This is a genomic window from Burkholderia sp. IT-111MI5, from assembly GCF_949752865.1.
Taxonomy (GTDB): Bacteria; Pseudomonadota; Gammaproteobacteria; order Burkholderiales; family Burkholderiaceae; genus Burkholderia; species Burkholderia pyrrocinia_C.
On sequence record NZ_CATKIF010000055.1, the window covers coordinates 279712 to 334795 of the forward strand.

Genomic DNA, 55084 nt, shown 5'->3' on the forward strand with positions numbered 1-55084 from the left:
GAGATCGTGATCAAGGATTCGATCGCCGACGCGTTCCTGCAGCAGATCCTGCTGCGTCCGGCCGAATACGACGTGATCGCGACGCTGAACCTGAACGGCGACTATATCTCCGACGCGCTGGCCGCGCAGGTCGGCGGCATCGGGATCGCGCCGGGCGCGAACCTGTCGGATTCGGTCGCGATGTTCGAGGCGACGCACGGTACCGCGCCGAAGTACGCGGGCAAGGATTACGTGAACCCGGGTTCCGAGATCCTGTCGGCGGAAATGATGCTGCGCCATCTCGGTTGGACGGAAGCGGCCGACACGATCATCGCGTCGATGGAGAAGTCGATCCTGCAGAAGCGCGTCACGTACGACTTCGCGCGCCTGATGGAAGGCGCGACGCAGGTGTCGTGCTCGGGCTTCGGCGAAGTGCTGATCGAGAACATGTAAGTCCCCTTCCGGGGTGGGCCGGAGCGTTTCCGGCCGCCCCGGCGCCTACTGTCGGCGCCGGGGCGTTTCGTGGATGGCAGGTTTGTTGGCAGGGTGGTCCGGCATGCGGGCCGCGGCGCCGCGATGCGGCCCGGATGCCCTGCAAGGTAGAACATGACGGCCCTCGCAATACCACCGCCCGGCTGAGCCGGCGCGGCCCCATTCGTGACCGATCCGGTCGCCCCTCCGCCGGTTACCGCCGGCGTTCTTCAGTTCCAATATTCACGTAGCAACGCATCGACCATGTCCACTTCGCCCAAGATCATCTACACCCTCACCGACGAAGCGCCCGCGCTCGCGACCTATTCGCTGCTGCCGATCGTCAAGGCCTTCACGCGTTCGTCCGGCGTCGCCGTCGAAACGCGCGACATCTCGCTCGCCGGCCGCATCATCGCGGCATTCGCAGACATCCTGCCGCCGGAGCAGAAGGGTTCCGACGATCTTGCCGAGCTGGGCCAGCTCACGCTGAAGCCGGAAGCGAACATCATCAAGCTGCCGAACATCAGCGCGTCGGTGCCGCAGCTCAAGGCCGCGATCACCGAACTGCAGGCGCAGGGCTACAAGCTGCCGGCCTATCCGGAAGACCCGTCGACCGACGAGGAAAAGGCCGTCAAGGCCCGCTACGACAAGATCAAGGGCAGCGCGGTGAACCCGGTGCTGCGCGAAGGCAACTCCGACCGCCGCGCGCCGCTGTCGGTCAAGAACTACGCACGCAAGCATCCGCACAAGATGGGTGCGTGGCAGGCCACGTCGAAGGCGCACGTCGCGCACATGAGCGAAGGCGACTTCTACGGCAGCGAGAAGTCGGCGCTGATCGCCGATGCCGGCAGCGTGAAGATCGAACTCACGACGACCGACGGCGCGAAGAAGGTGCTGAAGGAAAAGACCGCCGTGAAGGCCGGTGAAGTCATCGACGCATCGGTGATGAGCCGCAACGCGCTGCGCAGCTTCATCGAAGCGCAGATCGCCGATGCGAAGGCGCAGGGCGTGCTGTTCTCGGTGCACCTGAAGGCGACCATGATGAAGGTCTCCGATCCGATCCTGTTCGGCCATTTCGTGTCGGTGTTCTACCGCGACGCGCTCGCGAAGCACGCGGACGTGCTGGCGCAGATCGGTTTCAACCAGAACAACGGGATCGGCGATCTGTACGCGCGCCTGAAGGACCTGCCGGCCGACACGCGCGAAGCGATCGAAGCCGACATCAAGGCCGAATACGCGGTGCGCCCGCGCCTCGCGATGGTCAACTCGGACAAGGGCATCACGAACCTGCACGTGCCGAGCGACGTGATCGTCGACGCATCGATGCCGGCAATGATCCGCGAGTCGGGCTGCATGTGGGGCCCGGACGGCGAGCTGTACGATGCGAAGGCCGTGATTCCGGACCGCTGCTACGCGGGCGTCTACCAGGCCGTGATCGAGGACTGCAAGCAGCACGGCGCATTCGATCCGGTCACGATGGGCAGCGTGCCGAACGTCGGCCTGATGGCGCAGGCGGCCGAAGAATACGGTTCGCACGACAAGACGTTCCAGATCCCGTCGGACGGCGTCGTGCGCGTCACCGATGAAGCCGGCAACGTGCTGCTCGAGCACGCGGTCGAGGCGGGCGACATCTGGCGCATGTGCCAGACGAAGGACGCGCCGGTGCAGGACTGGGTCAAGCTCGCGGTGAACCGCGCGCGGGCAACCGGCGTACCGGCCGTGTTCTGGCTCGATCCGGCGCGCGCGCACGATGCGCAGATCATCGCGAAGGTCGAACGCTACCTGAAGGATCACGACACGAACGGCCTCGACATCCGCATCATGACGCCGGAGGACGCGACCCGCTTCTCGCTCGAGCGCATCCGCGCGGGCAAGGACACGATCTCGGTCACCGGCAACGTGCTGCGCGACTACCTGACCGACCTGTTCCCGATCATGGAGCTCGGCACCAGCGCGAAGATGCTGTCGATCGTGCCGCTGATGGCCGGTGGCGGGATGTTCGAGACGGGTGCGGGCGGTTCCGCGCCGAAGCACGTGCAGCAGTTCGTCGAGGAAGGCTTCCTGCGCTGGGATTCGCTCGGCGAATTCCTCGCGCTGGCTGCATCGCTCGAACACCTCGGCCACGCGTACCAGAACCCGAAGGCGGTCGTGCTCGCGAAGACGCTCGACCAGGCGACCGGCAAGTTCCTGGACGAGAACAAGTCGCCGGCGCGCAAGGTCGGCGGCCTCGACAACCGCGGCAGCCACTTCTACCTGTGCCTGTACTGGGCGCAGGCGCTCGCCGAGCAGACCGAGGACGCCGCGCTGAAGGCGCAGTTCGAAGGCGTGGCGAAGGCGCTGTCCGGCAGCGAAGCGCGCATCCTGGAAGAACTGGCGGCCGCGCAGGGCAAGCCGCAGGCCATCGGCGGCTACTACCGTCCGAACGTCGATCTGACGAGCCAGGCGATGCGCCCGAGCGCGACGCTGAACGGCATCGTCGACGCGGTCGCCTGACGCCGGCCGCGCAATCGCGCGGGCCGATGCAGGAGTCGGCGCGGCGGGTTTCACCGTCCGCCGCTCTACGCAAAAGAAAAACGCCCCGGACGCCCGGGGCGTTTTTCGTTGCAGGCTAGCCATTCAGACGTGAACGATTTCCCACTCGGCGATTTCGTGCGGCACTTCGAGCGTCGCCGTGTCCATGTCGGACAGTTGCGGGCAGTCGCCGCGGGAGATGTGGTCGGCTGCCACTTCGGGGCACGAGAACGCGCCGAGCAGGGCGTTGCCGAACGTCGCTTCCCAGCCGCCGTTACCCGGCAGGATGTAGAACGACCCGAGCGCTGAACCAAAGCGAAATCCCTTCATTTCCGTTCTCCCTTTCTGATCACAAGCGATTCTGTTGTGCCGCCTGCCGGCTCGGCCGGCTATGGCCCGACTGGCTGCTTGCGCCGGGTTCCGTATCGAACGTCGTGGCGAAGCGTCAGTGCATGGAACAAAGTCTACGTCCGCGACCCGCTCGGATGGTGCGTGTAGAACAGCTTCTCGAAACAAAAATTCCATTTTAAAAACATTGCGTTATTTCTGTCGTTTTGTATTGCGGAACGTTTTTTGGCATCGCGAAACAGGGAATTTGTGCCCTGCACCAAGAATTTTTACAACGCAGAGACTTGTTCCACATCGTGAAATATTTACGGGTTCGCGGGGGATGACGCGACGAGCGCCAAAGCAGGGAGGAACGGCAGGCGCCAAGCGGTGGCCGGGAGTCCGTAATCGGAGCGGATGAGTGGCGGCGGCGGTTGCCGGTGAACCGGTGTACAGCGCTGCTCGATGATGCCGGTCGATGCGTATCGAATTCGGTGCGGCACCATCGCGCGCTGCGGCGTATTGCCGCCCGACCGGCGGCGGCGCGTTTCGATGGGGCTCGCGGTTATGATGACGCGGGCATCAGGTTTCGCGTCGCGCATCGGCATTCGAGCCGGCCGGCGCGGGCGTCGCGGCTGCCGCGCGACGCAGCATGGATAACGAGGAACGATTGATGATACGGAGAACTTTCCTGTCGCGCGCCATCGGTGTCGCGGCCGCGTCGCTGTTCGCGCGCACCGCGTGGGCGCAGCATGCCGGTCATGAGGGCATGGCCGGCATGGATTCGATGGACGACATGCCCGGCATGTCGGGGATGTCGGGTCACGCGCAGCACGGCAAGCCCGCGCCGGCCGCGCTCGCGGCCGGCGACGCGCTGCCGGCCGGCGCGCCGCTCGCGGCGTTGCGCACGCTCGCGAACGAAAGCCGCGAGCCCGGCACGTTCCGGGCCACGCTGGTGGCGCAGCCCGTTGCGCGGCCGATGCTGCACGGTGCGCGGCCGACCGCCTTCTGGCAGTTCGGCGCGGGCACGCAGGGCCCCGTCGTCGGCCCGCTGATCGACGTGCGCGAGGGCGATACGGTCGAGATCAAGTTCGTGAACAAACTGCCGCAGCCGTCGACGATCCACTGGCACGGGCTGCCCGTGCCGCCCGACCAGGACGGCAATCCGTCCGATCCGGTCGCGCCCGGCGCGTCGCGCGTGTACCGCTTCACGTTGCCGAAGGGTAGCGCCGGCACCTACTGGTACCACCCGCATCCGCACATGATGACGGCCGAGCAGGTGTTTCGCGGGCTGGCCGGCCCGTTCGTCGTGCGCGCCGCGGACGATCCGCTCGCCGGCTGGCCCGAGCGCAACCTGTTCGTGTCGGACCTGAAGCTTGCGCGTGACGGCACGATTGCACCGAACGACATGATGGACTGGATGAACGGCCGTGAAGGTCAGTTCGTGCTGGTCAACGGCGCACGCCGGCCGCGGATCGACGTCGCCGGCGACGAGCGCTGGCGGGTATGGAATGCGTGCAGCGCGCGCTACCTGCGCGTCGCGTTCGACGACGGCCGTGCGTTCGAGCATGCGGGCACCGACGGCGGGCTGTTCGACGCGCCGCGCCGCGTGACGTCGCTGCTGATTGCGCCGGGCGAGCGCGCGGAGTTGCTGGTGCGCGCCGGCGATCGTGCGTCGCGCGCGGTGCTGCAGGCGGCCGAATACGACCGGCGCAAGATGGCGATGTCGCACGACGACGGCCACGGCAGCCTGCCGCCCGATCCGGCGCTGGCGCTGGCCGATGTCGCGTTTGCGCCCGCCGCGGCGCGCGCGCTGCCCGCCGTGCTGCGCGCGGTGCCGCCGCTGGGCGAACCGGTTGCGCACAAGACGGTCGAGTTCGGCGAGGAAATGGACATGGACGCGATGATGAAGGGCGCGGCGCACGGCCGCCCGGCGGGCATGCGCTTCACGATCAACGGCGACACCTACGCGCCGCACCGCGCGACGCTGACGAGCCGCCGCGGCGACGTCGAGCGGTGGGAGATTCGCAATACCACCGACATGGATCACCCGTTCCACCTGCACGGCACGCAGTTCCAGGTGATCGAGCGTGCGTCGGGCGGCTCGCGCACGAGCGAACCGTTCCGCGCATGGCGCGATACCGTGAATGTGCGCAGCGGCGAAACCGTGACGATTCTCGTCACGCAAGACATGCCCGGCGAGCGCATGTTTCATTGCCACATTCTCGAACACGAGGATCTCGGCATGATGGGCACGCTGAAGGTCGTGTAACGAAACGGTGAATGTGTTTCACATGCCGGATCGGTATTCGATCTGCATGCGTGACAAGACAATGAATGTTCAATTACCGGGATTGAACGAAAAGGCCGGCCAATCGATTATCGATTGGCCGGCCTGAAAAAAAAAGAAACCCGGCGCAATGCGCCGGGTTTCTTCGTCCGATATCCGATGCCTTTATGCGGCCTGGATGTTCGACGCTTGCTTGCCCTTCGGTCCTTGAACGACGTCAAAGCTCACCTTCTGGCCTTCCTTCAGCGTCTTGAAGCCATTCATGGTGATAGCCGAGAAGTGCGCAAACAGATCCTCACCGCCCTCGTCGGGAGTGATGAAACCGAAGCCCTTCGCGTCGTTGAACCACTTAACGATACCAGTTGCCATACCTACTTCCCCTGTCACACAGTCGCTGCTACTTACCACGAGCACGCTCGAAAAGCTAAACGACCGGAAAATGCAGCCGTTCCCCCCTCACAAGCTCACCTCGGCCTCTTTCATTTCACCAACCGGCGATATGAAAAAAGTGCCAGCTTGATTGTTGGCGCTCTTTATTGGAGTGTCAAGTGGAATTTTTAGACGGTTGGAGGGCCGTTGTAAAGAACCCATTTTCAGGGTTTTTCCGGCTTTGCTTCGCAGCATGCGGCCAAGCGCGAGGACTTGAAAAGCCGCATAATCGGCTCATATACCAGGCTCGAGTGACACGCGTTCGAGTCGTCCCGGCTTGTGGGATACTGGATGCGGATACGACGTTCCGGTGCGGTTCCCCTGACGGTTCGTGTTCCGCGCCACGCGTGAAAGCCGGCACCGCAGCCGGCTTTCGTATGGCACGAAGAAGATCGCGTGTTCCGGGATACCGGGGAGGGCGCCGGCCGGTCGGTCGGGTAATGGCAGGATTGCGGGCCTGTCCGAGTTGTTTAGAATGGGTGTATGGCGATTATCCCGGACAAGCAGGACAGTACCGTCCTGGAACGCAAGCAGCAGAAGCTCAAGCCGCCTTCGATGTACAAGGTGGTGCTGCTGAACGACGACTTCACGCCGATGGAATTCGTCGTGATGGTCGTCCAGGAGTATTTCAAGAAGGATCGCGAGACGGCCACGCAGATCATGCTGAAGGTCCATCGCGAAGGGCGAGGAGTTTGTGGGGTCTATACGCGGGACATCGCGTCGACCAAGGTTGAGCAAGTCGTTACCCATGCGCGGCAGGCCGGGCATCCGCTGCAGTGCGTGATGGAGGAAGCATGATTGCCCAGGAATTGGAAGTCAGCCTGCACATGGCGTTCATGGAAGCACGCCAGGCGCGCCATGAGTTCATTACGGTCGAGCATCTGCTGCTGGCCCTGCTGGATAATCCGACGGCAGCCGAGGTGTTGCGCGCGTGCGCGGCAAACATCGAGGACCTGCGTCAGAACCTGCGCAATTTCATCCACGACAACACGCCTACCGTCCCGGGCACCGACGACGTCGATACTCAGCCGACGCTCGGTTTCCAGCGCGTGATCCAGCGCGCGATCATGCACGTGCAGTCGACGTCGAACGGCAAGAAGGAAGTGACCGGCGCGAACGTGCTGGTCGCGATCTTCGGCGAGAAGGATTCGCACGCCGTGTACTACCTGCAGCAGCAGGGCGTCACGCGCCTCGACGTCGTGAACTTCATTTCGCACGGCATCGCGAAGACGAACAGCGGCGAGGCCGCGAAGTCGACCGATGCGAACGCGGAAAGCGAAGACGCGAATGCGCAGAAGGAAACGCCGCTCGCGCAGTTCACGCAGAACCTGAACCAGATGGCGAAGGACGGCCGCATCGATCCGCTGATCGGGCGCGAGCCCGAGGTCGAGCGCGTCGTGCAGGTGCTGTGCCGCCGCCGCAAGAACAATCCGCTGCTCGTCGGCGAGGCCGGCGTCGGCAAGACCGCGATCGCGGAAGGGCTCGCCTATCGCATCACGCGCGGCGAAGTGCCCGACATCCTCGCGAATGCGCAGGTCTATTCGCTCGACATGGGCGCGTTGCTCGCGGGCACCAAGTATCGCGGCGATTTCGAGCAGCGCCTGAAGACGGTGCTGAAGGAACTGAAGGAGCGCCCGCACGCGATCCTGTTCATCGACGAAATCCATACGCTGATCGGCGCGGGCGCCGCGTCGGGCGGCACGCTCGATGCGTCGAACCTGCTGAAGCCGGCGCTGTCGTCGGGCACGCTCAAGTGCATCGGCGCGACCACGTTCACCGAGTATCGCGGCATCTTCGAGAAGGATGCGGCGCTGTCGCGGCGCTTCCAGAAGGTCGACGTGAGCGAGCCGACCGTCGAGCAGACGGTCGCGATCCTGCGCGGGCTGAAGTCGCGCTTCGAGGAGCATCACGGCGTCAAGTATTCGTCGGGTGCGCTGTCGGCCGCGGCCGAACTGTCGGCGCGCTTCATCACCGACCGTCACCTGCCGGACAAGGCGATCGACGTGATCGACGAAGCGGGCGCCGCGCAGCGCATCCTGCCGAAGTCGAAGCAGAAGAAGACGATCGGCAAGAGCGAGATCGAGGAAATCATCTCGAAGATCGCGCGCGTGCCGCCGCAGAGCGTGTCGCAGGACGATCGCAGCAAGCTGCAGACGCTCGATCGCGACCTGAAGAGCGTCGTGTTCGGCCAGGATCCGGCGATCGACGCGCTGGCGGCATCGATCAAGATGGCGCGCGCGGGCCTCGGCAAGATGGACAAGCCGATCGGCGCGTTCCTGTTCTCCGGCCCGACGGGCGTCGGCAAGACCGAAGTGGCGCGCCAGCTCGCGTTCACGCTCGGCATTGAGCTGATCCGCTTCGACATGTCGGAGTATATGGAGCGTCATGCGGTGAGCCGCCTGATCGGCGCGCCGCCGGGCTATGTCGGGTTCGACCAGGGCGGGCTGCTGACCGAAGCCGTCACGAAGAAGCCGCATTGCGTGCTGCTGCTCGACGAAATCGAGAAGGCGCATCCGGACATCTACAACGTGCTGCTGCAGGTGATGGACCACGGCACGCTGACGGACAACAACGGCCGCAAGGCGGATTTCCGCAACGTCATCATCATCATGACGACGAACGCGGGCGCCGAATCGATGCAGAAGGCGACGATCGGCTTCACGACGCGCCGCGAAACGGGCGACGAGATGACCGACATCAAGCGCCTGTTCACGCCGGAGTTCCGCAACCGCCTGGATTCGATCATCAGCTTCCGCTCGCTCGATGAGGAAATCATCATGCGCGTGGTCGACAAGTTCCTGATCCAGCTCGAGGAGCAGCTGCACGAGAAGAAGGTCGACGCGCTCTTCACCGACGCGTTGCGCAAGCATCTCGCGAAGCACGGCTTCGACCCGCTGATGGGCGCGCGGCCGATGCAGCGGCTGATCCAGGACACGATCCGTCGCGCGCTGGCCGACGAGCTGCTGTTCGGCAAGCTCGTCAACGGCGGCCACGTGACGGTCGACGTCGACGAAAACGACAAGGTGCAGTTGTCGTTCGACAAGCTGGCGAATCCGCCGCACAAGCCGAACGAAGAGACGGTCGAAGTCGAGTAAGCGATAATTCGTTGTTCATGCGAACGGCGCGGGAAGTTCTCCGCGCCGTTTCGTTTTATCCGGCGCCGGCGGCGCAATGGTGGTGCAGGGGAGTGGTAACGCAGTGACACAACAACAACGATCGTTCGACAACATCGTCGCGCGCGAACAAGGGTTGCGCCACGCGCTGACGTCGGGGCAAATGGCGATGATCGCGATCGGCGGCGCGATCGGCACGGGGCTGTTCCTCGGCAGCGGGTTCGCGATCGGGCTCGCCGGCCCGAGCGTGCTGGTCTCGTATGCGATCGGCGCGCTGATCGCGCTGCTGCTGATGGGCGCGCTCGCGGAAATGACCGTCGCGCATCCGACGGCCGGCTCGTTCGGTGCGTATGCCGAACACTACGTCGGCCCGCTCGCGGGCTTTCTGGTGCGCTATGCGTACTGGTTCGCGGTCGTGTTCGCGATCGGCACCGAAATCAGCGCGATCGCCGTGTTCATGAAGTACTGGTTTCCGGCCGTGCCCGGCTGGTACTGGGTGATCGGCTTCTCCGCGCTGCTGATCGCCGTGAACCTCGCGAGCGTCACGCTGTACGGCTCGGTCGAGTATGCGTTCTCGCTGCTGAAGATCGCGGCGATCGTCGTGTTCATCGTGCTCGGCGCGTATTTCGTGTGGTCGGCGCCGGCCGCATCGGGCATCGGGTTCGCGAACTACACCGCGCACGACGGCTTCATGCCGAAGGGGCCGTGGGGCACCTGGGTCGCCGTGATCGTCGCGATCTTCAGCTACATGAGCATCGAGGCCGTCGCGATCGCGGCCGGCGAAGCGCGCGATCCGCAGCACGCGGTCACGCGCGCGTTCCGCTCGACGGTGTTCCGGCTCGTGCTGTTCTACCTGCTGACGCTGTCTCTGATGCTCGCGATCGTGCCGTGGACGCAGGCCGGCACCGACGAAAGCCCGTTCGTGAAGGTGATGGCCGCGACGCACGTGCCGTACGCGGCGGGCGTGATCAACTTCGTGCTGCTGATCGCGGCGCTGTCGGCGATGAACAGCCAGCTCTACGTGACGACGCGGATGATGTTCAGCCTGTCGCGTGCGCGGCTCGCGCCCGCGGTATTCGGCCGGCTAGGCACGAACGGCGTGCCGCGTGCGGCGCTGTGGATCTCGACGAGCGGCGTCGCGGTGGCGGCCGTGCTGGTCGCGCTGGCGCCCGACACGGCGTTCACCGTGATGATGGCGATCGCGATGTTCGGCGCGCTGTTCACGTGGCTGATGATCTTCGTCACGCATCTGCGCTTCCGTTTGCGGTATCGCGGCCCCGTGCTCGCGTTCCGGATGTGGGGTCACCCGTTCGGCAGCCTGCTCGGCGCGGGGCTCGTCGCGGCGATCCTGTTCACGACCGCGTTCACGCGCGAATTCCGGATGACGATGGTGGTCGGCGTCGTGTTCGTCGTGCTGCTGACGCTCGCGTATGCGCTGCACTACCGGCACCAGCACGCACGCTGACGGCGCCGTCACGACGACCGCGCCCGCCGACCATCCCGCTCTTCACATTCGCTAAGGTTCCGTTAAGCCGACGGCGACTACATTCGATCCTGTTTGCAACGCGGGCCGGCACGCGCCGGCTCGCCGCTTTCGTGCAAAAGGGGTTCGAATGAACAAACTTCCCGAAATCACGCTTGCGTTCTGGATCATGAAGATCTGCGCGACGACGCTCGGCGAAACCGGCGGCGATTTGCTGTCGATGACGCTGAACGTCGGTTATGCGGTGAGCTCGATCCTGCTGTTCGGCTTCTTTCTCGTGACGCTGGGCACGCAGCTCAAGACGACGGCCTATCGCCCGGCGGTCTACTGGGCCGTGATCGTCGCGACGAGCACGGCCGGCACGACGATGTCCGACTTCATGGACCGCACGCTCGGCCTCGGTTATGCGGCCGGCTCGTCGATCCTCGTCGCGATCCTGCTGGCGATCTTCGCGGTCTGGCGGCTCAGCGGCGAATCGCTGTCGGTCGACCTGATCCGCACGCGCAAGGTCGAGTTGCTGTACTGGATCGCGATCCTGTTCTCGAACACGCTCGGCACCGCGCTCGGCGATTTCCTCGCGGATAGCTCGGGCCTCGGTTTCGGCGGCGGCGCGCTGCTGATCGGTGGGTTGCTTGCGGTGATCGTGCTCGCGCACTATTTCACGCGGATTTCCGGCGTGCTGCTGTTCTGGGCCGCGTTCGTGCTCACGCGCCCGTTCGGCGCGACGGTCGGCGACCTGCTGACGAAGCCGGTCGCGAAGGGCGGGCTCGCGCTCGGTACGGTCGGCTCGTCGGCCGTGCTGCTCGGCGTGCTGGTCGCGTTGGTGATCCATGCGAGCATCGCGCAGGCGCGGCGACGCGAACCGGTACCCGCGCGGATCGCGCAGCCGGCCGGCGAATGACGGCGATCGACGGCGAACGAAAAAAGGGCCTCGCGGCCCTTTTTTTGTGCGTTGCGTCGTTCAGTGACGGCCGGTGCTGCCGAAGCCGCCTGCGCCGCGATCGCTTTCCGCGAAGTCGTCGACGATGTTGAACTGCGCCTGCACGACCGGCACGATCACGAGCTGCGCGAGCCGTTCGAACGGGTTCAGCACGAACTCGGTCTGGCCGCGATTCCACGTCGAGACCATCAACTGGCCCTGATAGTCGGAGTCGATCAGGCCGACGAGGTTGCCGAGCACGATCCCGTGCTTGTGGCCGAGGCCCGAGCGCGGCAGGATCAGCGCCGCATAGCCGGGGTCGGCGAGGTGGATCGCAAGGCCGGTCGGCACGAGCGTCGTTTCGCCCGGCTGCAGCGTGACCGGCGCGTCGAGGCACGCGCGCAGGTCGAGGCCCGCGCTGCCGGTGGTCGCATAGGCGGGCAGGTAGTCGCGCATGCGCGCGTCGAGAATCTTCAGGTCGAGTTTCATGCGGTCGTCGAATCGGTCGGGAAGGGCGCGGCGGCGAGGGCCGCCGCGCGGGAGATCAGATCAGGCGATTGTCGGGCAGGCGTTTCGCGATTTCCGCGACGAGCACATGCGCGAGTTCGTCCTTCGGTGCGCGCGGCAGGCGCGTGAGGCCGGTGGCTTCGAACAGCACGACTTCGTTGTCGTCGCGGCCGAATGTCAGCGGGCCGAGGTTGCCGACGAGCAGCGGCACGTTCTTGCGCTTGCGCTTCTCGTCGCCGTGCACGTCGAGGTCGCCGCTTTCGGCCGCGAACCCGACGCAGAACGGCGGATCGGGCAGCGCGGCGACCGACGCGAGGATGTCGGGGTTCTCGACGAACGCGAGCGCCGGCATCTTGCGGTCGGCCGTCTTCTTCATCTTGTGTTCGGCTGGCTGGTCGACGCGCCAGTCGGCGACCGCGGCCACCGCGATGAAGATGTCGGCATCGGCGACCGCTTGCATCACCGCGTCGTACATCTGCTGCGCGGTCTGCACGTCCTGGCGGGTCACGCCCCACGGCGTGTCGAGCGCGACCGGCCCCGCGACGAGATGCACGTCGGCGCCGGCTTGCTGCGCGGCGCGCGCGAGCGCGAAGCCCATCTTGCCGCTCGAGCGGTTCGTGAGGCCGCGCACGGGGTCGAGCGGTTCGAACGTCGGCCCGGCCGTGATCAGCACGCGCCGGTGCGCGAGCACCTTCGGCGCGAAGTGCGCGACGATCGCTTCATAGATCGCGTCGGGTTCGAGCATGCGGCCGTCGCCGACTTCGCCGCACGCCTGCGCACCCGAATCCGGGCCGAGCACCGACACGCCGTCCGCGCGCAGTTGCGCGACGTTGCGCTGCGTGGCCGGGTTTTGCCACATCTGGCGGTTCATCGCGGGAACGACGAGCAGCGGACAATCGCGCGCGACGCACAGCGTCGACAGCAGGTCGTCCGCGAACCCGTGCGCGAGCTTCGCGAGGAAATCCGTCGACGCGGGCGCGATCACGATCGCGTCGGCTTCGCGCGACAGGTCGATGTGCGCCATGTTGTTGTCGATGCGCGCGTCCCACTGGCTCGTATAGACGGGCCGGCCCGACAGCGCCTGCATCGTGACGGGCGTGATGAACTGCGTGGCGGCTTCGGTCATCGCGACCTGCACGGTCGCGCCGGCCTTGGTGAGCAGCCGCGTGAGCTCGGCGATCTTGTAGCAGGCGATACCGCCCGTCAGGCCGAGAACGAGGTGTTTTCCTGCGAGTTCTGCGTGTGCCAACTCAGGCCTCCAAGGGTCAAACGGGACGGCCGGCGCGAGGCCGGCCGTCGACGCCGAGTATGCGCGCTTAGCGCGAGCCGCGCACGCGACGCAGTTCGTCGTAGATCAGCAGCACCGCGCCGACCGTGATCGCGGAATCGGCGAGGTTGAACGCCGGGAAGTGCCAGGCGCCGAGGTGGAAATCGAGGAAGTCGATCACGTGACCGTAGACGAGCCGGTCGATCACGTTGCCGAGTGCGCCGCCGAGGATCAGCGCGAGCGACAGGCTGAACAGCCGCTGGTGGCCGTGGCGTTTCAGCAGGAAGCAGATCACGAGCGTCGCACCGATCCCGAGCGCTGTGAACGCCCAGCGCTGCCAGCCGCCCGCGGTCGACAGGAAGCCGAACGCGGCGCCGCGGTTGTACACCAGCACGAGGTTGAAGAACGACGTCAGCGCATGCTGCGCGCCGTACGCGAACGTTTTCAGGATCGCGATCTTCGACAGTTGATCGAACAGGATCACGATCAGCGAAATGCCGAGCCAGGGCGCAAGCGCGCCGCTGGCCGGTTTCGACAGGGTTTTCGCCATAGTTAAGCAGCGCTCCGGATTTCGCCGTTTTCAAAGAGGTTCGAGAAGCAGCGGCCGCACAGCGTCGGATGATCGGCGTGCGCGCCGACATCTTCGCGGTAGTGCCAGCAGCGTTCGCACTTCTGGTACTTCGACGCGGCCACGTCGACGCTTTCCTGCGCTTCGTCGTCGACCTTGACGACCGTCGCGGCCGACGTGATCAGCACGAACTTCAGGTCTTCGCCGAGGCTCGTGAGCGCGTCGTAGCGCGCGCCGCTCGCGTGCACGGTCACTTCGGCCTGCAGCGACGAACCGATGCGGTTCGCGGTGCGCGCTTCCTCGAGCGCCTTCGTCACGTTGCTGCGCACGTCGCGCAGCAGCGCCCACTTGTCGATCAGCGCGGCCGAGCCGGCGACTTCCGGATACGCGTAGTAGGTTTCCGTGAAGATCGTGTCGCTGGCCGGCTGGAACACCTTCCATGCCTCTTCCGCCGTGAACGACAGGAACGGCGCGAGCACACGCAGCAGGCCGTGCGTCAGGTGGTACAGCGCCGTCTGCGCGGAGCGGCGTGCGCGCGAATCGGCCGCGCTCGTGTACAGGCGATCCTTCAGCACGTCGAGGTAGAAGCCGCCGAGATCTTCCGAGCAGTACGTCTGAAGCTTCGCGACAACCGGGTGGAATTCGTACTTCTCGTAGTGGCCGAGCAGTTCCGTCTGCAGTTGCGCCGAGAACGCGACCGCATAACGGTCGATCTCGAGCCATTCGCCGACCGGCACCGCGTGTTGCGCGTAGTCGAAGTCCGACAGGTTCGCGAGCAGGAAGCGCAGCGTGTTGCGGATGCGGCGATAGCCTTCGGTCACGCGCTTCAGGATTTCCTCGGAGATCGCGAGCTCGCCCGAATAGTCGGTCGACGCGATCCACAGGCGGATGATTTCCGCGCCGAGGCGGTTCGCGACTTCATGCGGGTCGACGCCGTTGCCGAGCGACTTGCTCATCTTGCGGCCTTCGCCGTCGACCGTGAAGCCGTGCGTGAGCAGGCCCTTGTACGGTGCGCGGCCGTCGATCATCGACGCGGTCAGCAGCGACGAGTGGAACCAGCCGCGATGCTGGTCCGAGCCCTCGAGGTACAGGTCGGCCGGGAACTGAAGTTGATCCTTGTGCGAGCCGCGCAGCACGTGCCAGTGCGTCGTGCCCGAGTCGAACCACACGTCGAGCGTGTCGCGGTTCTTTTCGTACAGGTTCGCGTCGTCGCCGATCAGCTCGCGCGGATCGAGCGTCTGCCACGCCTCGATGCCCGACTGCTCGACGCGTTTCGCGACTTCCTCAAGCAGTTCGAGCGTGCGCGGGTGCAGCTCGCCGGTTTCCTTGTGCACGAAGAACGCCATCGGCACGCCCCACTGGCGCTGGCGCGACAGCGTCCAGTCGGGACGGTTCGCGATCATGCTGAACAGGCGCTGCTTGCCCCACGACGGGTAGAACGCGGTCGCATCGACGCCTTCGAGCGCCGTTTCGCGCAGCGTCTTGCCGCCGGCACGCGGCGTGACGTCCATGCCGGCGAACCATTGCGACGTCGCGCGATAGATGATCGGCGTCTTGTGGCGCCAGCAGTGCATGTAGCTGTGCGTGTACTTCTCGCTGCGCAGCAGCGAGCCGGCCGCGTTCAGCGCTTCGACGATCTTCGGGTTCGCATCCCAGATCGACAGGCCGCCGAACAGCGGCAGCGATTCGATATAACGACCGTCGCCCATCACCGGGTTGATGAAGTCCGAATCGGTCATCCCGTGCGCCTTGCAGGACATGAAGTCCTCGATGCCGTACGCGGGCGACGAGTGCACGACACCGGTACCCGTGTCGGTCGTCACGTAGTCGCCGAGGTAGACGGGCGCGGTGCGCTTGTAGCCGGGGTGGGCCGGTGCGAGCGGGTGGTGGAAGCGCAGGTTCGCGAGCTTCACGCCCGGCGTGGTCGCGACGACGCGGCCCGTCAGCTTGAACTCTTCCATGCACGCGGCGACGCGCTCTTCCGCGATGATCAGCAGCCCGCGCTCGGTGTCGACCAGCGCGTAGACGATTTCCGGATGGAGGTTCAGCGCCTGGTTCGCGGGGATCGTCCACGGCGTGGTGGTCCAGATCACGATGCCGCCTTCGGCGCGCGGGAGTGCCGGCAGGCCGAACGCCTGCGCGGTCTTTTCCGGTTCCGCGAACGCGAACATCACGTCGATCGTCGGATCGGTGCGGTCCTTGTACTCGACTTCCGCTTCGGCGAGCGCCGAGCCGCAGTCGAAGCACCAGTTCACCGGCTTCAGCCCGCGATACACATAACCCTTCTCGATGATCTTGCCGAGCGCGCGGAGCTCTTCCGCCTCGTTGACGAAGTTCATCGTCTTGTACGGGTTGGCCCAGTCGCCGAGCACGCCGAGGCGCTTGAAGCCGACCTTCTGCTTCTCGATCTGCTCGGTCGCGTACGCGCGCGCCTTGCTCATCACTTCGGCCGCCGGCAGCGACTTGCCGAACTGCTTCTCGATCTGGATCTCGATCGGCATCCCGTGGCAATCCCAGCCCGGCACGTACGGTGCGTCAAAGCCGGCCATGTTGCGCGACTTGACGACGATGTCCTTCAGGATCTTGTTGACGGCGTGGCCGAGGTGGATGTCGCCGTTCGCATACGGCGGGCCGTCGTGCAGGATGAACTTCGGCCGGCCCTTGCTGGCCGCGCGGATCTTGTCGTAGATGCCGCGCTCTTCCCATTCCTTGACCCATTGCGGCTCGCGCTTGGGCAGGTCGCCGCGCATCGGGAACGGCGTGTCGAGCAGGTTGACCGGATACTTGGCCTGCGGTTTCGAATCGGCTTTCTTGTTGCTCATGATGGGATCGCTATCAAATCGGGGGACGCTCGTGCGTCGTGAATCGGGTATGCGCGCGACTGGGCGGCGCGTGGGTGCGGCGCGGGGCGCCGCCGTCCGGATCAGCTAATTCGGTCGGTTGCCGACGTCGAGAAGCCCGTTGCGCGGCTGCCCGGCGCACGATCGCGCTCGATGAAATACGCGCGCGCATTCGCGACGTCCAGTGCGATCGCGCGCGACAGCGCCTCGAGATCGTCGAATTTCGCTTCGTCGCGCAGCTTCTTCAGGAATTCGACGCGGATGAGCTTGCCGTACGCATCGCCGTGCCAGTCGAGCAGGTGGACTTCGAGCAGCACGCGGCCCGAATCGTCGACGGTCGGGCGCAGGCCGAGGCTCGCGACGCCCGGCAGCGGGTCGGGGCCGAGGCCGTGCACCTGCACGACGAAGATGCCCGCGAGCGCCGGCCGCTTGTGCGCGATCGGCAGGTTCAGCGTCGGGAAGCCGAGGTCGCGGCCGAGCTTCAGCCCGTGCGCGACGTGGCCGCTGATCGCATAACCGTGGCCGAGCGCCTGCGCGGCTGCGTCGAGATCGCCGGCCGCGAGCGCGGCGCGCACGCCCGAACTCGAGATGCGCGTGCCGTCGCTGCCGGCCACCGTGCCCATCTGCTCGACTTCGAAACCGTATTGCTCGCCGGCCGCCTTCAGCGTGTCGAAGGTGCCCGCGCGTTTCGCGCCGTAGCAGAAATCGTCGCCGACCATCATCCAGCGCGTGTGCAGCCCGTTCACCAGCGTGCGCTCGACGAACGCCTGCGGCGACTGGCTCGCGAACGTGTGGTTGAAGTGCTCGACGACCACGCGGTCGACGCCGTGCTCGCGCAGCGCCTCGAGCTTGTCGCGCAGCATCGCGATGCGCGGCGGCGCGCCGGCCGGGTTGAAGAATTCGCGCGGGTGCGGCTCGAAAGTCATCACGCACACGGGCAGGCCACGCGCGTCCGCTGCCGCGCGCACGCGCGCGAGCAGGGCCTGGTGGCCGCGATGGACACCGTCGAAGTTGCCGATCGTCAGCGCGCACGGGGCGCGGCTCTCGGCGTTGGGCAGGCCGCGGAAGACTTTCACGATAGCGGATGCAGCGTCGGGGGATGGGCGGTGGGATGCCGCAAAGCAGAAGATTATAAACGTTCGGGCGGGCCGGCGGCCGAGAAGGCGGGAAACGCGGGGGCGAATGGTAAAATTCGCGGATGAAAAAACTCGTGATCCTGATTTCCGGTCGCGGCAGCAACATGGAGGCCATCGTTCGCGCGTGCGCGCAGGAACGCTGGCCGGCCGAGGTTGCTGCCGTGATCGCCAACCGGCCCGATGCGGCCGGCCTGGCTTTTGCCGCGTCGCACGGAGTGGCGACCGCGGTGGTCGACCATCGGTCGTTCGACGGCCGCGACAGCTTCGACGCGGCGCTCGCCGCCGAGATCGACCGCTTTGCCCCCGATCTCGTGATCCTCGCGGGCTTCATGCGCATCCTCACGCCGGCATTCGTCAGACGATACGAAGGCCGGCTGCTGAACATCCACCCGTCGCTGCTGCCGAGCTTCAAGGGCATCCACACGCACCAGCAGGCGCTCGACGCGGGTGTCGCGCTGCACGGCGCGAGCGTGCACTTCGTGATTCCCGAGCTCGACAGCGGCGCGATCGTCGCGCAGGGCGCGGTGCCGGTGCGCGCGGGCGACGACGCGGCCGCGCTCGCGCGGCGCGTGCTGACGGTCGAGCATGTGCTGTATCCGCGCGCGGTGCGCTGGTTCGTCGACGGGCGTTTGCGCCTCGAGAACGGCCGGGCAGTGGTGGCGCCGGAAGAGGCGCGCTGGATTTTCGCGGATCAACCGCATACCGAAACGAGTGAGGGCGTATGAAGCTGCACGGATTCCTGATCGGCCAGACCGAGACTTTGCTGGCCGAGGTGCTGAAGTTCGCCGGCCCCGCCGACGCGACGACGAGCCGGTTCTTCCGCGCGCACCCGAAGCTCGGGCATGCCGAGCGCGGCGTGATCGCCGAGGCCGTGTTCGCGGTGCTGCGCCGGAAGATGGAGTTTTCGCATCTCGCCGAGAGCGGCACGGGCACGCCCGCGCGGCGCCTCACGCTGCTCGGCCTGATGCAGACGGCCGGCCGCAATGCGCTGAAGCCGTTCTTGTCCGACACCGAGTCCGCATGGCTCGAGCACGTGTCGAAGATCGATCCCGCGAGCCTGCCGGTGCGCGTGCGCACGAACCTGCCGGACTGGATCCACCAGGCACTGTCGGCCCGATTCGACGCCGATGAGCTCGCGCAGCTCGCCGCCGCGCTGAACTACCCGGCGCCGCTCGACCTGCGCGCCAACGCGCAGAAGGCGACCCGCGACCAGGTGATCGACGCGCTGCGCGCGAATGGCATCGATGCGGGTGCGACGCCGTTCGCACCGTTCGGCGTGCGCGTGGTCGGCAAGCCGGCGCTGACGCGCCTGAAGCTGTTCGAGGAAGGCGAGATCGAGGTGCAGGACGAAGGCAGCCAGTTGCTGTGCTCGCTGGTCGCGCCGCGCCGCGGCGAGATGGTCGTCGATTTCTGCGCGGGTGCGGGCGGCAAGACGCTCGCGCTGGGCGCGATGATGCGCTCGACCGGGCGCCTCTATGCGTTCGACGTGTCGGAAAAGCGCCTCGCGAAGCTGAAGCCGCGCCTCGCGCGCAGCGGGCTGTCGAACGTGAACCCCGTGCTGATCGACAGCGAGCACGACGCGAAGATCAAGCGGCTCGCCGGCAAGATCGACCGCGTACTGGTCGACGCGCCGTGCAGCGGCCTCGGCACGCTGCGCCGCAATCCGGACCTGAAGTGGCGCCAGTCGCGCACGTCGATCGACGAATTGACACCGAAGCAGGCGTCGATCCTCGCGAGCGCCGCGCGCCTCGTGAAGAAGGGCGGCCGGCTCGTCTACGCGACCTGCAGCGTGCTCGACGCCGAGAACGAGCGCATCGTCGAGCAGTTCCTGGCCGACCATCCCGAGTTCGTGCTGGTGCCTGCGCAGAAGGTGCTGGCCGACCAGCGCATCGAACTCGAGACGGGCGACTACCTGTCGTTGTGGCCGCACCGTCACGCGACCGACGGCTTCTTCGCCGCGGTGCTCGAGCGGCGCGCGCAGTAACGGCGGCACGGACGGACGATGGAGAATCTGCAGAGCCGCCTGCTGTCGCACCGGCTGGCATCGGTGATTCGCGACTTTCACCAGCCGGTGATGATCTGGCAGGCGGCGATCCTCGTCGGCGCGCTGTGTTTCGCGTGGGTGGCCGCACGCTTCGTGCACGGCCGGATCGATGCGCGCCGGCGGACGGCCGGACGCGCGCCCGGCGCGGGTGCGCATAGCCTGAAGCGCGCGTTGTTTCCGTTGTTCGGCGGCATCTTCGTGGGCGTCGCGCAGCTTGCGTTCGACCCGTTCATGTCGACGGCGCTGCTGTCGCTCGCGCTCGTGCCGTTGTTCGGCATCGGGCTGATCTACGTGCTGTTCTTCTTCGCGCGGCGCGTGTTCGCGCGCGACGGCCACACGCATGCGTGGCTGTCGATCGTCGAGAAGATCGTGTCGACCGTCGTGTGGGCCGCGATGGTGCTGACCGTGCTCGGCATCCAGCACGACGTGCTCGGCTGGCTCGACAGCGTGCAGTTCCGCGTCGCCAATGCGCACCTCACGCTGCTGTCGCTGATCTCCGGCGCGCTGTGGGTCTGCGTGACGCTGATGGTCGCGATGTGGCTCGGCTCGGTGCTCGAGGATCGCCTGACGCGCGCGAGCACGCTCGATGCGAACCTGAAGGTCGTGCTGTCGCGGGTCGGCCGCGCGCTGCTCGTGTTCGCGGCGATCCTGATCGGGCTGTCGCTGGTCGGCATCGACGTGACGGTGCTCGGCGTGTTCGGCGGCGCGGTCGGTGTCGGCCTCGGCTTCGGGCTGCAGAAGATCGCGAGCAACTACGTGTCGGGCTTCATCATCCTGCTCGACCGCTCGCTGCGGCTCGGCGACGCGATCAGCGTCGGCGGGCTGCAGGGCGTCGTCACGCAGATCCGCACACGCTACACGGTCGTGCGCGGCCTCGACGGCAACGAGACGCTGATCCCGAACGAGAAGCTGATCACCGACGTCGTGCAGAACCAGTCGTCGTACCTGACGCGCGGTTATGCGAAGGTCGCGGTGCAGGTCGCGTACACGAGCGATGTCGAGCACGCGCTCGTGCTGCTCGCCGACGCCGCGAAGGACGTGCCGCGCGTGCTGGCGGAGCCGGCGCCGACCCCTTATCTGGTGAGCTTCGGCGCGGACGGGATCGACCTGGAGCTCGGTTTCTGGATCGAGGATTCGGCGAAAGGCACGTCGGGCGTGCGCTCGGCCGTGAACCGCAACATCTGGCGGCTGTTCAACGAGCACGGGATTTCGATTCCGTTTCCGCAGCGCGAAGTGCGCGTCGTCGGGCTGCCGGACGGTTTTGCCGCCGCGGGCGCGGTGGCGGGGCATGATCCGGCGGCCGGCAACGGTGCGGCGGACGGGCGCGCGTCGGCTGCATAGCGTGCGTCGGTCGTCGATCGTATCGACCCCGCGGTCGGAACCGGATCGCGGGCCTTTCCAAGTCCGCCCGTGGACTGTTCCAGTTGTGCCAGGGCAAGAAAATATTCATTTTTTACAAAGACTTGGAACGGTTGAAGTAAAATCCAAGTCTATTCGCGGTATGCTTTCATTTTTCTGACGCCTGCGCGAGCCGGCATCGCTCTCATCTCATCACAGGTAACTGCCTTGTTGAATTCCCTGCTCGATTTTCTTTCCCACGGGCTCCTGCATTTTTCGTGGTGGCAGGTCGCGCTGTTCGCGCTCGCCGTCACGCACGTCACGATCATCGGCGTGACGGTCTACCTGCACCGTTGCCAGGCGCACCGCGCGCTGGAACTGCATCCGATCGCGAGCCATTTCTTCCGCGTCTGGCTGTGGATGACGACCGGCATGCTGACCGGCCAGTGGGCCGCGATTCACCGCAAGCACCATGCGAAGTGCGAGACCGAGGAAGATCCGCACAGCCCGCAGACGCGCGGCATCTGGAAGGTGTTCCTCGAGGGCGCCGAGCTGTATCGCGCGGAAGCGAAGAATGAAGAGACGATGCGCAAGTTCAGCCACGGCACGCCGAACGACTGGATCGAGCGCAATCTCTACTCGAAGTACCCGATTCTCGGCATCAGCCTGATGATGGTGATCGACGTCGCGCTGTTCGGCGTGCTCGGCCTGACCGTGTGGGCGGTGCAGATGGTCTGGATTCCGTTCTGGGCGGCAGGCGTCGTCAACGGCTTTGGCCACTTCTGGGGCTACCGCAACTTCAACTCGGCCGACGCGAGCACGAACCTGTTCCCGTGGGGCATCGTGATCGGCGGCGAAGAACTGCACAACAACCACCACACGTTCGCGACGTCGGCGAAGCTGTCGAACAAGTGGTACGAGTTCGACATCGGCTGGATGTACATCCGCATCATGTCGGCGTTCGGTCTCGCGAAGGTGAAGAAGGTCGCGCCGACGCCGCGCCTGAACAAGCCGAAGACGGTGCTGGACCAGGAAACGCTGCAGGCCGTGCTGTCGAACCGCTACGAAGTGATGGCGCGCTACGGCAAGGCCGTGAAGCGTGCGTACCGCCAGGAGCTCGCGCACCTGAAGGAGCTCGGTTCGAGCGAGAAGTACCAGTTGATGCGCGGCGCGCGCAAGTGGTTCCACAAGGACGCCGACGGCCTCGACGAGCCGCAGAAGAAGCTGCTGCCGGAAATCTTCGCGAACAGCCAGAAGCTGCACACGTACTTCCAGTTGCGCCAGGATCTCGCCGCGATCTGGGATCGTTCGACCGCGTCGCGCGAACAGCTTCTCGCGCAATTGCAGGATTGGTGCCATCGCGCGGAACAAAGCGGCATCAAGGCGCTGCAGGAATTCGCGACACGCCTGCGTCGCTACGCCTGATTCGAAATCGATTAGAATCTCAGGACGTCAAAAACCCCGCGTTGGCGGGGTTTTTTCATTTGGGCCACCGTTTTTTGACGGAAGCGATCGGCCCGAATTTGTATGAGGCTTGGGGCAGCGGCGCAATGGTGCCCCGGGGCGAGCGTAGAGGATGGGATCGGAGTAGTGTTGAAGCGCTGATTCTGGTTGACCGCGAAGCATGGGATCGGGGTAGGCGCTAAAGCGATAACTCCGGTCGACCGCGAAGCATGGGGTCCGAGTAAGCGCTAAAGCGCTCACTCGGACCGACAGGAGATATGGAGATGCAATCGACGATCAAACCCGTCGAGTACGACCGGCCCGTCGCAGCAGGGACCGTGTGCGGCGTGGGGCAGGCATGGGCCAAGGTGCCCGATGCACCGTCCCCCGAGGAACGCGCTGCGCTGAAGGCGCGCATCAAGGCGCTGCTCGTGCGTGAAAAGGCCGTGCTGGTCGCGCACTACTACGTGGATGCCGAACTGCAGGAACTCGCCGACGAAACCGGCGGCTGCGTTGCCGATTCGCTCGAAATGGCCCGCTTCGGCCGCGATCACGACGCGCAGACGCTGGTCGTCGCCGGCGTGCGCTTCATGGGTGAAACCGCGAAGATCCTGAGCCCGAACAAGCGGATCCTGATGCCCGATCTCGATGCGACCTGTTCGCTCGATCTCGGCTGCCCGGTCGATGAATTCTCGGCGTTCTGCGATGCGTATCCCGATCGCACCGTCGTCGTCTATGCGAACACCAGCGCGGCCGTGAAGGCCCGCGCGGACTGGATGGTCACGTCGTCGATCGGCCTCGAGATCGTGGCCGACCTGCACGCGCGCGGCGAGAAGATCATCTGGGCGCCCGATCGCCATCTCGGCAGTTATATCCAGAAGAAAACCGGCGCGGACATGCTGCTGTGGCAGGGCTCGTGCCTCGTCCACGACGAGTTCAAGGGCATCGAGCTCGACCTGCTGCGCGCCGAATATCCGGACGCGAAGGTGCTCGTCCATCCGGAATCGCCGGAAAGCGTCGTTGCGCAGGCCGATGTGGTCGGCTCGACCACGCAGCTGATCGATGCGGCCGTGAAGCTGGACGCGACGCGCTTCATCGTCGCGACCGATCTCGGCATCCTGCACAAGATGCAGCTCGCGGCGCCCGGCAAGACCTTCATCGCGGCGCCGACGGCCGGCAACAGTGCGACCTGCAAGAGCTGCGCGCACTGCCCGTGGATGGCGATGAACGGCCTCGCGAACCTCGCCGACGTGCTCGAACGCGGTCACAACGAGATCTTCGTCGATCCGGCGATCGGCGAACGTGCGCGCCTGCCGATCGACCGGATGCTCGATTTCGCGGCCGCGCACAAGAAGCGCGTGCAGGCGAGCGGCGACCTGCAGCGCGACCAGCAACTGTTTGCGAACGTGGGGGCGGCATGACCGGTGCAGTCTCCCCGCTTTACGACATCGTTCGCGAGCAATACGGCGCGGCATTCGACGACGCGATCGCGCGCAACGTTGCCGATGCGATCGCGGAAGACGTCGGCACCGGTGACCAGACCGGGCGGCTCGTGCCGGCCGGCGGGCGTCGTCGCGCGCGCATCATCGTGCGCGAGGAAGCCGTGCTGTGCGGCGTGCCGTGGTTCGAGGCCGTGATCGGCCGGATCGATCCGGCGATCACCGTGCAATGGCGCTATCGCGAAGGCGACCGGATGACGCCCGATTCGACCGTCTGCGAACTCGAAGGGCCGGCGCGCGCGCTGTTGACGGCCGAGCGTAACGGGCTGAACTTCCTGCAACTGCTGTCGGGTGTCGCGACCGCGACGCGCCGTTACGTCGACCGCGTCGAAGGCACGCGCGCGAAGATCCTCGATACGCGCAAGACGCTGCCGGGCCTGCGGCTCGCGCAGAAGTACGCGGTACGCGTCGGCGGCGGCGAGAACCAGCGTCTCGCGCTGTATGACGGCATCCTGATCAAGGAGAACCACATCGCAGCGGCGGGCGGTGTCGGCGAGGCGCTCGACGCGGCGTTCGCACTCGATTCGGGCGTGCCCGTGCAGGTCGAGGTCGAGACGCTCGCGCAGCTCGACACGGCGCTTGCGCATCGCGCGCAGTCGGTGCTGCTCGACAACTTCACGCTCGACATGATGCGTGAAGCGGTGCGCGTGGCGGCCGGCAAGGCCGTGCTCGAAGTGTCGGGCGGCGTCAATTTCGACACGGTGCGCGCGTTCGCGGAGACGGGCGTCGATCGCATCTCGATCGGGGCGCTGACGAAGGACGTGCGCGCGACGGATTATTCGATGCGGATCGTCGACTGATCGAGTGTCATACGATCAGACAAAAAAGCCGTTGGCATGCAAACGCCAACGGCTTTTTTCCTGTGCGGCCGCAACCGGGAGGGGCGCCGCTCAGCGACGCGCGCGCGGCGTGAGCACGCTCGGCAGCGCCTTCGGCAGCGTGTGCGGCCAGTCGCGGCTGTAGTGCAGCCCGCGGCTTTCGCGGCGCGACTGCGCGCTCTTCACGATCAGCGTCGCCACGTCGACGAGGTTGCGCAGTTCGAGCAGGTCGCGCGTCACGCGGAAGTTCGCGTAGTACTCGTGGATCTCGTCGCGCAGCAGCGACAGCCGGTGCTTCGCGCGTTCGAGGCGCTTGTCGGTGCGCACGATGCCGACGTAGTTCCACATCAGGCGGCGCAGCTCGTCCCAGTTGTGCGCGACGACGACTTCCTCGTCCGCATCCGACACGCGGCTTTCGTCCCATGCGGGCAGCGTGGCCGGCGTTTCCGAATCGAAGCCGGCCGCCTCGATCGCTTCGGCCGCCGCGCGGCCGATCACGAGACATTCGAGCAGCGAGTTGCTCGCGAGCCGGTTCGCGCCGTGCAGCCCCGTGTACGACGTTTCGCCGACCGCGTACAGGCCCGCGAGATCGGTGCGCCCGGCGAGATCGGTCACGACGCCGCCGCATGTATAGTGCGCGGCCGGCACGACGGGGATCGGCTGTTTCGCGATGTCGATGCCGAATTCGAGGCAGCGCGCGTGGATCGTCGGGAAGTGCTCGCGCAGGAACGCTTCCGGCTGGTGGCTGATGTCGAGATACACGCAGTCGATCCCGCGCTTCTTGATCTCGAAGTCGATCGCGCGCGCGACGATGTCGCGCGGCGCGAGCTCGGCGCGCGGATCGTGCGCGGGCATGAAACGCGTGCCGTCGGGCAGCTTCAGCAGGCCGCCTTCGCCGCGCACGGCCTCCGAAATCAGGAACGATTTCGCATACGGATGGAACAGGCAGGTCGGGTGGAACTGGATGAATTCCATGTTCGACACGCGGCAGCCCGCGCGCCATGCCATCGCGATGCCGTCGCCGGTCGCCGTGTCGGGGTTCGTCGTGTACAGATAGACCTTGCCGGCGCCGCCCGTTGCGAGCACCGTGTGCGGTGCCTCGATCGTGATCGTGCGGTCGTTGTCGACGTCGAGCGCATACAGGCCGTGACAGCGGCGGCCGGGCAGGCCGAGCCGGTCCGACGTGATCAGGTCGATCGCATGGTGATTTTCGAAGAACGTGATGTTCGGATGCTGGCGCGCGCGCTCCGACAGCGTCGCAAGCACCGCATGGCCGGTCGCGTCGGCCGCGTGAATGATCCGGCGGTGGCTGTGGCCGCCTTCGCGCGTCAGGTGGAAGCCGAGTTCGGCTGCGTCGTCCTTCGTGAACGGCACGCCTTGCGAGATCAGCCATTCGATCGCTTCGCGGCCGTGCTCGACGATATAGCGCGTCGCGCCTTCGTCGCACAGGCCGCCACCGGCGACCAGCGTGTCGTCGACGTGGTTCTCGATGCTGTCCGCCGAATCGAGGACCGCCGCGATGCCGCCCTGCGCGTTATCGCTTGCGCCCTCCATCATCGAACGTTTCGCGATCAGCGCGACACGTCGCGTGCTGGCCAGATTGAGTGCGACCGACAGCCCTGCCAGGCCGCTGCCGACGATCGCCACGTCGAATTTCATGCTGCATCTCCATCGTTACGCTTTTGATCTTGTGCGTTCCGGCGGCCACGGCCGCGGAAAGGGGAGAGCATACCGCGTCGGGCCCGAGCGTGCGCGCAAAACAAAAAGCCCCGCATGCGCGGGGCTTTTCGGTCGCCGTCAGGCTGGCAGAAACCGGAGATTACTTGATCTTGGTTTCTTTGTATTCCACATGCTTGCGGACGACGGGATCGAACTTCTTGATCGCCATCTTTTCCGGCATGTTGCGCTTGTTCTTCGTGGTCGTGTAGAAGTGACCCGTACCAGCGGTCGACTCGAGCTTGATCTTGTCGCGTGCGCCTTTTGCCATGATTGTGCTCCTTGGGCTTAGGCTTCGCCGCGTGCGCGCAGGTCAGCGAGCACGGAATCGATGCCGTTCTTGTCGATCAGGCGCAGGCCGGCGTTCGAAACGCGCAGGCGCACCCAGCGGTTTTCGCTCTCTACCCAGAACCGGCGGTTTTGCAGGTTCGGCAGGAAGCGACGCTTGGTCTTGTTGTTGGCGTGGGAAACGTTGTTGCCGCTCATCGGCGCTTTCCCAGTTACTTGGCATACGCGTGCCATGAGAGCACTCCTAATACGCTAAATTCGGGGTTCGATCGCCGATGAAGGTTCTCATCGCACCGCCACGTGATCCATGGCCGCACTCTCAGAACGCCGTAGCCCTTGCAGACAAGGCCCTTCGATGGCTAGAACTGGTTGGAAAAAAGACAGACGGCGATTCTAGCAGAAAAAGTTCAGGAAAATCAAACCTAATTTCGCTTCGCCGTTGTGGCACCCCGAGGCGGGCCGCCGCGCCACAGTCTACAGCCAACCGGCACGTGCGAACGAGAAAGTGTCGCTGGTGCCGACGACGACGTGATCGAGCAGCCGCACGTCGACGAGTTCGAGCGCGTCGCGCAACACGCGGGTCAGGCGGCGGTCCTCCGCGCTCGGCTGCACCGCGCCCGACGGATGGTTGTGCGCGACGATCAGCGCCGCGGCGTTATGCGTCATCGCGCGGCGCACGATCTCGCGCGGGTAGACGGCCATGCGCGTCAGCGAGCCGCGCGTGATTTCCTCCGTCTCGATCAGGCCGTGGCGGGCGTCGAGGTACACCGCGACGAACACTTCGTGCGGGTGCGAGCCGATCTTCAGCCGCAGATAATCCTCGACCGCGCCGGGCGAATCGATCGGCGTACGTTCGGATGCTTTCTCCTTCAGCATGCGCCGCGCGATCTCGGTGACCGCGGCCAGCCGCGTGGAGCGCGCAGGGCCGATGCCCGGGTGCGCTTCGAAATCGTCGGTCGTCGCCTCGAGCAGCCCGCGCAACGTTCCGAACTGCTTGACCAATGCGCGGGCGCTGACGAATACGTCGTGCCCGGGCTTGCCGGTGCCGAGCAGCAGCGCGATCAGTTCGTCGTCGGTCAGCGCGGCCGGTCCGCGCTCCAGCATTCGCTCGCGCGGCCGCTCGGGCCGCCAGTCCACCGGGCGGTGCTTGCGCCGGCGGATCGGGAGGACGCGGCGGGGCGGATCGGTCGGCGCATCGGCGCCGTCGCGGCATTCGACCGGCGGCAGGGCGAGACAGGGTGACAGCATGCTCGAAACTCCATTGGCGGCGGGCGGTCTGCGCGACGTCGTCGCACTTTCCGCCTTGCGCGCTCAGGTGACTTACAATATTGGTTTTGCGCCGGGCCTTTTCGGCCGTATCGGGCGCCGACTGAACGAGTAATTCATGAGCCTCATCGATCTATCCGAAGTGAAGCCCGGTTCCCACGTCACGTTGCATTACCGGCTCGCACTGGCCGACGGCGCCGACATCGTCAACACCTTCACCGACAAGCCGGCCACGCTGCTGCTCGGCGCGGGACAACTGGCGCCGTCGCTGGAACAGATTCTGCTCGGGCTCAGGGTTGGAGACCACTCGACTTTTCAGCTAACGCCCGAACAGGGGTTCGGTCCCCGGAATCCCGACATGCTCCAGCGCGTGACGCTGTCGACGCTGCGCGAGAACGGGATGGTCGGCGACGATTTCACGCCGGGCGAGCTGATCGAGTTCAATGCGCCGGACGGCGGCCGGTATGCGGGGGTGCTGAAGGAAGTCGGTGAAACCTCGGCGCTGTTCGACTTCAACCATCCGCTCGCGGGCCAGGCGCTCACGTTCGAAGTGAAAATCATCGGAATCCTGTAATCATGAGCACCACCGATACGCTGTCCGGGCAGACCGTCGCCGCCGACGCCGAAATCCTGCTGGCCCAGCCGCGCGGCTTCTGCGCGGGCGTCGACCGTGCGATCGAGATCGTCGAGCGCGCGATCGCGATGCACGGTGCGCCGATCTATGTCCGTCACGAAATCGTCCACAACAAGTACGTGGTCGAGGATCTGAAGAAGAAAGGCGCGATCTTCGTCGAGGAACTCGAGGAAGTGCCGGCCGGCAATACCGTGATCTTCAGCGCGCACGGCGTGTCGAAGGCCGTGCGCGACGAGGCCGACGTGCGCGGGTTGCGCATTTACGACGCAACCTGCCCGCTGGTCACGAAGGTGCACGTCGAGGTGGCGAAAATGCGCCAGGACGGCGTCGATATCGTGATGATCGGGCACAAGGGCCACCCGGAAGTCGAAGGCACGATGGGGCAGGTCGAGCGCGGCATGCATCTCGTCGAGAGCGTCGAGGACGTGCAGAAGCTCGAGCTCGCCGATCCCGAGCGCATCGCGCTCGTCACGCAGACGACGCTGTCCGTCGACGACGCGGCCGAGATCATCGCCGCGCTGAAGGCGAAGTATCCGAAGATCCGCGAGCCGAAGAAGCAGGACATCTGCTACGCGACGCAGAACCGCCAGGATGCGGTGAAGTTCATGGCGCCGCAGTGCGACGTCGTGATCGTCGTCGGCAGCCCGAACAGCTCGAACTCGAGCCGGCTTCGCGAAGTGGCCGAGAAGCGCGGTGTGGACGCGTACATGGTCGATGCGCCCGACCAGATCGATCCGGCATGGGTCGCAGGCAAGCGCCGCATCGGCGTGACGGCCGGCGCGTCGGCACCCGAAGTGCTCGCCCAGGCCGTAATCGCGCGACTGCGCGAACTCGGCGTGCGCAACGTTCGCGCGCTCGACGGCATCGAGGAAAACGTGTCGTTTCCGCTGCCACGCGGGTTGAACCTGCCGCCCGCTGCCTGATTGCCGCATCGCACCCGCGGAACACCGAAGCGCGCCTCCCGGCGCGCTTTTTTTTGTACGTCGAAATCGAGATCGCAACCATTATTCGCGATCATGGTGCAACCCGGTTGCTCCGGATGTTCGTAACCGTCTCTCAAAATTGGTTGCAATGCAGGAAAACCCCATCGAATCAGGATTATTGGCGTCCTATAAATGGAGTTACAATGCGCCCGTTTTCAAGCCTGAATGGCTTTGAAATCGGATTTTGGCAAGGCGCGGGAGACCATTCAATGCATGTGAAGTTGGCTTACGCCGTGTCCGTCGCCGCACCGGTTGCAATGCGTGCCGGTTGCAGCAAAAAGAGCGACGACGGGGCGGGCAGGGAGGCTGCGGTGTTCGCGGCATCGCCGGCCAGCGGCGTGCGCGTCGCCGGAACCGGTCGTGCGGCACCATCGGTGTGCCGCATTGCGCAGCAATTGGGCAAGGACAAGGAAAACGGGGCACGTTTGGCGATCGAGGAAATCAACGCGCTTGGCCTGGCGAACGGTCGGGCAGCGGGCATGCAGGTTGCATTGCAACAAGCCGCCGGTCGCGGTGTGACAACGACCGTGCGCGCCGATCGACGGATGCCGGCTATGGCGCCCGGCGATGCGGGCAGCGCGGGGATGTCACCGGCCCCCTTTCATTTCGATTCGACGAAACAGCGTGTCGCCGCGAGCGGTGGTGTCGTGGTGCGCGGCCTGGTTCGTACGATGGATTCCCACGCAGCCCCGACGCATGTCGGGCGCGGCTTTCGCGATGCCTTGCCAGGCGACGCGGCACGGAATCCGATCCGCCTGGATGCGGGGCTTGCCTCGCACCGGACGGTAAAAGGCACGGATGCCGGGCAACCGGACGATGGCCGTCCCGGCATGCTGCCCTACGACTTCAAGGAGGCTACGAACACCGTCCTCGACGTCGTGACGATTTAGCGACGGGACTCATGACGGCACCGGAACAGTGCGGTGCCGTTTTTGTATCCGCTCCGGCGGCAGGTCCGGCCGTACAGGCCGGGCGGCGCGCGCCGGGACGATCCACACCCTTACCGGTATCGACTAGTACCCGCAGTGTCGCCGAGAAGGCGCGATTCCTCGCTTACCCGCGGGGCGCAACGTCCTCCGGCAGCACGGGCCAAGGAGCTTTAAATGGATATTTTCGTCCAGCAGGTTCTCAACGGGCTGGTGCTCGGCAGTGTGTACGCCATCATCGCGTTGGGTTACACGATGGTGTACGGCATTCTCGGCATCATCAACTTCGCGCACGGCGACGTGCTGATGATCGGCGCGATGGTCGCGTTGTCGGCCATCACCGTGCTGCAGAACCACTTCCCCGGACTCGGCAACATCGCCACGCTGACGATCGGCCTGGGCATTGCCGCGGTCGTTTGTGCATTCGTGGGCTTCACGATCGAGCGTGTCGCGTACCGGCCGCTGCGCCGCGCGCCGCGTCTCGCGCCGCTGATCACCGCGATCGGCGTGTCGATCCTGCTGCAGACGGCCGCGATGATCATCTGGTCGCGCAACCCGCTGCCGTTCCCGCAATTGCTGCCGACCGATCCGATCAACGTGATCAAGGCGACCGACACGACGCCCGGCGCCGTGATCTCGGTGACTGAAATCGTGATCATCGCGGTGGCGTTCATCGTGATGGGCGGCCTGCTGCTGCTCGTGCACAAGACCAAGCTCGGCCGCGCGATGCGCGCGATCGCCGAAAGCCCGAACACGGCAAGCCTGATGGGCGTGAACCCGAACTTCGTGATTTCCGCGACGTTCATGATCGGCTCCGCGCTCGCCGCGCTGGCCGGCGTGATGATCGCGTCCGAATACGGCAACGTGCACTTCTACATGGGCTTCATCCCCGGCATGAAGGCGTTCACGGCGGCGGTGCTCGGCGGGATCGGCAACCTCGGCGGTGCGATGGTCGGCGGCGTGCTGCTCGGCCTGATCGAGCAGCTCGGTGCCGGCTACATCGGCAACCTCACGGGCGGCGTATTCGGCAGTAACTACCAGGACGTGTTCGCCTTCATCGTGCTGATCATCGTGCTGGTGTTCCGTCCGTCGGGCCTGCTGGGCGAACGGGTCGCGGATCGCGCGTAACGGAAGGGAGCAAACAACATGACATCCATTCAACCGATCGAATCCTCGACGTCGCTCGTCGAAGAGCGCAACACCGCCAAGACCGTCGTCATCGGCATCCTGACCGCTGTATTCGTGATCGCCGCGCCGATCATCATCGGCTCGGCCGGCGGCAACTACTGGGTCCGCGTGCTCGACTTCGCGATGCTGTACGTGATGCTCGCGCTCGGCCTGAACGTGGTGGTCGGCTTCGCCGGCCTGCTCGACCTCGGCTACATCGCGTTCTACGCGGTGGGCGCGTACACGGCGGCGCTGCTGTCTTCGCCGCACCTGACCTCGCAGTTCGAGTGGATCGCGGCCATCGCGCCCGGCGGGCTGCACATCCCGTTCCTGATCATCGTGCCGATCGCGATGGCGCTGGCGGCCACCTTCGGGATCCTGCTCGGTGCGCCGACGCTGCGCCTGCGCGGCGACTACCTGGCGATCGTGACGCTCGGCTTCGGTGAAATCGTCCGGATCTTCATGAACAACCTCGACCGTCCGGTGAACATCACCAACGGCCCGAAGGGGATCACGGGCATCGATCCGGTGCACGTCGGCGGCTTCAACCTGTCGCAGACGCACTCGCTGTTCGGCTTCCAGCTGCCGTCGGTCTACATGTACTACTACCTGTTCGTGCTGTGCTCGCTGCTGGTGATCTGGGTGTGTACGCGCCTGCAGCACTCGCGTATCGGCCGCGCATGGGCGGCAATCCGCGAGGACGAGATCGCGGCGAAGGCGATGGGCATCAACACCCGTAACGTGAAGCTGCTCGCGTTCGCGATGGGCGCGTCGTTCGGCGGCCTGTCGGGCTCGATGTTCGGCGCGTTCCAGGGCTTCGTGTCGCCGGAATCGTTCACGTTCTGGGAATCGATCGTCGTGCTCGCCTGCGTGGTGCTCGGCGGCATGGGCCATATCCCGGGCGTGATCCTGGGCGCGGTGCTGCTCGCGATCTTCCCGGAATTCCTGCGCTCGACGATGAGCCCGCTGCAGCATGCGCTGTTCGGTCATGACATCGTCGATACGGAAGTGATCCGTCAGGCGCTGTACGGCCTCGCGATGGTGATCATCATGCTGTACCGCTCGGAAGGCCTGTGGCCCGCGCCGAAGCATGAGGACAAGATCGCGAAACTGGCGAAGCGCGCCAGCAAGAAGCCGGTGCGCGCGTAACGAACGGACTAGGGGATACACACATGAGCGACAAGCAAATCCGACTGTCCGTGCAGGGCGTGAACAAACGCTTCGGCGGCCTGCAGGCACTGTCCGACGTCGGCCTGCAGATCAAGGAAGGCGAGATCTACGGCCTGATCGGCCCGAACGGTGCCGGCAAGACGACGTTCTTCAACGTGATCACGGGCCTCTACACGCCGGACTCCGGCGACTTCAAGCTGGACGGCCAGAACTACACGCCGACGGCCGTGCACCAGGTGGCGAAGGCGGGCATCGCGCGCACGTTCCAGAACATCCGCCTGTTCGGCGGGATGACGGCCCTCGAGAACGTGATGGTGGGCCGCCACGTGCGCACCAAGCACGGCCTGCTCGGCGCGGTGTTCCAGACGCCGGCCGAACGCCAGGAAGAGCGCGAGATCAAGGAACGCGCGATCGAGCTGCTCGAATACGTGGGCGTGCTGCAGTACGCCGACTACACGTCGCGCAACCTGTCGTACGGCCACCAGCGCCGTCTCGAGATCGCGCGGGCCCTTGCGACCGACCCGAAGCTGCTCGCGCTCGACGAGCCGGCGGCCGGGATGAACGCGACCGAGAAGGTCGAACTCACGCGCCTGCTCGACAAGATCCGTTCGGACGGCCGCACGATTCTGCTGATCGAGCACGACGTGAAGCTCGTGATGGGGCTGTGCAACCGGATGACGGTGCTCGATTACGGCAAGGTGATCGCCGAGGGTCTGCCGCAGGACGTGCAGAAGAATCCGAAGGTGATTGAGGCATATCTCGGCGCAGGGGTGCACTGATGGCAGCGGCAATGTTGAAAATCAAGGGCTTGCAGGTCAACTACGGCGGCATTCAGGCCGTCAAGGGCGTTGACATGGAAGTCCGTCAGGGCGAGCTCGTGACGCTGATCGGCGCGAACGGTGCGGGCAAGACCACGACGATGAAGGCGATCACGGGTCTGAAGCCGTATTCGGCGGGCGACATCGAGTACGACGGCAAGTCGATCAAGGGCATCCCGGCGCACGAACTGCTCAAGCGCGGCCTCGCGATGGTGCCGGAAGGCCGCGGGATCTTCGCGCGGATGTCGATCGTCGAGAACATGCAGATGGGCGCTTACCTGCGCAACGACACCGAGCAGATCAAGAAGGACGTCGACCGGATGTTCGGCTTCTTCCCGCGGCTGAAGGAGCGTGCATCGCAGCTCGCGGGCACGCTGTCGGGCGGCGAGCAGCAGATGCTGGCGATGTCGCGCGCGATTCTGTCCAAGCCGAAGCTGCTGCTGCTCGACGAGCCGTCGATGGGGCTGTCGCCGATCATGGTCGAGAAGATCTTCGAAGTGGTGCGCGAGATCTCGAAGGAGGGCATCACGGTGCTGCTCGTCGAGCAGAACGCGCGCCTTGCGCTGCAGGCGGCCGACCGCGGTTACGTGATGGACTCGGGCATGGTCACGATGGAAGGCGACGCGAAGCAGATGCTCGACGATCCGAAGGTGCGCGCAGCGTATCTCGGCGAGTAAGTGGATGAATGAGCGGGCCCGGTGACGCGCGGCGGCAGATGCCGCGTGCGTCATGCAAGGGCTTTCGAAAGGCTGTCACGGGATGCCGTGACAGCCTTTTTTTCGTGTCGTGCGATTCGTGTCGAACTGAACTGAACTGAACTGTGCGTGCGGAGGCGACTCCATTCGACTGTTGCACCACGCACGCAATGCGGGAAACGACAGGGCAGGCCACCCGACGCCGGTCGCCCGCAGCCGGTCGCCCGCAGCCGGTCGCCCGCAGCCGGTTGCCCGCAAACCGACACACGGGCCGCGTGGCATCGACAGCCCATCGGCACACGGAGAACACGCATGAGTCTGGACTACGGTTTCGTGAAGGCGAAGGTGACATCGGTGGCGAAGCTGAAGGGCTCGCCGCACGGCAGCGAGATCCAGTATCACATCCACCTGACGCTGGCGCTGCCGGCCGGCGACTGGGATGTCGCGATCAACGTCGGCACCAGCGATGCGGACGACTTGCTGAACTACAAGCTCGTCTACGATTTCCACCATCCCGTCACGCAGACGCTTGCGGCCGCGGCGGAAGGCTACACCGACCTCACGGGGCAGGCCGCGCTGCCCGCGCTCGACTACCTGCGCAGCGACATCCTGAACGAGACGGGCGCGTGGCGCGCGAGCGCGGTGATGGACGGCACCGAGAACCCGGAGCCGATCCCGTCGCTGCTGCGGCTCGTGAGCGCCGCGCAGTCGCAGGGCCTCGACGTCGTCGTGTTCGGCCGCACCTATGCGGAAGGCAACGGCATTCACGACACGCACATGAACCAGGGTTCGACGGGCCCGAACTACCTGCATCGCGCAGGCGACGACCATAACGACCACAACGACGTCTGGCAGGACGGCGCGCTGATCGTGCGCGTGAGCGATACGCAGTGGGCCGCGTATTTCGCGGCGTTCGAACAGCAGGCCGTGCCGACCGATGCGCTCGGCAATCCGCTGCCGGACGCGGGGCCGATCACGCGCTGAGGCCGGCCGCTGTCGCGGCCGGCGGCATCACGCGGCCGGCAGCGTCTTGCCGAACGAGATGCGCTCCTCGACGCGATAGCCGAGCGCCGCATAAAAGCGGCACGCATCGTCGTTGCCGGGCAGCACCTGCAGGTTGATCTTCATGCAGCCGCGCGCGGCGAGCGCGCTTTCCGCGTGCGCGATCAGCGCACGGCCGACGCCGAGCCGCCGCGCGTCGTTCGCGACGCCGAACGAGTAGAGCCAGCCGCGATGTCCGTCGAAACCCGCCATCAACGTGCCGACGATGCGCGCGCCGCTGGTCGCGACGAAGAACAGCTCGGGCTGCGTCGCGAGCTTCAGCTCGATCGATCGCAGCGGATCGCGGTGCGGCGGCGCGCCGGCTTCGTCGTACTGCGGGAACGCGTCGCGCCATACCGCGAGCACGGCATCGGTGTCGGCGCGTTCGAACGGGCGGATCGCGACAGCATCGGCGGCGGCATCCATCGCGGCGGTCTCCTTAGAGCGTGTCGAGGATCGACCGCAGCATCGCCATCATCTGGTCGATCTCGTCGGTCGTCACGTTCAGCGCGGGCATGAAGCGCAGCAGGTTCGGCCGCGCGGCGTTCAGCAGCAGGCCGTCGGGCTGCATGTCGCGCGCCTTCTCGACGATCTGCGGGCCGATGTCCTTGCCGAGCAGCAGTGCGCGCAGCAGGCCTTCGCCGCGTTCGCCCTCGAAGCCGCGCTCCTCCGACAGCTCGAGCAGCTTGCGCTTCAGGTATTCGCCGCGTGCGCGCACGCCTTCAAGGAAGCCGGGCGCGACGAGCTGCGAGATCACCGAATAGCCGGCCGCCGTCATCAGCGGGTTACCGTTGTACGTGCCGCCCTGGTCGCCGGCCTCGAACACCGCGACGTCGGCCTTCGACAGCAGCGCCGCGAGCGGCACGCCGCTGCCGATGCCCTTGCCGAGCGTCATGACGTCCGGCTCGATGTCGGCGAGCTCGTACGCGAACAGCGTACCCGCACGGCCGCAGCCGCTCTGCACTTCGTCGACGATCAGCAGCAGGTTGTGCTGCTTCGTCAGCGCGCGCAGTTCGCGCATGAACTCGCGCGTTGCCGGGATCACGCCGCCTTCGCCCTGGATCGGTTCGAGCATCACGGCGACGGTCTTGTCGGTGATCAGCTTCTCGACCGAGTTGATGTTGTTCAGTTCGGCCTTCGGGAAGCCCGGCACCTGCGGCGCGTAGATCGTGTCCCAGCCCGGCTTGCCGCTGGCCGACATCGTCGCGAGCGTGCGGCCGTGGAAGCTGTGATCGAACGTGATGATCTCGTACGCGCCGTTGCGGAACTTGCGGCCCCACTTCCGCGCGAGCTTGATCGCGCCTTCGTTCGCCTCGGCGCCGCTGTTCGTGAAGAACACCTTGTCGAACACGCTGTGTTGCGTGAGCAGGCCCGCAAGCTTCGCCATCGGCTCGTTGTAGAACGCCGGCGACGGGTTCAGCAGCTTTTCGGCCTGCGTCTTCAGCGCTTCGACGACACCGTCGTTGCAGTGGCCGAGGCTATTGACGGCCCAGCCCTGGATGAAGTCCAGATAGCGCTTGCCCGTGTGATCGTAGAGCCACGAACCCTTGCCGTGCGTAAACACGATGTCGGGGCGGTTCGTGATGTACATCAGCGAGTCGATCGGGTAATCGTTCAAGGGCATGGCAGCAGACTCCAGCGGACGTTGAAAGGGAAACGGGGCAATAAAAAAGCCACGGAAGGCCGTGGCTGGTGGGTTCGAACAGCTTGTGCGTAACCGGTGAAGCAGTGTGGGGGTTACGCGCGAGTCCGTGACGAGCCTGCGGCATCCGGGCGGAGCGGCGAGCGGCGACGTCGAAGGGCGGACAGGAAGCGGTTCATGTGCGCAAGCATAAGGCATCCCGCGCCCCACTGTAAACCGCCGCGATGCCATGGATGTGACATCGCGACGCGGAGCGCGGGTGTGCCTTACTCAGACCGGATGCGCGAGATCGGCGGCGCTCGTGAACGAGTCCGCGTAGAACTCGTCGGCCGGCAGCGCGTGGTGCTGCGTGAAGTCGCGTTGCGCGGATTCGACCATCACCGGCGCGCCGCACGCGTACACCTGGTGACCCGACAGATCGGGCAGGTCCTCGATCACCGCGCGATGGACGAAGCCCGTGCGGCCCGTCCACTGGTCGCCGTCGTCGGGCTCGGAGAGCACCGGCACGTACTTGAAGTTCGGGATTTCGCTGGCCCACTGCTCGGCGAGCTCGCCGAGATAGATGTCCTTCTTGCGGCGTGCGCCCCAGTAGAGCGTCATCGGGCGCGTGATGCCCCGGTGCTTCACGTGCTCGATGATCGCCTTGATCGGCGCGAAGCCCGTGCCCGATGCAAGCAGTACGATCGGCTTGTCGGAATCCTCGCGCAGGAAGAACGTGCCGAGCGGGCCTTCGAAGCGCAGGATGTCGCGCTCCTTCATCGCGCCGAACACGTGGTCGGTGAACTTGCCGCCCGGCATGTGGCGGATGTGCAGCTCGATCGGGCCTTCCTCGTGCGGCGCGTTCGCCATCGAGTAGCTGCGGCGCGAGCCGTCCTTCAGGATGAACTCGACGTACTGGCCCGCGAGGTATTGCAGGCGCTCGTTGGCGGGCAACTGCAGCTTCACGACCATCACGTCGTCGGCCTTGCGCTCGAGCGCGGCGATCCGGCACGGCAGCTTCTTGACCTGCACGCCGTCGACGCCGGCGATTTCGCGCACGTCGATCTCGAGATCGCACTGCGCCTTCGAGCAGCACAGCAGCGCGAGGCCGCGCGTGCGCTCGTCATTGGACAGTGCCGACGCTGCATGCGGGCCCTGTTCGATCTGGCCCGACACGATCTGGCCCTTGCAGGAGCCGCACGCGCCGTTCTTGCAGCCGTACGGCAGATGGACGTTCTGGCGCAGCGCCGCCGCCAGCACGGTTTCGTCCGACTCGACCTGGAATTGCCGGCCGCTTTGCTTGAGAGTGACGTTGAATGCCATAGAACCAAACTAGAACAAAATGTGGGGACCGTGCATGTCGAGCACGGCAGCTACAATGCAAACCCGTTGCGCGTCGCGCAGCGGTGGCTACTGATTTCGCAACCAACATGATCGCGACACGAATCCTGCGCCGGCCGCGCGCACTGATCGTCGGCTGCGGCGACGTCGGCATGCGCTGCGTCGCGCAATGGCGCGACACGCGCCGCAACCTGCGGATCTTCGCGCTGACGAGCCACCCGGCCCGCCGCGACGAGCTGCGTGCCGCGGGCGCGACGCCGATCGTCGGCGACCTCGATCGCCGGGCGACGCTCGGCCGCCTCGCGGGCCTTGCCCGCACGATCCTGCATCTCGCGCCGCCGCAGTCCGACGGCCGCGACGACCGGCGCACGCGTGCGCTGATCGCCGCAACGACCGTGCCCGCGCGGCGCCCGGCGGCACCGCCGGCACCTGCGGTCGGCCGGCTCCGAACGCTGCGCGCCGCTGCCCGGCAGGCCGGCGCGCCCGTTCGGGCAGCGCATATTGTACCCGACGGTCTTCGCGCGCCGAGGCTCGTCTATGCGAGCACGACGGGCGTATACGGCGATTGCGGCGGCGCGCGCATCGACGAAACGCACCCGCTGCGTCCCGCGAATCCGCGCGCGTTCCGGCGCGTGTCGGCCGAGCGGCAACTGCGCGCGGCGACGGTGCGCGGCGTGCTGTCCGCGCGCATCGTGCGCATTCCCGGCATCTACGCGGCGAACCGTCTGCCGGTCGCGCGGCTCGAGCGCGGCACGCCGGCGCTCGAGCCGGCCGACGACGTCTACACGAACCATATCCACGCGGACGATCTCGCGGCGATCCTGCGCCGCGCGGCCGAGCGCGGCAGGCCGGCGCGCGCCGTGCACGCGTCGGACGACAGCGAACTGCGGATGGGGGAGTATTTCGACCGGGTCGCGCAGGCGCTCGGCCTGCCGCTGCCGCCGCGCGTCAGCCGCGCGGACGCCGAGCGCCAGCTCGAACCGACGCTGCTGTCGTTCATGCGCGAGTCGCGGCGCCTGTCCAACGCACGGCTCAAGGCCGAATTGTGCGTGACGTTGCGTTATCCGACCGTAGACGATTTCCTTCAAACGCTCGCGCCGGGCAGCGCGTCAGGTCAGCGCCGGTAACGCCTCGATCAGCAGGAAGCACAGCAGCGCACCGATCAGCGCGCCGATCAGGTTCGGATGATATTTGTGCTTCATGTGCATCGCGGCCAGCAGCCCGCCGATCACGATGACACCGACGACCGCGAACGCGATCATCACGTACGACAGTTCGAAAGAATGGTTGATGTTCATGATGTCTCCCCCTGCATCGCTGCTCGTACAGCTTGTGATTCGAGTATAGCGGGGGATCGTACGGCCGAGATGCGGCCGGACACCGAACGGTCGTGCGGATTTTCCCTTACAGGGTTTTGACCGGATTGCGCAACGCTGAAAGGTCGGCGTCATCGAGCCAGCGCCACGCGCCGGGTTCGAGGTCGTCCGGCAGTGCGAAGCCGCCGATGCTTTCGCGATGCAGCAACTCGACGCGGTTGCTCGCCGCCGCGACCATGCGTTTCACCTGGTGATACTTGCCTTCGAGGACGGTCAGCGCGAGCGCGTGCGTGTCGCGCGCGTCGGCGGCGATCGCCGCGATCGGCTTCGGCTCGCCGTGGAGCTGCACGCCGGTGCGCAGCGCGTGCAGCTGCGCATCGTCGAGCGGGTGGCGCACGGTCGCGACGTAAGTCTTCGGCACCTTGCGCTTCGGCGACGTGTACGCGTGCACGAACTGGCCGTCGTCGGACAGCAGCAGCAGGCCCGTCGTGTCCTGGTCGAGACGGCCGACGCACTGCACGCCGCGCGCGACGAGCGGCGCGGGCAGCAGGCTGAACACGCTTGCATGATGTTGCGGATCGCGCGAGCACTCGTAGCCGGCCGGCTTGTTGAGCGCGAGATACGCGCGCGCGTGGAACGGCCAGGCCGTATCGTCGACCGAGAAGACGAGGCCGTCGGTGTCGAACGTGGCGTCGGGGTCGGTCGCGCTGGCGCCCGCGACGGCGACGCGGCCCGCTTCGATCAGGCCGCGGCACTGGCGGCGCGAGCCGAAGCCCTGGGTGTAGAGAATGCTTTCGAGATCCATAGCGCGCGCATTCTATCAAGCGGCGCGCGGTCGGCATGAATACGCTGCGCTGGTAAGCTGCCGAAACGCGCCGCGCGGCGCTCGTTCATTTTTCACGGAAGGACCATGCACTTCGATTCGTTCCCGTTCGGCCGCAAGGCTGCCGCCGTCATCGTTGCCGCGACCGTTTCGTCGGCCGCGTTCGCGCATGCGCATCTCGCGAAGAGCGATCCGGCGGCGGGCGCGGCGCTGGCCGCCGCACCGGCCGCCGTCACGATCGACTTCACCGAGCCGCTGGAGCCGGCGTTCAGCTCGATCGTCGTCGTCGACGGCGACGGCAAGACGGTGTCGAACGGCAGCGCGCGCATCGATGCGTCGAACCGCAAGCGGATGACGGTGCCGCTCACGGCGATCGGCACGGGCGCCTATACGGTGAAATGGGTGGCCGTCGCGACCGACGGGCACCGCACGCAAGGTGCGTACGGCTTCGGCGTGAAGTGACGCAACAGCGGAGGCAGGCCCGTGCCAGGGTTGCCGCCGCTCTTATCCGACAGGGAGTTTCCCGCATGAATCCGACGACGCTCGATGCACTCGCCGATTTCCCCCGTCTGCTCGAAGCCCATTTCGCGGCCGTGCCCGACGGCTACGCGCGCTGGACGCCCGACGACTGGGCCGGGATCCCGAGCGAGCACTTCTCGCCGCTCGGGCAGCTCTGCCATGTGCGCGACATCGAGATCGACGGTTATCACGTGCGGCTGCGGCGGATGCTCGACGAAGATCGGCCGCTGCTCGTGTCGATCGACGGTGATGCGCTCGCGATCGAGCGCCGCTACAACGATGCCTATGCGTCCGACGTGCTCGCGGCGATCCGCGAAGCGCGACGCGAGACGCTGGACCTCGTGTCGCGCCTCACGCCCGAACAGTTCGAGCGTATCGGCGAGTTCGACGGCTACGGGTCGCTGACCGTGCGCGGGCTCGTCCATTACCTGTGCAGCCACGACCAGCAGCATCTGGCCGGCATGCAGTGGCTGCTCGGCAAGATCGACGCGGCGCTGTACGCACGCTGAACCGGCCGGCGCTCGCGCCGCCGCGAGCGGATTCCGGCGCCGCCGTCGGTGCGGCAGAGTACACTGCGACGTTCCGATTGGATCGATTTTCTGGATAATTCATCCAGCCGCGGCCGGCTGACCTGCGCGTCCCGCGTGCCTACACTCCTAGCTTCGTTCAACGGAAAAAGGAGTCAACCGTGGCTACTCACACGCTCGCAGACAAGGTCGTCCTGATCGCAGGCGGCGCAAAGAATCTCGGCGGCCTGATCGCGCGGGACCTGGCGGGCCACGGCGCGAAGGCGGTGGCGATTCACTACAACAGCGCGGCGTCGCAGGCGCAGGCCGAGGAGACGGCCGCCGCGGTGCGCGCGGCCGGCGCCGAAGCCGCGACGTTCCAGGCCGACCTGACGACGGCCGCCGCGGTCGAGAAGCTGTTCGACGATGCGAAGCAGCGCTTCGGCAAGATCGACATCGCGATCAATACGGTCGGCAAGGTGCTGAAGAAGCCGTTCACCGAGATCAGCGAAGCCGAGTACGACGAGATGTTCGCGGTCAACAGCAAGTCGGCGTTCTTCTTCATCAAGGAAGCGGGGCGGCACCTCGAGGATCACGGCAAGCTCGTCACGCTCGTGACGTCGCTGCTCGGCGCGTTCACGCCGTTCTATGCGGCGTACGAAGGGTCGAAGGCGCCGGTCGAGCACTTCACGCGCGCGGCGTCGAAGGAGTACGGCGCACGCGGGATCTCGGTGACGGCCGTCGGGCCCGGCCCGATGGACACGCCGTTCTTCTATCCGGCCGAGGGCGCCGATGCGGTCGCGTATCACAAGACGGCGGCCGCGCTGTCGCCGTTCAGCAAGACGGGCCTGACCGACATCGAGGACGTCGTGCCGTTCATCCGCCATCTGGTGACCGACGGCTGGTGGATCACGGGCCAGACGATCCTGATCAACGGCGGCTATACGACCAAGTAACCAACCAGACAGCCGGTCACATACCGGGCCGCGCCGGCCGCTTCCGGCGCGCGGCGCACCGTGCACCGCAATGTGCCGATTGCGTGGACAATGGACGGGCGCGCAGCCGCGAGGCCGCGCGCCCGTTTTCTCTGTGCCGCCGGACCCTGCCGCGATGCGCGACGGCTGCCGGCGACGGCCGTCCGAACCCATGTTCCCCGCCAATGGACAAGCTGGATCAGGTCAGAATCTTCCTGCAGGTTGCCGAGATGGGCAGCTTCATCAAGGCTGCGCATGCGCTCGACGTGCCGCGCGCGACCGTGTCGGCGGCCGTCCAGCAGCTCGAGGCGGGGCTCGGCACGCGCCTCTTGCACCGCACGACGCGTCAGGTGCAGCTGACCGCCGACGGCGCGCTGCTGCTCGAGCGCGGCCGGCGCCTGCTCGCCGAGGCCGACGAACTCGACCGACTGTTCCGCCGCCGCGACCGCGACGTGGTCGGGCGGCTGAACGTCGACGTGCCTAGCCGGATCGCGCGCCGCGTGGTCGCGCCCGCGCTGCCGTCGCTGTTTCGCCGCTACCCGAAGCTGCAACTGTCGCTCGGCTCGACGGACCGCTCGATCGACCTCGTACAGGAGGGCGTCGACTGCGCGATCCGCGTCGGGCGGCTTGCGGACAGCAGCCTCGTCGTGCGGCCGCTCGGGCAGTTCACGCTGATCAACTGCGCGAGCCCCGACTATCTGCGCGAATGCGGCGTGCCCGAGCATCCGGATGCGCTCGCGCACGGGCACTGGGCGATCGGCTATGCGTCGCCGACGACGGGGCGCGAGCTCGGCTGGGAATACTGCGTGGACGGCGAGCGGCACACGCTGACGCTGCCGAGCCGCGTGATCGTCAACAACGCCGAAACCTATATCGCCGGCTGCATCGCCGGGATGGGGCTGATCCAGATTCCGCGGTTCGACGTCGAGCATCTGCTGGACAGCGGCGCGCTCGTCGACGTGATGCCCGGCCACCGCGCCGAGCCGATGGACGTGTCGGCCGTGTATCCGCACCGGCGGCACCGGTCGCGCCGGCTCAACGCGTTCGTGGATTGGTTTGGGGAGCTGATGGCGGATGCGTTGACGGGGGCGGCGGCCGGGAAGGGCGCGGAAGGCGATTGACCGGGGTGGCCCGTTGGCGTCGTGCGCCGTCGCGCGTGTTTCAGTCGGCCGGCGCTGTGAACCGCCGGTTGCGCCCGACTTCCCGCACCGCTTCGATCAGTGCCGCGCCGGCGCCGTCCGGCTTCGACGCGAACGCATAAAAACGCGCGGCCGGCAGCGCGGGCAGGCCGTCCTGCGGCCCGCACGCGCGCAGCCCGTCGCGCAGCTGGCTGCGCGCCAGCGCGGTGACCGCGAAGCCCGCGAGCGCGGCCGACACGCAGCCGGCCATGCTGCTGCTCTCGAACAGCACGCGAAACGGCCGCAGCGCGGCGGCGAGCGCCGATACGACGGCTTCACGATAGACGCACGGTTCCGGAAACAGCGCGAGCGGTACTTCGCCGCCGGCGTCGAGCGTGCGGTCAGACGCGAATGCCCATACGAGCGGTTCTTCCCACAGCAGTTCGCCCGACGCGTCGACCTGTCGGCACTGCTTGCCGAACACGACATCGAGCCGGCCGAGCGCCTGCTCGCGCAGCAGCGACGCGGTGATCCCGACCTTCAGCTCGATCGCCGTACGCGGATGGCGGTCGCGGAACGTGCGCAGCACGTGAGGCAGCCACGCACCCGCGAAATCCTCCGATGCACCGACGCGCAGCCGCCCGTGCGCCGGCGCGCCGCGCAGCCTCGCGCGCACTTCGCGCTCCATGTCGACGATGTTGCGCGCGTATGCGTACAGCGTGTCGCCCGCCGGCGTCAGCGCGATGCGGCGCGTCGTGCGCGCGAGCAGCACGGTGCCGGCCGCCTGCTCGAGCCGCTTGATATGGCCGCTGACGGCCGACGGCGTCAGCGCGAGGCGTTCTGCTGCCGGCGCGAACCCGCGGCTGTCGACGACTTCGAGGAAGGTGCGCAGCAGCGCGATGTCGAGCGAGGTCGACGCGGGATCGGTCAGCGGTTCCATGGGGCAATTCAACGCGATATTCGATGAATGAATCATGATACTCCGTGAATCGTGATGAAAGGCCGGCCTACCATCGTCTGCTCAAGTTGACCCGACGGAGAACACGATGACTGCCTATGCGCATGCGACGACCGCGTCGCTCGATATCGCCTATCTCGAATGGAACCCGCGCGGCGAGCGCGTGGCCGTGCTGCTGCACGGCTGGCCGGACAGCCCGGTCGGCTGGGAGCCCGTAGCGGCGGCGCTTGCCGCGCGCGGCTACCGCGTACTCGCGCCCGCGCTGCGCGGCTTTGCGCCGACGCGCTTTCGCGACGCATCCGTGCCGCGCAGCGGCGAGCTCGCGGCGCTCGGGCGTGACCTGCTCGAATTCGTCGATGTGCTCGGCGTCGAGCGGCCCGTGCTGGTCGGGCACGACTGGGGCGCCCGCGCGGTCGCGAACGCGTGCGGGCTGCGCGACGGCGTCGCATCGCATCTGGTGATGCTGTCGGTCGGGTACGGCACCAACGATCCGGGTCAGCCGCTGTCGCTGCAGCAGGCGCGCAACTACTGGTATCACTGGTTCATGGCGACGCCGCGCGGCGAGCAGGCACTGCGCGACGATCGCCGCGCGTTTGCTCGCGTGATGTGGGACACGTGGTCGCCGCCCGGCTGGTATCGCGACGGCGATTTCGATGCGGCCGCCGCCGCGTTCGACGGGCCCGACTGGATCGACGTCGTGCTGCATTCGTACCGGCATCGCTGGGGGTTCGCGCCGAGCGCGCCGGTCTATGCCGACGACAACGCGCGGCTGAATCCGGCACCCGTGCTGTCGGTGCCGACGCTCGTGCTGCACGGCGGCGCGGATACCTGCAATCATCCGGACAGCTCGGCTGGGCGCGAACGGTTCTTCACCGGGCGCTACGCGCGGCAGGTGCTGGACGGCGTGGGGCATTTTCCGCAGCGCGAGGCGCCGGCGGCAGTCGCCGACGCGATCCTCGGGTTCTGCGAGCGCGACTGACGCGCGTCGGCCGGCCCGACGCGCAGGGAATCAACCGCCGACGCGGGGCGCGAGCAGGTCGGCGAGGCCGATGTTCCGGAACATCTCGCGGCGGATGCGATCGCCGACGCGGAACACTTCCTCCGCGCCGTCCTGCGACGGATCGACGAACACGCGATACGGGCGCTTGCCGGCCGGCGCGGCGACGAGGTCGGCGATCGCCGTCGCGACGGCACCGGCATCGGCGTCCGCGGGTTCGAGCGCGGCGAGGCCCTGCAGCGCCTGCTCGGCGACGCCCGCGTACGGCCCGCTGTCGTAGGCCGCCTGCACGACGGTATCGGCCGGCTTGCCCGCGTGGACGAAGTGATTCGTGCCCCGGGTGAACGCGCCCGGCACGACGATCGACGTTTCGATGCCCCAGCGGGCGAGCTCGGCCGCATACGACACCGCGAGCGAATCCATCGCGGCCTTCGCGGCGAAGTAGGGCGCGAGGAACGGCGGGGTGCCGCCGCGCGCCGACGAGGACGACACCCACACCAGCAGGCCGCGCCCCTGGCGGCGCAGGTGCGGCAGCGCCGCCCGGTTCACGCGCTGGGTCGACACGACGTTGATGTCGTAGAGCTGCGCCAGCTGTTCGGGCGTGAACGCCTCGGCCGGGCCGAACACCATGTGGCCGGCGTTGTGGACGACGATGTCGAGGCGGCCGTTGTCGGCGATCACGCGGTCGATTGCGGCGTCGACGGACGCGTCGTCGCCGACGTCGAGTTCGACGGTGCGCAGGTCGACATCGTGTTCCCGCGCATAGGCGGCGATAGTCGCGACGCGCGGCGCGTTGCGGCCGGCGCTTTCGCGCATCGACGCGTAGACCGTATGGCCGGCACGGGCGAGTGCCTGGGCGGCCAGCAGGCCGAAGCCGCTGGACGCGCCGGTGACGAGAATGACTTCCTTCATGATCGATCTCCTGCAAGTGTGAGGGAGCGGGCGCGGCGTGCGGTGCGTCAGCACATGCCGCCGTTGGCACGCAGGACCTGGCCGTTGACCCACGCACCGTCGGGGCCGGCGAGGAACGCGACGACGCTGGCGATGTCCGCGGGCTGGCCGAGCCGCTCCAGCGGGTTCATCTTCGCCATCCGGTCGACGAGTTCGGGGCTCTTGCCCTGCAGGAACAGCTCGGTCGCGACCGGCCCCGGCGCGACTGCGTTCACGCTGATACCGCGGCCGCGCATCTCCTGCGCGAGAACCTGCGTCAGGCCCTCGACGGCCGCCTTGGTCGCGATGTACACGCCGTAGGTCGGCAGGCGCATGCCGATCACGCTCGACGACAGGTTGACGATGCGGCCGCCGTCGCGCAGGCGTTTCGCCGCCTCGCGGCTGACGTTGAATGCGCCCTTCAGGTTGATCGCGACGATCTGGTCGAAGTCCGCGTCGTCGACGTCGGCGATCGCGGCGAGCTTCATCACGCCCGCGCTGTTGACGACCACGTCGACACGGCCGAACGCGCGCTCGGCCGTGTCGAACAACGCGGCGGTCGCCGCCGGGTCGGCGACGTCCGCCTGCACCGCGACGGCTTCGCCGCCGTCGGCGACGATCGCGTCGACCACTTCCTGCGCGGGGCCGGCGCTGCCGGCATAATTCACGACGACCCTGAAACCGTCCCGGGCGAGACGGCGGGCGATTTCCGCGCCGATGCCGCGCGAAGAACCCGTGACGAGGGCGACCTTTTCCGATGTGCTCATGTCCTTGCTCCTTGGTTCGTGAGTGCCGTACGAGCCGGCGACAGGACTAATGTAGGCTTCCTCGATCAATAAAAATAATGAATAATGATCAGATCAAGAATGACTAAAAGTATGTCTCATGGCATTCGACAGCAGGCTCCTGAGCGGTATCGGCGTGCTCTCGGCGGTGATCGAGGCCGGCACCTTCGCGCGCGCGGGCGAGGCGATGGGGCTGACGCAGCCGGCCGTGAGCCGCGCCGTCGCGCGGCTGGAAGAACGTGTCGGCATCCGGATCTTCAACCGGACGGCGCGCGCGATCACGCTGACCGACGAAGGGCGGCGCTTTTACGAGGCGGTCGCGCCGCTGCTGGCCGGCATCGAGGAGGCGGCGGTCGACGCCGGCCGTTCCAGGGCGCGCGTCAGGGGGCGGCTGCGGGTCAACGTGGACGGTACGTTCGGCCACTACGTGCTGGCGCCGCGGATGGCGGAATTCCTCGACCGCTTCCCTGAACTGTCCGTCGAGATCAGCGTGCGCGACCGGATGGGCGATCTCGTCGCCGACGGCTTCGACGTGGCGGTGCGCTTCGGCATTCCGGAGCCGTCGTCATACCGCGCACGGCTGCTGCTCGAGACGCGCGTGCTCACCTGCGCGTCGGCCGCGTACGTCGCGCATCATGGCGAACCGCGGCACCCTCGGGATCTCGCCGACGGTCACCGGTGCGTGCTGATCCGCGATCCGGTAACGGGGCGGCCGTTCGAATGGGTCTTCCATCGCGGCAACGAGGTGGTGCCGTTCGATGCGGGCGGCCGGCTGATGGTCAACGACACGGGCGCGCTGCTCGGCGCCTGCCTCGGCGGCGCGGGCGTCGCGCAGCTGCTGGAACTCTACGCGCGGGACATCCTCGCCGACGGGCGGCTGGTCCTGCTGCTGCCGGAATGGGCGGACGAGACGTTCCCGCTTTATGCGTATCACCACGCGTCGAACCTCGTCTCCGCGAAGGTGCGGGTGTTTCTCGACTTCGTCCGCGAGCTGATGGCCTGAGGTTGCGCGGCGGCGAAAGGCGGCTGGGCGGCCGTCGGGTCATTCGGTGCGATGAGGGATGTTGTCCGGGAACGGATAGGGCGCATGCGGCCCCGGCCAGTCGGGCACGGGCGGCGCGCTCAACACGTCGCATCCGCCCAGCATGAGCGACAGAACCGCGGCGAGCACGCCGCGGCAAATCGGGCTTGAAATGGCGCGCGTGCACATGGCCGGCCTCCGTGCTGCATTCCCTGATGCTTGGACTGCCGGGCGAGGTCACGCGTTGCGGTGCAGGTTGCGCGCGGCGAAAAACAAAAAACCCGCGAAGCTGTGAGCTTGCGCGGGTTTCGACAGGTGCAGCGCATGATGCTGCGAAATGCTGGTGCCCAGGGCCGGAATCGAACCGGCACGCCTTGCGGCGGGGGATTTTGAGTCCCCTGCGTCTACCAATTTCACCACCTGGGCTTGTTCCTGGCCGCGCATGCGATTGTGCGCGGCGAAACGCGAATTATGGCGGAAAACCGGGCACCGGGCAAGCAGCCCGGCGACCGGCCGAGTACTACTGGCTCAGGTACACGAACTGGCCATGTTTGATGATCCCCATCACGCTCGCGCGCTGGTCGAGCCCGACATGATCCTTGTCGCTGGTGTTGACGACCCCGTTCGGCACGATGAGCTCATGCGCGCGTTCGAGTTCGCGGCGCAGCGCCGCGCGGAACGCCGGCGTGCCGGGCTGCGCGCTCTTCAGTGCGCGGCCGACCGCGTCGGCGAGGCGCGGGTAGACGCCAGCCGCGTCGCCCGCGAACTGCGTGACCGTGCCTGAGCCGTACTTCGCCTCGTACGCGTCGACGAACGCGAGCGCGGCCTTGCGCGCCGGATGGTCGGCCGGCAGCGTGCGCGCGACGACGACCGGCTGGGTCGGGAACAGCGTCCCGTCGACGTCCTTGCCGCCGAGCTTGATGAATTCCGGCGTCGCGATCCCGTGGGTCTGATAGATCGCGCCCTTGTAGCCGCGCTCGATCAGCGTGCGCTGCGGCAGCACGGCCGGCGTGCCCGAGCCCGCGATCAGGATCGCATCGGGTTTCGCCGCGATCAGCTTCAGCGCCTGGCCCGTGACGCTCGCATCGGTGCGGTTGAAGCGCTCGGTCGCGACGACGCGGATCTTGCGCAGGTCGGCGAAGCGCGTGAACTCGTTCAGCCAGCTGTCGCCGTAGCTGTCCGCGAAGCCGATGAAGCCGACCGTCTTCACGCCGCGGTTCGACATGGCGCGTGTCATCACGTCGGCCATCGCGCGGTCGCTCTGCGCCATCTTGAACGCCCAGGTCCGCGCGCCTTCCTGCGGCTCGACGATCGCGCCGGAGCCGACCAGCGTGACCATCGGCGTCTGCCCGGCGGCCACCGCGTCGAGCGCCGCGAGTGCGGCCGGCGTGATGTTCGGCCCGACCACGACGTCGACGTGATCCTCGTCGACCAGCTTGCGGATGTTGCGCACCGCGGTGCCCGGGTCGGACGCGTCGTCGAGCACCGTTACCTGCACCGGCTGCCCGGCGATCGTCTTCGGCCACATCAGGATGGCGTTCTTGCTCGTGATGCCGATCGCGGCGGCAGGGCCGGTCGACGACAGGTCGACGCCGACCTTCAGGTCGGCCTGCGCGGCCGCGCAGGCCAGCACGAGGGCGGCGCCGGCGGCGCGGCGCAGCAGGGCGGAAAGCGTCATGCGGGAATCTCCGTCGGGCAGCAAAAAGGGGCGCGATATGCGCCCCTGTATTTATACACGCCGATTTCAGGAAAACGCCGGGCCGCCCCAGGTTTTCTTGACCCCTTTGGGGAGGCTTGGCGCGAAGCGACAGGTCCGAGGGCGCTTACAGTTCGTACGATTCGGATTCGCCCTTGAGCGCCTGCTCGATCAGCTTGCGGTTCAGCGTCGGCGACAGCAGTTCGACGAGCGTATACACATAGCTGCGCAGGTAGGCACCCTGCTTGAGCGCGACGCGCGTCACGTTGCTGCCGAACAGGTGGCCGACCGGGATCAGGCGCAGGTTGCGATCGCGCTCGGGGTTGAACGCGATGTCGGCCATGATCCCGACGCCGAGGCCGAGCTCGACGTAGGTCTTGATCACGTCGGCGTCGATCGCCTCGAGCACGATGTCCGGCGACAGCCCGCGCAGCGCGAACGCCTGGTTGATCTTCTTGCGGCCGGCGAACGCGTCGTCGTACGTGATCAGCGGATATTGCGCGAGATCGTCGAGCGACGGCGGCTTGCGTTCGAGCAGCGGGTGATCGGCCGGCACGACGGCCGCGTGGTGCCACTGGAAGCAGGGCAGCGACACGAGTTCCTTGTAGTCGGAGATTGCCTCGGTCGCGATCGCGAGATCGGCCTGGTCGTGGATCACCATCTCGGCCACCTGCGTCGGGCTGCCCTGCAGGATCGACAGGTGCACCTTCGGGAAGCGCTTCTTGAATTCGGCGATCGCGGCCGGCAGCGAGTAGCGGGCCTGCGTGTGGGTGGCCGCAATGGTCAGGTTGCCCTGGTCCTGCGCGGCGTAATCCTTCCCGACCCTTTTTAGGCTTTCAACCTCCTGCAGGATCCGCTCGACCGACGCGAGGATGATCCTGCCCGGCTCGGTGAGCGAGCGCACGCGCTTGCCGTGCCGCGTGAAGATCTCCACGCCCAGCTCGTCCTCGAGCTCGATGATCGCCTTCGACACCCCCGGCTGCGACGTGTAGAGCGCCTTGGCGGCCTCGGTGAGGTTGAAATTCTGCCGGACGGCCTCGCGCACGAAGCGAAATTGGTGCAGGTTCATTTATAACCCTTCCGCATATCAACAGAATTTTTTAGTCGTTTGAAATATAAGGCGAGTTTATTACGATTCACCGGAGTTTTTCAAATATGGATATCTGTTTTCGTCATTAGCAATCCACCGGGCAGCGGATGGCCGGTGGCAGTGACGGTGGAACGGAGATTCGGGCGCGACGTGGCTAGGACGTCGCGCGGTCACCACGAAAACCCCTGGGGTCCCCGAATGTATCAGTACGACCAATACGACCAGACGATCGTTGACGAGCGTGTCGCGCAGTACCGCGATCAGGTGCGCCGCCGCTTGTCGGGCGAGTTGAGCGAAGACGAATTCCGTCCGCTGCGTCTGCAGAACGGCCTGTACATGCAGCGCCACGCATACATGCACCGCATCGCGATTCCGTACGGCAACCTGCGCAGCGACCAGCTCCGGATGCTGGCGCGCATCGCCCGCGAACACGATCGCGGCTACGGCCACTTCTCGACCCGCTCGAACATCCAGTTCAACTGGATCCAGCTCGAAGACACGCCCGAGATCCTCGCGAAGCTCGCGTCGGTGCAGATGCACGGCATCCAGACCTCGGGCAACTGCATCCGCAACATCACGGCGGACCAGTTCGCGGGCGTCGCGCAGGACGAGGAGATCGATCCGCGTCCGTGGTCGGAAATCCTGCGCCAGTGGTCGACGTTCCATCCCGAATTCGCGTGGCTGCCGCGCAAGTTCAAGATCGCGGTGTCGGGTTCGAAGCACGACCGCGCGGCCGTGCAGATCCACGATCTCGGCGTGTACCTGAAGAAGAACGCGCAGGGCGAGGTGGTCGCGAGCATCCTCGCGGGCGGCGGCCTCGGCCGTACGCCGATCATCGGCGCGGTGATCAAGGAAGACCTGCCGTGGCAGCACCTGCTCACCTACTGCGAAGCCGTGCTGCGCGTGTATAACCGCTTCGGCCGCCGCGACAACCTGTACAAGGCGCGTATCAAGATTCTCGTGAAGGCGCTGTCGCCCGCGAAGTTCGCGCAGCAGGTCGAGGAAGAGTGGCAGCACCTGAAGGACGGCCCGTCGACGCTCACGCAGGCGGAAGTCGACCGCGTGTCGCAGTATTTCAAGCCGCCCGTCTACGAGAAGCTGGCCGACACCGACGCATCGTTCGAACAGCACCTGCTCGAGAACAAGGCGTTCGCGCGCTGGGTCGAGCGCAACGTCGCGCCGCACAAGGTGTCCGGCTACGCGGCCGTCACGCTGTCGCTGAAGGATCACCGCGTGGCGCCGGGCGACGCGACCGACCAGCAGATGGAGCTGGTCGCCGACTGGGCCGACGCATACTCGTTCGGCGAACTGCGCGTGTCGCACGAGCAGAACCTGATCCTCGCGAACGTGAAGAAGCGCGACCTGTTCGCGGTGTGGGAAAAGGCGAAGGCGGCCGGTTTCGCGACGCCGAACATCGGCCTGCTGACCGACATCATCGCGTGCCCGGGCGGCGATTTCTGCTCGCTCGCGAACGCGAAGTCGATCCCGATCGCGCTGGCGATCCAGCAGCGTTTCGACGATCTCGACTACGTGTACGACCTCGGCGACCTGTCGCTGAACATTTCCGGTTGCATGAACTCGTGCGGCCATCACCACGTCGGCAACATCGGCATCCTCGGCGTCGACAAGGACGGCGCCGAGTGGTACCAGGTGTCGCTCGGCGGCGAGCAGGGCACGGGCCACAACGGCGCGCGCCTCGGCCGCGTGATCGGGCCGTCGTTCTCGGCGGAAGAGGTGCCGGGCGTGATCGCGAAGCTGATCGACACGTTCGTCGAAGCACGCATCGACGGCGAGCGCTTCGTCGACACGTACGACCGCATCGGCATCGCGCCGTTCAAGGAGCGCGTGTATGCGGCGCGCCAGGCAGTGAACGCGTAACCAACCGGGTACAAGGAATTTGCAGATGGCTTCGATTATCAAGAACCGCGCAGTGATCGACGATGCATGGCAGGTCGTGCGCGCGGCGGAAGACGGTGCGCTGCCCGCGGTCGACGCGTTGCCGGCCGGCAAGGTGCTGGTGCCGTTCGCGTTGTGGCAGGCCGAGCGCGCGGCGCTCGTCGCCGCGAAGACGAAGGACGAACTCGGCGTGTGGCTCGCGCCGGACAGCGAGCCGGCCGATCTCGCGGCCGATTTCGGCGCGATTTCGCTGATTGCCGTCGACTTCCCGCGCTTCGCGGACGGCCGCGGCTACAGCATCGCGCGCCTGCTGCGCGAGCGTTACGGCTGGACGGGCGAGCTGCGCGCGATCGGCGACGTGCTGCGCGACCAGTTGCTGTACATGTCGCGTTGCGGCTTCGACGCATTCGCGGTGCGCGCCGACCGGGACATCCACGACGCGCTGAATGCGTTCACGGAATTCACGCAGCGCTATCAGGGCGCGTTCGACGAGCCGGCGCCGCTGTTCCGCCGCCGCGCCGCCGCGGCCGACGCCAAGGTGGGCGCATGAGTACCGCTACCGCGCTGACGCCGGAACTCGCCGCGAAGGTCGAGCGCCTCGACGCGCTGCTCGCGCAGATCGGCGCACGTCACGAGAAGGTGAAGTTCGCGAGCAGCCTCGCCGCGGAAGACATGCTGCTCACGCACGCGATCCTGTCGAAGGGCGTGTCGATCGGCATCTTCTCGCTGAACACGGGCCGCCTGCATGCGGAGACGCTCGGCATGATCGACCGCGTGCGCGAGCGCTACGGCTACGAGATCGAGCAGTTCCATCCGCAGCAGGATGCGGTCGACCAGTACGTCGCCGAGCACGGCCTGAACGCGTTCTACGAGAGTGTCGAGCTGCGCAAGTCGTGCTGCCACATCCGCAAGGTCGAGCCGCTGAACCGCGCGCTGGCCGATGTCGGCGCGTGGGTCACGGGCCAGCGCCGCGAGCAGTCGGTCACGCGTGCGGAGCTGCACGAGGAAGAACAGGACGAAGCGCGCGGGATCGCGAAGTACAACCCGCTCGCCGACTGGACGGAAGCCGATGTGTGGGCGTACCTTGGCGCGTTCGACGTGCCGGTGAACCCGCTGCATGCGCGCGGCTACCCGAGCATCGGCTGCGAGCCCTGCACGCGCGCGATCCGCCCCGGCGAGGACAGCCGCGCGGGCCGCTGGTGGTGGGAATCGCGCGACACGAAGGAATGCGGGCTGCACATCACGATCACGCCGATTCCCGCGAGTGCCGAAGCCGGCGCCGCGCACTGAACGCGTCACAAGAAACTGAATATTGCGCCGCCTGCGACAGCGGGCGGCACGAACCCAGAAGAGAAGGACTGAAACCATGAGCACGACGCTCGAGCAATCCGCCTTTGCCCCGGCCACCGGCGGCGACAGCCGCATGGGCCACCTCGACTGGCTCGAAGCCGAGTCGATCCACATCCTGCGCGAACTGGTCGCCGAATGCAGCAAGCCGGCGCTGTTGTTCTCGGGCGGCAAGGATTCGGTCGTCGTGCTGCATCTGGCACTGAAGGCGTTCGGCCTCGGCGCGAACCGCAAGACGACGCTGCCGTTCCCGCTCGTGCACATCGACACGGGCCACAACTACGACGAAGTGATCGATTTCCGCGACCGCCGCGCGCAGGAGCTCGGCGCCGAGCTGGTGGTCGGTCACGTCGAGGATTCGATCAAGCGCGGTACGGTCGTGCTGCGCCGCGAAACCGATTCGCGCAACGCCGCGCAGGCCGTCACGCTGCTCGAGACGATCGAGCAGCACGGCTACACC

The 55084-nt window shown here is 66.5% G+C and carries 56 protein-coding genes and 1 tRNA gene (2 of these 57 running past the window's edge); 33 read left to right on the forward strand and 24 right to left on the reverse strand.

Annotation, left to right across the window (positions count from 1 at the left end):
* Together icd and ACM6JT_RS28485 are read left to right on the forward strand one after the other, a co-directional pair.
* Positions 1–432, forward strand: the 3' end of a protein-coding gene (icd, locus tag ACM6JT_RS28480; RefSeq protein WP_034178829.1) for an NADP-dependent isocitrate dehydrogenase. 825 nt of this gene lie to the left of the window's left edge; the window shows 432 of its 1257 coding nt (coding positions 826–1257); its start codon lies beyond the left edge, outside the window; the stop codon is at positions 430–432.
* 282 nt (positions 433–714) lie between these two features.
* Complete coding sequence (locus ACM6JT_RS28485) at positions 715–2943, forward strand: NADP-dependent isocitrate dehydrogenase (RefSeq protein WP_414857722.1); 2229 nt, start codon at positions 715–717, stop codon at positions 2941–2943.
* A gap of 123 nt (positions 2944–3066) precedes the next feature.
* Here the strand turns inward: ACM6JT_RS28485 and ACM6JT_RS28490 are convergent, their stop codons facing one another.
* Together ACM6JT_RS28490 and ACM6JT_RS28495 are read right to left on the reverse strand one after the other, a co-directional pair.
* The gene (locus ACM6JT_RS28490) at positions 3067–3291 is read right to left on the reverse strand and encodes a hypothetical protein (RefSeq protein WP_034178827.1); all 225 of its coding nucleotides are present in this window, start codon (positions 3289–3291) and stop codon (positions 3067–3069) included.
* A 323-nt stretch (positions 3292–3614) separates the two neighbouring features.
* A complete protein-coding gene (locus ACM6JT_RS28495) occupies positions 3615–3890 on the reverse strand; it encodes a hypothetical protein (protein ID WP_414857723.1) in 276 nt (91 codons plus the stop codon).
* Between the two features lie 71 nt (positions 3891–3961).
* Here ACM6JT_RS28495 and ACM6JT_RS28500 point away from each other — a divergent pair, with 71 nt between their 5' ends.
* Complete coding sequence (locus ACM6JT_RS28500) at positions 3962–5560, forward strand: multicopper oxidase family protein (protein ID WP_414857724.1); 1599 nt, start codon at positions 3962–3964, stop codon at positions 5558–5560.
* 183 nt (positions 5561–5743) lie between these two features.
* Here the strand turns inward: ACM6JT_RS28500 and ACM6JT_RS28505 are convergent, their stop codons facing one another.
* Positions 5744–5947: a cold-shock protein gene (locus ACM6JT_RS28505; protein WP_006478030.1), complete on the reverse strand. Its 204-nt coding sequence runs from the start codon at positions 5945–5947 to the stop codon at positions 5744–5746.
* Between the two features lie 543 nt (positions 5948–6490).
* On the opposite strand from ACM6JT_RS28505, the gene clpS reads away from it, so the two are divergent.
* From clpS to ACM6JT_RS28525, 4 genes are all read left to right on the forward strand, one after another.
* The gene (gene clpS, locus ACM6JT_RS28510; protein ID WP_006398529.1) at positions 6491–6805 is read left to right on the forward strand and encodes an ATP-dependent Clp protease adapter ClpS; all 315 of its coding nucleotides are present in this window, start codon (positions 6491–6493) and stop codon (positions 6803–6805) included.
* Positions 6802–9102, forward strand: coding sequence for an ATP-dependent Clp protease ATP-binding subunit ClpA (gene clpA, locus ACM6JT_RS28515; protein ID WP_034178825.1), 2301 nt, complete (start codon positions 6802–6804; stop codon positions 9100–9102). Before clpS ends, clpA begins: the two co-directional genes overlap by 4 nt.
* 103 nt (positions 9103–9205) lie before the next feature.
* On the forward strand, positions 9206–10585 hold the full coding sequence (locus ACM6JT_RS28520) for an amino acid permease (protein WP_414857725.1): 1380 nt from the start codon (positions 9206–9208) through the stop codon (positions 10583–10585).
* Between the two features lie 148 nt (positions 10586–10733).
* Complete coding sequence (locus ACM6JT_RS28525; RefSeq protein ID WP_414857726.1) at positions 10734–11504, forward strand: hypothetical protein; 771 nt, start codon at positions 10734–10736, stop codon at positions 11502–11504.
* Positions 11505–11564: 60 nt separating this feature from the next.
* Here the strand turns inward: ACM6JT_RS28525 and dut are convergent, their stop codons facing one another.
* From dut to ACM6JT_RS28550, 5 genes are all read right to left on the reverse strand, one after another.
* The gene (gene dut / locus ACM6JT_RS28530) at positions 11565–12011 is read right to left on the reverse strand and encodes a dUTP diphosphatase (protein ID WP_065499366.1); all 447 of its coding nucleotides are present in this window, start codon (positions 12009–12011) and stop codon (positions 11565–11567) included.
* A 55-nt stretch (positions 12012–12066) separates the two neighbouring features.
* Positions 12067–13278: a bifunctional phosphopantothenoylcysteine decarboxylase/phosphopantothenate--cysteine ligase CoaBC gene (coaBC, locus tag ACM6JT_RS28535; RefSeq protein ID WP_414857727.1), complete on the reverse strand. Its 1212-nt coding sequence runs from the start codon at positions 13276–13278 to the stop codon at positions 12067–12069.
* Between the two features lie 67 nt (positions 13279–13345).
* Complete coding sequence (gene lspA, locus ACM6JT_RS28540; RefSeq protein ID WP_034178821.1) at positions 13346–13846, reverse strand: signal peptidase II; 501 nt, start codon at positions 13844–13846, stop codon at positions 13346–13348.
* A 2-nt stretch (positions 13847–13848) separates the two neighbouring features.
* A complete protein-coding gene (gene ileS / locus ACM6JT_RS28545; RefSeq protein ID WP_414857728.1) occupies positions 13849–16686 on the reverse strand; it encodes an isoleucine--tRNA ligase in 2838 nt (945 codons plus the stop codon).
* 101 nt (positions 16687–16787) lie between these two features.
* Positions 16788–17780, reverse strand: coding sequence for a bifunctional riboflavin kinase/FAD synthetase (locus tag ACM6JT_RS28550; protein ID WP_034178819.1), 993 nt, complete (start codon positions 17778–17780; stop codon positions 16788–16790).
* Between the two features lie 122 nt (positions 17781–17902).
* Between ACM6JT_RS28550 and purN the strand changes: the two genes are divergently transcribed.
* The 6 genes from purN (at position 17903) to nadC (ending at position 24964) form a co-directional block, all read left to right on the forward strand.
* Positions 17903–18565 carry a phosphoribosylglycinamide formyltransferase gene (gene purN, locus ACM6JT_RS28555; protein WP_034178818.1) on the forward strand — a complete coding sequence of 221 codons (663 nt, stop codon included), beginning with the start codon at positions 17903–17905 and terminating at the stop codon, positions 18563–18565.
* On the forward strand, positions 18562–19824 hold the full coding sequence (locus ACM6JT_RS28560) for an RsmB/NOP family class I SAM-dependent RNA methyltransferase (protein ID WP_034178817.1): 1263 nt from the start codon (positions 18562–18564) through the stop codon (positions 19822–19824). The genes purN and ACM6JT_RS28560 overlap by 4 nt, the downstream gene beginning before the upstream one ends.
* A gap of 18 nt (positions 19825–19842) precedes the next feature.
* Positions 19843–21225, forward strand: a complete 1383-nt coding sequence (locus ACM6JT_RS28565) for a mechanosensitive ion channel family protein (RefSeq protein WP_414857729.1) — start codon at positions 19843–19845, stop codon at positions 21223–21225.
* A 225-nt stretch (positions 21226–21450) separates the two neighbouring features.
* A complete protein-coding gene (locus ACM6JT_RS28570) occupies positions 21451–22647 on the forward strand; it encodes an acyl-CoA desaturase (RefSeq protein ID WP_034178815.1) in 1197 nt (398 codons plus the stop codon).
* A 302-nt stretch (positions 22648–22949) separates the two neighbouring features.
* Entirely contained in the window at positions 22950–24086 is a 1137-nt protein-coding gene (gene nadA / locus ACM6JT_RS28575; protein ID WP_243564822.1) for a quinolinate synthase NadA, read from the forward strand.
* Complete coding sequence (nadC, locus tag ACM6JT_RS28580) at positions 24083–24964, forward strand: carboxylating nicotinate-nucleotide diphosphorylase (protein WP_034178814.1); 882 nt, start codon at positions 24083–24085, stop codon at positions 24962–24964. Before nadA ends, nadC begins: the two co-directional genes overlap by 4 nt.
* Positions 24965–25054: 90 nt before the next feature.
* On the opposite strand, the gene nadB is transcribed toward nadC, so the two are convergent.
* The 4 genes from nadB to radC all read right to left on the reverse strand — a co-directional run bounded on the left by nadB (position 25055) and on the right by radC (position 28234).
* Entirely contained in the window at positions 25055–26641 is a 1587-nt protein-coding gene (nadB, locus tag ACM6JT_RS28585; RefSeq protein WP_034178813.1) for an L-aspartate oxidase, read from the reverse strand.
* A 160-nt stretch (positions 26642–26801) separates the two neighbouring features.
* Positions 26802–26969, reverse strand: coding sequence for a 50S ribosomal protein L33 (gene rpmG / locus ACM6JT_RS28590; protein ID WP_006478046.1), 168 nt, complete (start codon positions 26967–26969; stop codon positions 26802–26804).
* 17 nt (positions 26970–26986) lie between these two features.
* On the reverse strand, positions 26987–27220 hold the full coding sequence (gene rpmB, locus ACM6JT_RS28595) for a 50S ribosomal protein L28 (protein ID WP_004186391.1): 234 nt from the start codon (positions 27218–27220) through the stop codon (positions 26987–26989).
* A 240-nt stretch (positions 27221–27460) separates the two neighbouring features.
* Positions 27461–28234 (reverse strand): RadC family protein, encoded by a 774-nt coding sequence (radC, locus tag ACM6JT_RS28600; RefSeq protein ID WP_034178812.1) that lies wholly within the window; start codon positions 28232–28234, stop codon positions 27461–27463.
* On the opposite strand from radC, the gene ACM6JT_RS28605 reads away from it, so the two are divergent.
* From ACM6JT_RS28605 to ACM6JT_RS28645, 9 genes are all read left to right on the forward strand, one after another.
* Positions 28233–28367, forward strand: coding sequence for a hypothetical protein (locus ACM6JT_RS28605; protein ID WP_258170484.1), 135 nt, complete (start codon positions 28233–28235; stop codon positions 28365–28367). The genes radC and ACM6JT_RS28605 overlap by 2 nt on opposite strands.
* A gap of 3 nt (positions 28368–28370) precedes the next feature.
* The gene (locus tag ACM6JT_RS28610) at positions 28371–28826 is read left to right on the forward strand and encodes an FKBP-type peptidyl-prolyl cis-trans isomerase (RefSeq protein WP_034178811.1); all 456 of its coding nucleotides are present in this window, start codon (positions 28371–28373) and stop codon (positions 28824–28826) included.
* Between the two features lie 2 nt (positions 28827–28828).
* On the forward strand, positions 28829–29809 hold the full coding sequence (gene ispH / locus ACM6JT_RS28615) for a 4-hydroxy-3-methylbut-2-enyl diphosphate reductase (protein WP_034178810.1): 981 nt from the start codon (positions 28829–28831) through the stop codon (positions 29807–29809).
* A 203-nt stretch (positions 29810–30012) separates the two neighbouring features.
* Positions 30013–30759: an amino acid-binding protein gene (locus tag ACM6JT_RS28620; RefSeq protein ID WP_243564821.1), complete on the forward strand. Its 747-nt coding sequence runs from the start codon at positions 30013–30015 to the stop codon at positions 30757–30759.
* Positions 30760–30972: 213 nt separating this feature from the next.
* The gene (locus ACM6JT_RS28625) at positions 30973–31923 is read left to right on the forward strand and encodes a branched-chain amino acid ABC transporter permease (RefSeq protein ID WP_034178808.1); all 951 of its coding nucleotides are present in this window, start codon (positions 30973–30975) and stop codon (positions 31921–31923) included.
* Positions 31924–31941: 18 nt separating this feature from the next.
* Positions 31942–33111, forward strand: coding sequence for an ABC transporter permease subunit (locus ACM6JT_RS28630; RefSeq protein WP_034178807.1), 1170 nt, complete (start codon positions 31942–31944; stop codon positions 33109–33111).
* A 23-nt stretch (positions 33112–33134) separates the two neighbouring features.
* Complete coding sequence (locus ACM6JT_RS28635; RefSeq protein ID WP_034178806.1) at positions 33135–33911, forward strand: ABC transporter ATP-binding protein; 777 nt, start codon at positions 33135–33137, stop codon at positions 33909–33911.
* The gene (locus tag ACM6JT_RS28640) at positions 33911–34627 is read left to right on the forward strand and encodes an ABC transporter ATP-binding protein (protein WP_034178805.1); all 717 of its coding nucleotides are present in this window, start codon (positions 33911–33913) and stop codon (positions 34625–34627) included. The genes ACM6JT_RS28635 and ACM6JT_RS28640 overlap by 1 nt, the downstream gene beginning before the upstream one ends.
* Positions 34628–34957: 330 nt before the next feature.
* Positions 34958–35629 carry a DUF2278 family protein gene (locus ACM6JT_RS28645; protein ID WP_034178804.1) on the forward strand — a complete coding sequence of 224 codons (672 nt, stop codon included), beginning with the start codon at positions 34958–34960 and terminating at the stop codon, positions 35627–35629.
* A gap of 27 nt (positions 35630–35656) precedes the next feature.
* On the opposite strand, the gene ACM6JT_RS28650 is transcribed toward ACM6JT_RS28645, so the two are convergent.
* The 3 genes from ACM6JT_RS28650 to ACM6JT_RS28660 form a co-directional block, all read right to left on the reverse strand.
* Complete coding sequence (locus ACM6JT_RS28650) at positions 35657–36112, reverse strand: GNAT family acetyltransferase (RefSeq protein ID WP_034178803.1); 456 nt, start codon at positions 36110–36112, stop codon at positions 35657–35659.
* A gap of 13 nt (positions 36113–36125) precedes the next feature.
* Entirely contained in the window at positions 36126–37310 is a 1185-nt protein-coding gene (locus ACM6JT_RS28655; RefSeq protein ID WP_034178802.1) for an acetylornithine transaminase, read from the reverse strand.
* 288 nt (positions 37311–37598) lie between these two features.
* A complete protein-coding gene (locus ACM6JT_RS28660; protein ID WP_034178801.1) occupies positions 37599–38630 on the reverse strand; it encodes a CDP-6-deoxy-delta-3,4-glucoseen reductase in 1032 nt (343 codons plus the stop codon).
* A gap of 107 nt (positions 38631–38737) precedes the next feature.
* Here ACM6JT_RS28660 and ACM6JT_RS28665 point away from each other — a divergent pair, with 107 nt between their 5' ends.
* Positions 38738–39775 carry an NAD-dependent epimerase/dehydratase family protein gene (locus ACM6JT_RS28665; protein WP_414857730.1) on the forward strand — a complete coding sequence of 346 codons (1038 nt, stop codon included), beginning with the start codon at positions 38738–38740 and terminating at the stop codon, positions 39773–39775.
* Here ACM6JT_RS28665 and ACM6JT_RS28670 read toward each other — a convergent pair.
* Together ACM6JT_RS28670 and ACM6JT_RS28675 are read right to left on the reverse strand one after the other, a co-directional pair.
* Complete coding sequence (locus tag ACM6JT_RS28670) at positions 39758–39946, reverse strand: hypothetical protein (RefSeq protein ID WP_034178799.1); 189 nt, start codon at positions 39944–39946, stop codon at positions 39758–39760. The genes ACM6JT_RS28665 and ACM6JT_RS28670 overlap by 18 nt on opposite strands.
* A 106-nt stretch (positions 39947–40052) precedes the next feature.
* A complete protein-coding gene (locus ACM6JT_RS28675) occupies positions 40053–40769 on the reverse strand; it encodes a pseudouridine synthase (RefSeq protein ID WP_034178798.1) in 717 nt (238 codons plus the stop codon).
* A 105-nt stretch (positions 40770–40874) separates the two neighbouring features.
* Here ACM6JT_RS28675 and copC point away from each other — a divergent pair, with 105 nt between their 5' ends.
* From copC to ACM6JT_RS28695, 4 genes are all read left to right on the forward strand, one after another.
* Entirely contained in the window at positions 40875–41249 is a 375-nt protein-coding gene (gene copC / locus ACM6JT_RS28680; RefSeq protein ID WP_034178797.1) for a copper homeostasis periplasmic binding protein CopC, read from the forward strand.
* Positions 41250–41314: 65 nt separating this feature from the next.
* On the forward strand, positions 41315–41815 hold the full coding sequence (locus ACM6JT_RS28685) for a DinB family protein (protein WP_034178796.1): 501 nt from the start codon (positions 41315–41317) through the stop codon (positions 41813–41815).
* A 179-nt stretch (positions 41816–41994) separates the two neighbouring features.
* A complete protein-coding gene (locus ACM6JT_RS28690) occupies positions 41995–42768 on the forward strand; it encodes an SDR family oxidoreductase (protein ID WP_006478064.1) in 774 nt (257 codons plus the stop codon).
* A gap of 203 nt (positions 42769–42971) precedes the next feature.
* Complete coding sequence (locus ACM6JT_RS28695) at positions 42972–43907, forward strand: LysR family transcriptional regulator (protein ID WP_034178795.1); 936 nt, start codon at positions 42972–42974, stop codon at positions 43905–43907.
* Between the two features lie 40 nt (positions 43908–43947).
* Here ACM6JT_RS28695 and ACM6JT_RS28700 read toward each other — a convergent pair whose 3' ends face one another.
* Complete coding sequence (locus ACM6JT_RS28700) at positions 43948–44844, reverse strand: LysR family transcriptional regulator (RefSeq protein ID WP_034178794.1); 897 nt, start codon at positions 44842–44844, stop codon at positions 43948–43950.
* Positions 44845–44950: 106 nt separating this feature from the next.
* Between ACM6JT_RS28700 and ACM6JT_RS28705 the strand changes: the two genes are divergently transcribed.
* The gene (locus ACM6JT_RS28705) at positions 44951–45841 is read left to right on the forward strand and encodes an alpha/beta fold hydrolase (RefSeq protein ID WP_414857731.1); all 891 of its coding nucleotides are present in this window, start codon (positions 44951–44953) and stop codon (positions 45839–45841) included.
* Between the two features lie 30 nt (positions 45842–45871).
* Here ACM6JT_RS28705 and ACM6JT_RS28710 read toward each other — a convergent pair whose 3' ends face one another.
* Together ACM6JT_RS28710 and ACM6JT_RS28715 are read right to left on the reverse strand one after the other, a co-directional pair.
* Positions 45872–46771, reverse strand: a complete 900-nt coding sequence (locus tag ACM6JT_RS28710; RefSeq protein ID WP_414857732.1) for an SDR family oxidoreductase — start codon at positions 46769–46771, stop codon at positions 45872–45874.
* A 47-nt stretch (positions 46772–46818) separates the two neighbouring features.
* Positions 46819–47556: an SDR family oxidoreductase gene (locus tag ACM6JT_RS28715; protein ID WP_414857733.1), complete on the reverse strand. Its 738-nt coding sequence runs from the start codon at positions 47554–47556 to the stop codon at positions 46819–46821.
* A 118-nt stretch (positions 47557–47674) separates the two neighbouring features.
* Here ACM6JT_RS28715 and ACM6JT_RS28720 point away from each other — a divergent pair, with 118 nt between their 5' ends.
* On the forward strand, positions 47675–48577 hold the full coding sequence (locus tag ACM6JT_RS28720) for a LysR family transcriptional regulator (RefSeq protein ID WP_034178790.1): 903 nt from the start codon (positions 47675–47677) through the stop codon (positions 48575–48577).
* A gap of 39 nt (positions 48578–48616) precedes the next feature.
* On the opposite strand, the gene ACM6JT_RS28725 is transcribed toward ACM6JT_RS28720, so the two are convergent.
* The 4 genes from ACM6JT_RS28725 to ACM6JT_RS28740 form a co-directional block, all read right to left on the reverse strand.
* Entirely contained in the window at positions 48617–48784 is a 168-nt protein-coding gene (locus tag ACM6JT_RS28725) for a hypothetical protein (RefSeq protein WP_165948135.1), read from the reverse strand.
* 152 nt (positions 48785–48936) lie between these two features.
* Positions 48937–49021, reverse strand: a tRNA-Leu gene (locus tag ACM6JT_RS28730).
* 94 nt (positions 49022–49115) lie between these two features.
* The gene (locus tag ACM6JT_RS28735) at positions 49116–50273 is read right to left on the reverse strand and encodes an ABC transporter substrate-binding protein (RefSeq protein WP_414857734.1); all 1158 of its coding nucleotides are present in this window, start codon (positions 50271–50273) and stop codon (positions 49116–49118) included.
* A gap of 145 nt (positions 50274–50418) precedes the next feature.
* Positions 50419–51360, reverse strand: a complete 942-nt coding sequence (locus tag ACM6JT_RS28740; RefSeq protein WP_034178788.1) for a CysB family HTH-type transcriptional regulator — start codon at positions 51358–51360, stop codon at positions 50419–50421.
* Between the two features lie 219 nt (positions 51361–51579).
* Between ACM6JT_RS28740 and ACM6JT_RS28745 the strand changes: the two genes are divergently transcribed.
* The 4 genes from ACM6JT_RS28745 to cysD form a co-directional block, all read left to right on the forward strand.
* Positions 51580–53259 carry a nitrite/sulfite reductase gene (locus tag ACM6JT_RS28745; RefSeq protein ID WP_034178787.1) on the forward strand — a complete coding sequence of 560 codons (1680 nt, stop codon included), beginning with the start codon at positions 51580–51582 and terminating at the stop codon, positions 53257–53259.
* 25 nt (positions 53260–53284) lie between these two features.
* The gene (locus ACM6JT_RS28750) at positions 53285–53827 is read left to right on the forward strand and encodes a DUF934 domain-containing protein (RefSeq protein ID WP_034178786.1); all 543 of its coding nucleotides are present in this window, start codon (positions 53285–53287) and stop codon (positions 53825–53827) included.
* Positions 53824–54567, forward strand: a complete 744-nt coding sequence (locus ACM6JT_RS28755) for a phosphoadenylyl-sulfate reductase (RefSeq protein WP_072443577.1) — start codon at positions 53824–53826, stop codon at positions 54565–54567. Before ACM6JT_RS28750 ends, ACM6JT_RS28755 begins: the two co-directional genes overlap by 4 nt.
* A gap of 76 nt (positions 54568–54643) precedes the next feature.
* Positions 54644–55084, forward strand: the start of a protein-coding gene (cysD, locus tag ACM6JT_RS28760) for a sulfate adenylyltransferase subunit CysD (RefSeq protein ID WP_034178784.1). It continues 522 nt past the right edge of the window; only the first 441 of its 963 coding nucleotides appear in the window; the start codon lies at positions 54644–54646; its stop codon lies off the right edge, out of view.

Bases quoted from the DNA above. Each gene is read 5' to 3' on its own strand.
- ACM6JT_RS28650 (WP_034178803.1), bottom strand. From the start codon at position 36,112: ATGGATGCCGCCGCCGATGCTGTCGCGATCCGCCCGTTCGAACGCGCC.
- ACM6JT_RS28750 (WP_034178786.1), top strand. From the start codon at position 53,285: ATGGCTTCGATTATCAAGAACCGCGCAGTGATCGACGATGCATGGCAG.
- ACM6JT_RS28670 (WP_034178799.1), bottom strand. From the start codon at position 39,946: ATGAACATCAACCATTCTTTCGAACTGTCGTACGTGATGATCGCGTTC.
- ACM6JT_RS28485 (WP_414857722.1), top strand. From the start codon at position 715: ATGTCCACTTCGCCCAAGATCATCTACACCCTCACCGACGAAGCGCCC.
- ACM6JT_RS28720 (WP_034178790.1), top strand. From the start codon at position 47,675: ATGGCATTCGACAGCAGGCTCCTGAGCGGTATCGGCGTGCTCTCGGCG.
- ACM6JT_RS28735 (WP_414857734.1), bottom strand. From the start codon at position 50,273: ATGACGCTTTCCGCCCTGCTGCGCCGCGCCGCCGGCGCCGCCCTCGTG.
- ACM6JT_RS28755 (WP_072443577.1), top strand. From the start codon at position 53,824: ATGAGTACCGCTACCGCGCTGACGCCGGAACTCGCCGCGAAGGTCGAG.
- ACM6JT_RS28655 (WP_034178802.1), bottom strand. From the start codon at position 37,310: ATGCCCTTGAACGATTACCCGATCGACTCGCTGATGTACATCACGAAC.
- rpmB (WP_004186391.1), bottom strand. From the start codon at position 27,220: ATGGCACGCGTATGCCAAGTAACTGGGAAAGCGCCGATGAGCGGCAAC.
- ACM6JT_RS28620 (WP_243564821.1), top strand. From the start codon at position 30,013: ATGCGCCCGTTTTCAAGCCTGAATGGCTTTGAAATCGGATTTTGGCAA.
- ACM6JT_RS28625 (WP_034178808.1), top strand. From the start codon at position 30,973: ATGGATATTTTCGTCCAGCAGGTTCTCAACGGGCTGGTGCTCGGCAGT.
- ACM6JT_RS28565 (WP_414857729.1), top strand. From the start codon at position 19,843: ATGGAGAATCTGCAGAGCCGCCTGCTGTCGCACCGGCTGGCATCGGTG.
- ACM6JT_RS28695 (WP_034178795.1), top strand. From the start codon at position 42,972: ATGGACAAGCTGGATCAGGTCAGAATCTTCCTGCAGGTTGCCGAGATG.
- ACM6JT_RS28660 (WP_034178801.1), bottom strand. From the start codon at position 38,630: ATGGCATTCAACGTCACTCTCAAGCAAAGCGGCCGGCAATTCCAGGTC.
- ACM6JT_RS28740 (WP_034178788.1), bottom strand. From the start codon at position 51,360: ATGAACCTGCACCAATTTCGCTTCGTGCGCGAGGCCGTCCGGCAGAAT.
- ACM6JT_RS28665 (WP_414857730.1), top strand. From the start codon at position 38,738: ATGATCGCGACACGAATCCTGCGCCGGCCGCGCGCACTGATCGTCGGC.
- nadC (WP_034178814.1), top strand. From the start codon at position 24,083: ATGACCGGTGCAGTCTCCCCGCTTTACGACATCGTTCGCGAGCAATAC.
- ACM6JT_RS28645 (WP_034178804.1), top strand. From the start codon at position 34,958: ATGAGTCTGGACTACGGTTTCGTGAAGGCGAAGGTGACATCGGTGGCG.
- ACM6JT_RS28675 (WP_034178798.1), bottom strand. From the start codon at position 40,769: ATGGATCTCGAAAGCATTCTCTACACCCAGGGCTTCGGCTCGCGCCGC.
- ACM6JT_RS28490 (WP_034178827.1), bottom strand. From the start codon at position 3,291: ATGAAGGGATTTCGCTTTGGTTCAGCGCTCGGGTCGTTCTACATCCTG.
- ACM6JT_RS28685 (WP_034178796.1), top strand. From the start codon at position 41,315: ATGAATCCGACGACGCTCGATGCACTCGCCGATTTCCCCCGTCTGCTC.
- ACM6JT_RS28630 (WP_034178807.1), top strand. From the start codon at position 31,942: ATGACATCCATTCAACCGATCGAATCCTCGACGTCGCTCGTCGAAGAG.
- ileS (WP_414857728.1), bottom strand. From the start codon at position 16,686: ATGAGCAACAAGAAAGCCGATTCGAAACCGCAGGCCAAGTATCCGGTC.
- ACM6JT_RS28745 (WP_034178787.1), top strand. From the start codon at position 51,580: ATGTATCAGTACGACCAATACGACCAGACGATCGTTGACGAGCGTGTC.
- ACM6JT_RS28715 (WP_414857733.1), bottom strand. From the start codon at position 47,556: ATGAGCACATCGGAAAAGGTCGCCCTCGTCACGGGTTCTTCGCGCGGC.
- ACM6JT_RS28495 (WP_414857723.1), bottom strand. From the start codon at position 3,890: ATGCGCGACGCGAAACCTGATGCCCGCGTCATCATAACCGCGAGCCCC.
- purN (WP_034178818.1), top strand. From the start codon at position 17,903: ATGAAAAAACTCGTGATCCTGATTTCCGGTCGCGGCAGCAACATGGAG.
- ACM6JT_RS28610 (WP_034178811.1), top strand. From the start codon at position 28,371: ATGAGCCTCATCGATCTATCCGAAGTGAAGCCCGGTTCCCACGTCACG.
- ACM6JT_RS28635 (WP_034178806.1), top strand. From the start codon at position 33,135: ATGAGCGACAAGCAAATCCGACTGTCCGTGCAGGGCGTGAACAAACGC.
- ACM6JT_RS28605 (WP_258170484.1), top strand. From the start codon at position 28,233: ATGCTCGAAACTCCATTGGCGGCGGGCGGTCTGCGCGACGTCGTCGCA.
- rpmG (WP_006478046.1), bottom strand. From the start codon at position 26,969: ATGGCAAAAGGCGCACGCGACAAGATCAAGCTCGAGTCGACCGCTGGT.
- ACM6JT_RS28700 (WP_034178794.1), bottom strand. From the start codon at position 44,844: ATGGAACCGCTGACCGATCCCGCGTCGACCTCGCTCGACATCGCGCTG.
- ACM6JT_RS28505 (WP_006478030.1), bottom strand. From the start codon at position 5,947: ATGGCAACTGGTATCGTTAAGTGGTTCAACGACGCGAAGGGCTTCGGT.
- clpS (WP_006398529.1), top strand. From the start codon at position 6,491: ATGGCGATTATCCCGGACAAGCAGGACAGTACCGTCCTGGAACGCAAG.
- ACM6JT_RS28560 (WP_034178817.1), top strand. From the start codon at position 18,562: ATGAAGCTGCACGGATTCCTGATCGGCCAGACCGAGACTTTGCTGGCC.
- ispH (WP_034178810.1), top strand. From the start codon at position 28,829: ATGAGCACCACCGATACGCTGTCCGGGCAGACCGTCGCCGCCGACGCC.
- ACM6JT_RS28710 (WP_414857732.1), bottom strand. From the start codon at position 46,771: ATGAAGGAAGTCATTCTCGTCACCGGCGCGTCCAGCGGCTTCGGCCTG.
- ACM6JT_RS28525 (WP_414857726.1), top strand. From the start codon at position 10,734: ATGAACAAACTTCCCGAAATCACGCTTGCGTTCTGGATCATGAAGATC.
- ACM6JT_RS28640 (WP_034178805.1), top strand. From the start codon at position 33,911: ATGGCAGCGGCAATGTTGAAAATCAAGGGCTTGCAGGTCAACTACGGC.
- radC (WP_034178812.1), bottom strand. From the start codon at position 28,234: ATGCTGTCACCCTGTCTCGCCCTGCCGCCGGTCGAATGCCGCGACGGC.
- dut (WP_065499366.1), bottom strand. From the start codon at position 12,011: ATGAAACTCGACCTGAAGATTCTCGACGCGCGCATGCGCGACTACCTG.
- ACM6JT_RS28725 (WP_165948135.1), bottom strand. From the start codon at position 48,784: ATGTGCACGCGCGCCATTTCAAGCCCGATTTGCCGCGGCGTGCTCGCC.
- ACM6JT_RS28500 (WP_414857724.1), top strand. From the start codon at position 3,962: ATGATACGGAGAACTTTCCTGTCGCGCGCCATCGGTGTCGCGGCCGCG.
- ACM6JT_RS28705 (WP_414857731.1), top strand. From the start codon at position 44,951: ATGACTGCCTATGCGCATGCGACGACCGCGTCGCTCGATATCGCCTAT.
- nadB (WP_034178813.1), bottom strand. From the start codon at position 26,641: ATGAAATTCGACGTGGCGATCGTCGGCAGCGGCCTGGCAGGGCTGTCG.
- clpA (WP_034178825.1), top strand. From the start codon at position 6,802: ATGATTGCCCAGGAATTGGAAGTCAGCCTGCACATGGCGTTCATGGAA.
- copC (WP_034178797.1), top strand. From the start codon at position 40,875: ATGCACTTCGATTCGTTCCCGTTCGGCCGCAAGGCTGCCGCCGTCATC.
- nadA (WP_243564822.1), top strand. From the start codon at position 22,950: ATGCAATCGACGATCAAACCCGTCGAGTACGACCGGCCCGTCGCAGCA.
- lspA (WP_034178821.1), bottom strand. From the start codon at position 13,846: ATGGCGAAAACCCTGTCGAAACCGGCCAGCGGCGCGCTTGCGCCCTGG.